The sequence below is a fragment of the Ensifer oleiphilus genome, from assembly GCF_013371465.1.
In the GTDB taxonomy this organism is placed as follows: domain Bacteria; phylum Pseudomonadota; class Alphaproteobacteria; order Rhizobiales; family Rhizobiaceae; genus Ensifer; species Ensifer oleiphilus.
In genome coordinates, this window is record NZ_JABWDU010000001.1 from 955583 (window position 1) to 1009186 (window position 53604).

At 62.5% G+C, this 53604-nt stretch carries 61 protein-coding genes (2 of these 61 only partly in view); 23 read left to right on the forward strand and 38 right to left on the reverse strand.

Annotated elements, in window-relative coordinates:
- Positions 1 to 1280, forward strand: partial view of a putative bifunctional diguanylate cyclase/phosphodiesterase gene (locus HT585_RS04580; RefSeq protein ID WP_176351802.1) — the 3' portion only. The gene continues 1054 nt to the left of window position 1, outside the view; 1280 of the gene's 2334 nt are visible here — the last part of the coding sequence; its start codon lies beyond the left edge, outside the window; it ends in the stop codon at positions 1278 to 1280.
- A gap of 180 nt (positions 1281 to 1460) precedes the next feature.
- Positions 1461 to 2249, forward strand: coding sequence for a L,D-transpeptidase family protein (locus HT585_RS04585; protein ID WP_176351803.1), 789 nt, complete (start codon positions 1461 to 1463; stop codon positions 2247 to 2249).
- A gap of 151 nt (positions 2250 to 2400) precedes the next feature.
- Here the strand turns inward: HT585_RS04585 and HT585_RS04590 are convergent, their stop codons facing one another.
- Entirely contained in the window at positions 2401 to 2877 is a 477-nt protein-coding gene (locus HT585_RS04590) for a MarR family winged helix-turn-helix transcriptional regulator (protein WP_176351804.1), read from the reverse strand.
- 116 nt (positions 2878 to 2993) lie between these two features.
- On the opposite strand from HT585_RS04590, the gene HT585_RS04595 reads away from it, so the two are divergent.
- Positions 2994 to 3416, forward strand: a complete 423-nt coding sequence (locus tag HT585_RS04595; RefSeq protein ID WP_176351805.1) for an organic hydroperoxide resistance protein — start codon at positions 2994 to 2996, stop codon at positions 3414 to 3416.
- A 135-nt stretch (positions 3417 to 3551) separates the two neighbouring features.
- Here HT585_RS04595 and HT585_RS04600 read toward each other — a convergent pair whose 3' ends face one another.
- Together HT585_RS04600 and HT585_RS04605 are read right to left on the reverse strand one after the other, a co-directional pair.
- The gene (locus HT585_RS04600; RefSeq protein WP_025426258.1) at positions 3552 to 3764 is read right to left on the reverse strand and encodes an alkylphosphonate utilization protein; all 213 of its coding nucleotides are present in this window, start codon (positions 3762 to 3764) and stop codon (positions 3552 to 3554) included.
- A gap of 89 nt (positions 3765 to 3853) precedes the next feature.
- The gene (locus HT585_RS04605; protein WP_176351806.1) at positions 3854 to 5416 is read right to left on the reverse strand and encodes a helicase HerA-like C-terminal domain-containing protein; all 1563 of its coding nucleotides are present in this window, start codon (positions 5414 to 5416) and stop codon (positions 3854 to 3856) included.
- Positions 5417 to 5775: 359 nt separating this feature from the next.
- Here HT585_RS04605 and HT585_RS04610 point away from each other — a divergent pair, with 359 nt between their 5' ends.
- Entirely contained in the window at positions 5776 to 6168 is a 393-nt protein-coding gene (locus HT585_RS04610; protein ID WP_176351807.1) for a hypothetical protein, read from the forward strand.
- A gap of 86 nt (positions 6169 to 6254) precedes the next feature.
- Here the strand turns inward: HT585_RS04610 and HT585_RS04615 are convergent, their stop codons facing one another.
- Genes HT585_RS04615 through wrbA form a run of 3 tightly spaced genes read right to left on the reverse strand, consistent with a single transcriptional unit; the run spans position 6255 to position 8739 of the window.
- Complete coding sequence (locus HT585_RS04615; RefSeq protein WP_176351808.1) at positions 6255 to 6902, reverse strand: MBL fold metallo-hydrolase; 648 nt, start codon at positions 6900 to 6902, stop codon at positions 6255 to 6257.
- Positions 6899 to 8107, reverse strand: coding sequence for an MFS transporter (locus HT585_RS04620; RefSeq protein ID WP_176351809.1), 1209 nt, complete (start codon positions 8105 to 8107; stop codon positions 6899 to 6901). Before HT585_RS04620 ends, HT585_RS04615 begins: the two co-directional genes overlap by 4 nt.
- Positions 8107 to 8739, reverse strand: coding sequence for an NAD(P)H:quinone oxidoreductase (wrbA, locus tag HT585_RS04625; protein WP_176351810.1), 633 nt, complete (start codon positions 8737 to 8739; stop codon positions 8107 to 8109). Before wrbA ends, HT585_RS04620 begins: the two co-directional genes overlap by 1 nt.
- Positions 8740 to 8869: 130 nt before the next feature.
- Between wrbA and HT585_RS04630 the strand changes: the two genes are divergently transcribed.
- Entirely contained in the window at positions 8870 to 9778 is a 909-nt protein-coding gene (locus tag HT585_RS04630; RefSeq protein ID WP_176351811.1) for a LysR family transcriptional regulator, read from the forward strand.
- Positions 9779 to 9787: 9 nt separating this feature from the next.
- Here the strand turns inward: HT585_RS04630 and HT585_RS04635 are convergent, their stop codons facing one another.
- From HT585_RS04635 to HT585_RS04645, 3 genes are all read right to left on the reverse strand, one after another.
- Complete coding sequence (locus HT585_RS04635; RefSeq protein ID WP_176351812.1) at positions 9788 to 10948, reverse strand: MFS transporter; 1161 nt, start codon at positions 10946 to 10948, stop codon at positions 9788 to 9790.
- Positions 10949 to 11087: 139 nt separating this feature from the next.
- On the reverse strand, positions 11088 to 11924 hold the full coding sequence (locus tag HT585_RS04640; RefSeq protein WP_176351813.1) for an aldo/keto reductase: 837 nt from the start codon (positions 11922 to 11924) through the stop codon (positions 11088 to 11090).
- A gap of 88 nt (positions 11925 to 12012) precedes the next feature.
- On the reverse strand, positions 12013 to 13194 hold the full coding sequence (locus HT585_RS04645) for an MFS transporter (RefSeq protein WP_176351814.1): 1182 nt from the start codon (positions 13192 to 13194) through the stop codon (positions 12013 to 12015).
- A gap of 140 nt (positions 13195 to 13334) precedes the next feature.
- Here HT585_RS04645 and HT585_RS04650 point away from each other — a divergent pair, with 140 nt between their 5' ends.
- Positions 13335 to 14228, forward strand: coding sequence for a LysR family transcriptional regulator (locus tag HT585_RS04650; protein WP_176351815.1), 894 nt, complete (start codon positions 13335 to 13337; stop codon positions 14226 to 14228).
- A gap of 47 nt (positions 14229 to 14275) precedes the next feature.
- On the opposite strand, the gene tam is transcribed toward HT585_RS04650, so the two are convergent.
- The 4 genes from tam to HT585_RS04670 form a co-directional block, all read right to left on the reverse strand.
- A complete protein-coding gene (gene tam / locus HT585_RS04655) occupies positions 14276 to 15049 on the reverse strand; it encodes a trans-aconitate 2-methyltransferase (protein ID WP_176351816.1) in 774 nt (257 codons plus the stop codon).
- Positions 15050 to 15061: 12 nt separating this feature from the next.
- Entirely contained in the window at positions 15062 to 15724 is a 663-nt protein-coding gene (locus HT585_RS04660; RefSeq protein ID WP_077504090.1) for a haloacid dehalogenase type II, read from the reverse strand.
- A gap of 179 nt (positions 15725 to 15903) precedes the next feature.
- The gene (locus HT585_RS04665; RefSeq protein WP_176351817.1) at positions 15904 to 16464 is read right to left on the reverse strand and encodes a phosphatase; all 561 of its coding nucleotides are present in this window, start codon (positions 16462 to 16464) and stop codon (positions 15904 to 15906) included.
- 113 nt (positions 16465 to 16577) lie between these two features.
- Complete coding sequence (locus HT585_RS04670; RefSeq protein ID WP_176351818.1) at positions 16578 to 17618, reverse strand: zinc-dependent alcohol dehydrogenase family protein; 1041 nt, start codon at positions 17616 to 17618, stop codon at positions 16578 to 16580.
- Between the two features lie 160 nt (positions 17619 to 17778).
- On the opposite strand from HT585_RS04670, the gene HT585_RS04675 reads away from it, so the two are divergent.
- The gene (locus tag HT585_RS04675) at positions 17779 to 18660 is read left to right on the forward strand and encodes a branched-chain amino acid aminotransferase (protein WP_176351819.1); all 882 of its coding nucleotides are present in this window, start codon (positions 17779 to 17781) and stop codon (positions 18658 to 18660) included.
- Positions 18661 to 18858: 198 nt separating this feature from the next.
- Here HT585_RS04675 and HT585_RS04680 read toward each other — a convergent pair whose 3' ends face one another.
- On the reverse strand, positions 18859 to 19197 hold the full coding sequence (locus tag HT585_RS04680; protein ID WP_176351820.1) for a hypothetical protein: 339 nt from the start codon (positions 19195 to 19197) through the stop codon (positions 18859 to 18861).
- A gap of 221 nt (positions 19198 to 19418) precedes the next feature.
- Between HT585_RS04680 and HT585_RS04685 the strand changes: the two genes are divergently transcribed.
- The gene (locus HT585_RS04685; protein ID WP_112808371.1) at positions 19419 to 20021 is read left to right on the forward strand and encodes a superoxide dismutase; all 603 of its coding nucleotides are present in this window, start codon (positions 19419 to 19421) and stop codon (positions 20019 to 20021) included.
- A gap of 120 nt (positions 20022 to 20141) precedes the next feature.
- On the forward strand, positions 20142 to 21026 hold the full coding sequence (locus HT585_RS04690; RefSeq protein WP_176351821.1) for a metallophosphoesterase: 885 nt from the start codon (positions 20142 to 20144) through the stop codon (positions 21024 to 21026).
- On the opposite strand, the gene HT585_RS04695 is transcribed toward HT585_RS04690, so the two are convergent.
- Positions 20992 to 21687, reverse strand: coding sequence for a helix-turn-helix transcriptional regulator (locus HT585_RS04695; protein ID WP_176351822.1), 696 nt, complete (start codon positions 21685 to 21687; stop codon positions 20992 to 20994). The genes HT585_RS04690 and HT585_RS04695 overlap by 35 nt on opposite strands.
- 132 nt (positions 21688 to 21819) lie before the next feature.
- Here HT585_RS04695 and HT585_RS04700 point away from each other — a divergent pair, with 132 nt between their 5' ends.
- The 4 genes from HT585_RS04700 (at position 21820) to HT585_RS04715 (ending at position 24943) form a co-directional block, all read left to right on the forward strand.
- Positions 21820 to 22455, forward strand: a complete 636-nt coding sequence (locus HT585_RS04700) for a LysE family translocator (protein ID WP_176351823.1) — start codon at positions 21820 to 21822, stop codon at positions 22453 to 22455.
- Positions 22456 to 22666: 211 nt separating this feature from the next.
- Positions 22667 to 23113: a c-type cytochrome gene (locus HT585_RS04705; RefSeq protein ID WP_176351824.1), complete on the forward strand. Its 447-nt coding sequence runs from the start codon at positions 22667 to 22669 to the stop codon at positions 23111 to 23113.
- Between the two features lie 165 nt (positions 23114 to 23278).
- Entirely contained in the window at positions 23279 to 24193 is a 915-nt protein-coding gene (locus HT585_RS04710) for a c-type cytochrome (RefSeq protein WP_176351825.1), read from the forward strand.
- Between the two features lie 75 nt (positions 24194 to 24268).
- Positions 24269 to 24943: a nitroreductase family protein gene (locus HT585_RS04715; protein WP_176351826.1), complete on the forward strand. Its 675-nt coding sequence runs from the start codon at positions 24269 to 24271 to the stop codon at positions 24941 to 24943.
- 12 nt (positions 24944 to 24955) lie between these two features.
- Here HT585_RS04715 and HT585_RS04720 read toward each other — a convergent pair whose 3' ends face one another.
- The 4 genes from HT585_RS04720 to HT585_RS04735 form a co-directional block, all read right to left on the reverse strand.
- Positions 24956 to 25537 (reverse strand): DJ-1/PfpI family protein, encoded by a 582-nt coding sequence (locus HT585_RS04720; protein WP_176351827.1) that lies wholly within the window; start codon positions 25535 to 25537, stop codon positions 24956 to 24958.
- 10 nt (positions 25538 to 25547) lie between these two features.
- Entirely contained in the window at positions 25548 to 26051 is a 504-nt protein-coding gene (locus HT585_RS04725) for a GNAT family N-acetyltransferase (RefSeq protein ID WP_173419327.1), read from the reverse strand.
- 260 nt (positions 26052 to 26311) lie between these two features.
- Positions 26312 to 26725, reverse strand: coding sequence for a MerR family transcriptional regulator (locus tag HT585_RS04730; RefSeq protein WP_176351828.1), 414 nt, complete (start codon positions 26723 to 26725; stop codon positions 26312 to 26314).
- A gap of 112 nt (positions 26726 to 26837) precedes the next feature.
- Positions 26838 to 27704 carry an alpha/beta fold hydrolase gene (locus HT585_RS04735; protein ID WP_176351829.1) on the reverse strand — a complete coding sequence of 289 codons (867 nt, stop codon included), beginning with the start codon at positions 27702 to 27704 and terminating at the stop codon, positions 26838 to 26840.
- 390 nt (positions 27705 to 28094) lie between these two features.
- Here HT585_RS04735 and bla point away from each other — a divergent pair, with 390 nt between their 5' ends.
- The gene (gene bla, locus HT585_RS04740; RefSeq protein WP_176352184.1) at positions 28095 to 28985 is read left to right on the forward strand and encodes a class A beta-lactamase; all 891 of its coding nucleotides are present in this window, start codon (positions 28095 to 28097) and stop codon (positions 28983 to 28985) included.
- A gap of 143 nt (positions 28986 to 29128) precedes the next feature.
- Complete coding sequence (locus tag HT585_RS31660; protein ID WP_246707565.1) at positions 29129 to 29299, forward strand: hypothetical protein; 171 nt, start codon at positions 29129 to 29131, stop codon at positions 29297 to 29299.
- Here the strand turns inward: HT585_RS31660 and HT585_RS31665 are convergent.
- The 5 genes from HT585_RS31665 to HT585_RS04765 form a co-directional block, all read right to left on the reverse strand.
- Complete coding sequence (locus HT585_RS31665; RefSeq protein ID WP_246707566.1) at positions 29296 to 29562, reverse strand: ATP-binding cassette domain-containing protein; 267 nt, start codon at positions 29560 to 29562, stop codon at positions 29296 to 29298. The genes HT585_RS31660 and HT585_RS31665 overlap by 4 nt on opposite strands.
- A 72-nt stretch (positions 29563 to 29634) precedes the next feature.
- Positions 29635 to 30090, reverse strand: a complete 456-nt coding sequence (locus tag HT585_RS04750) for a hypothetical protein (RefSeq protein WP_176351830.1) — start codon at positions 30088 to 30090, stop codon at positions 29635 to 29637.
- 105 nt (positions 30091 to 30195) lie between these two features.
- Entirely contained in the window at positions 30196 to 32529 is a 2334-nt protein-coding gene (locus HT585_RS04755) for a glucose/quinate/shikimate family membrane-bound PQQ-dependent dehydrogenase (RefSeq protein ID WP_176351831.1), read from the reverse strand.
- Positions 32530 to 32875: 346 nt separating this feature from the next.
- A complete protein-coding gene (locus tag HT585_RS04760; protein WP_176351832.1) occupies positions 32876 to 33175 on the reverse strand; it encodes a DUF6958 family protein in 300 nt (99 codons plus the stop codon).
- The gene (locus tag HT585_RS04765; protein WP_343213927.1) at positions 33159 to 33719 is read right to left on the reverse strand and encodes a GFA family protein; all 561 of its coding nucleotides are present in this window, start codon (positions 33717 to 33719) and stop codon (positions 33159 to 33161) included. Before HT585_RS04765 ends, HT585_RS04760 begins: the two co-directional genes overlap by 17 nt.
- Positions 33720 to 33829: 110 nt before the next feature.
- Between HT585_RS04765 and HT585_RS04770 the strand changes: the two genes are divergently transcribed.
- Positions 33830 to 34462: a TetR/AcrR family transcriptional regulator gene (locus tag HT585_RS04770; RefSeq protein ID WP_176351833.1), complete on the forward strand. Its 633-nt coding sequence runs from the start codon at positions 33830 to 33832 to the stop codon at positions 34460 to 34462.
- Between the two features lie 45 nt (positions 34463 to 34507).
- Here HT585_RS04770 and HT585_RS04775 read toward each other — a convergent pair whose 3' ends face one another.
- Together HT585_RS04775 and HT585_RS04780 are read right to left on the reverse strand one after the other, a co-directional pair.
- Positions 34508 to 36013 (reverse strand): protein adenylyltransferase SelO, encoded by a 1506-nt coding sequence (locus tag HT585_RS04775; protein ID WP_176351834.1) that lies wholly within the window; start codon positions 36011 to 36013, stop codon positions 34508 to 34510.
- A gap of 161 nt (positions 36014 to 36174) precedes the next feature.
- Positions 36175 to 37131 carry a homocysteine S-methyltransferase family protein gene (locus HT585_RS04780; RefSeq protein ID WP_176351835.1) on the reverse strand — a complete coding sequence of 319 codons (957 nt, stop codon included), beginning with the start codon at positions 37129 to 37131 and terminating at the stop codon, positions 36175 to 36177.
- 239 nt (positions 37132 to 37370) lie between these two features.
- Between HT585_RS04780 and HT585_RS04785 the strand changes: the two genes are divergently transcribed.
- Positions 37371 to 37988, forward strand: coding sequence for a TetR/AcrR family transcriptional regulator (locus HT585_RS04785; RefSeq protein WP_176351836.1), 618 nt, complete (start codon positions 37371 to 37373; stop codon positions 37986 to 37988).
- Positions 37989 to 37991: 3 nt separating this feature from the next.
- Here HT585_RS04785 and HT585_RS04790 read toward each other — a convergent pair whose 3' ends face one another.
- The 5 genes from HT585_RS04790 to gstA all read right to left on the reverse strand — a co-directional run bounded on the left by HT585_RS04790 (position 37992) and on the right by gstA (position 42055).
- A complete protein-coding gene (locus HT585_RS04790) occupies positions 37992 to 38519 on the reverse strand; it encodes a DUF1697 domain-containing protein (RefSeq protein ID WP_176351837.1) in 528 nt (175 codons plus the stop codon).
- A 10-nt stretch (positions 38520 to 38529) separates the two neighbouring features.
- A complete protein-coding gene (locus HT585_RS04795; protein ID WP_176351838.1) occupies positions 38530 to 40644 on the reverse strand; it encodes a S9 family peptidase in 2115 nt (704 codons plus the stop codon).
- A gap of 181 nt (positions 40645 to 40825) precedes the next feature.
- On the reverse strand, positions 40826 to 41038 hold the full coding sequence (locus tag HT585_RS04800) for a tautomerase family protein (RefSeq protein ID WP_176351839.1): 213 nt from the start codon (positions 41036 to 41038) through the stop codon (positions 40826 to 40828).
- Positions 41039 to 41048: 10 nt separating this feature from the next.
- Positions 41049 to 41444, reverse strand: coding sequence for a nuclear transport factor 2 family protein (locus tag HT585_RS04805; RefSeq protein WP_176351840.1), 396 nt, complete (start codon positions 41442 to 41444; stop codon positions 41049 to 41051).
- Positions 41441 to 42055, reverse strand: a complete 615-nt coding sequence (gstA, locus tag HT585_RS04810) for a glutathione transferase GstA (RefSeq protein WP_176351841.1) — start codon at positions 42053 to 42055, stop codon at positions 41441 to 41443. Before gstA ends, HT585_RS04805 begins: the two co-directional genes overlap by 4 nt.
- 201 nt (positions 42056 to 42256) lie before the next feature.
- Between gstA and HT585_RS04815 the strand changes: the two genes are divergently transcribed.
- A complete protein-coding gene (locus HT585_RS04815; RefSeq protein ID WP_246707567.1) occupies positions 42257 to 42592 on the forward strand; it encodes a winged helix-turn-helix transcriptional regulator in 336 nt (111 codons plus the stop codon).
- Between the two features lie 25 nt (positions 42593 to 42617).
- Here HT585_RS04815 and HT585_RS04820 read toward each other — a convergent pair whose 3' ends face one another.
- Positions 42618 to 43538, reverse strand: a complete 921-nt coding sequence (locus HT585_RS04820; RefSeq protein ID WP_176351843.1) for a LysR family transcriptional regulator — start codon at positions 43536 to 43538, stop codon at positions 42618 to 42620.
- Positions 43539 to 43688: 150 nt separating this feature from the next.
- Here HT585_RS04820 and HT585_RS04825 point away from each other — a divergent pair, with 150 nt between their 5' ends.
- Positions 43689 to 43961, forward strand: coding sequence for a DUF2798 domain-containing protein (locus tag HT585_RS04825; protein ID WP_176351844.1), 273 nt, complete (start codon positions 43689 to 43691; stop codon positions 43959 to 43961).
- 253 nt (positions 43962 to 44214) lie between these two features.
- A complete protein-coding gene (locus HT585_RS04830) occupies positions 44215 to 44976 on the forward strand; it encodes a class I SAM-dependent methyltransferase (protein WP_246707568.1) in 762 nt (253 codons plus the stop codon).
- Between the two features lie 62 nt (positions 44977 to 45038).
- Here the strand turns inward: HT585_RS04830 and HT585_RS04835 are convergent, their stop codons facing one another.
- Both HT585_RS04835 and HT585_RS04840 read right to left on the reverse strand, forming a co-directional pair.
- Positions 45039 to 47198: a right-handed parallel beta-helix repeat-containing protein gene (locus tag HT585_RS04835; RefSeq protein WP_176351845.1), complete on the reverse strand. Its 2160-nt coding sequence runs from the start codon at positions 47196 to 47198 to the stop codon at positions 45039 to 45041.
- 321 nt (positions 47199 to 47519) lie between these two features.
- Positions 47520 to 48407, reverse strand: coding sequence for a VOC family protein (locus HT585_RS04840; RefSeq protein WP_176351846.1), 888 nt, complete (start codon positions 48405 to 48407; stop codon positions 47520 to 47522).
- Positions 48408 to 48715: 308 nt separating this feature from the next.
- Here HT585_RS04840 and HT585_RS04845 point away from each other — a divergent pair, with 308 nt between their 5' ends.
- Together HT585_RS04845 and HT585_RS04850 are read left to right on the forward strand one after the other, a co-directional pair.
- Positions 48716 to 49138, forward strand: coding sequence for a universal stress protein (locus tag HT585_RS04845; RefSeq protein ID WP_176351847.1), 423 nt, complete (start codon positions 48716 to 48718; stop codon positions 49136 to 49138).
- Positions 49139 to 49203: 65 nt separating this feature from the next.
- Positions 49204 to 49548: a TraR/DksA family transcriptional regulator gene (locus HT585_RS04850; RefSeq protein ID WP_176351848.1), complete on the forward strand. Its 345-nt coding sequence runs from the start codon at positions 49204 to 49206 to the stop codon at positions 49546 to 49548.
- 75 nt (positions 49549 to 49623) lie between these two features.
- On the opposite strand, the gene HT585_RS04855 is transcribed toward HT585_RS04850, so the two are convergent.
- Complete coding sequence (locus HT585_RS04855) at positions 49624 to 50094, reverse strand: GNAT family N-acetyltransferase (protein ID WP_176351849.1); 471 nt, start codon at positions 50092 to 50094, stop codon at positions 49624 to 49626.
- A gap of 240 nt (positions 50095 to 50334) precedes the next feature.
- Between HT585_RS04855 and trhA the strand changes: the two genes are divergently transcribed.
- Entirely contained in the window at positions 50335 to 50997 is a 663-nt protein-coding gene (gene trhA, locus HT585_RS04860; protein WP_176351850.1) for a PAQR family membrane homeostasis protein TrhA, read from the forward strand.
- A gap of 119 nt (positions 50998 to 51116) precedes the next feature.
- On the opposite strand, the gene HT585_RS04865 is transcribed toward trhA, so the two are convergent.
- The 3 genes from HT585_RS04865 to HT585_RS04875 form a co-directional block, all read right to left on the reverse strand.
- Complete coding sequence (locus tag HT585_RS04865) at positions 51117 to 51641, reverse strand: hypothetical protein (protein WP_176351851.1); 525 nt, start codon at positions 51639 to 51641, stop codon at positions 51117 to 51119.
- Positions 51642 to 51756: 115 nt separating this feature from the next.
- Positions 51757 to 52164 carry a peptide-methionine (R)-S-oxide reductase MsrB gene (gene msrB, locus HT585_RS04870; protein WP_176351852.1) on the reverse strand — a complete coding sequence of 136 codons (408 nt, stop codon included), beginning with the start codon at positions 52162 to 52164 and terminating at the stop codon, positions 51757 to 51759.
- A gap of 148 nt (positions 52165 to 52312) precedes the next feature.
- Positions 52313 to 53604: the 3' portion of an EAL domain-containing protein gene (locus tag HT585_RS04875; RefSeq protein WP_176351853.1), read on the reverse strand. 331 nt of this gene lie beyond the right edge of the window; the window shows 1292 of its 1623 coding nt (coding positions 332-1623); its start codon lies off the right edge, out of view — the gene reads right to left on this strand; the stop codon is at positions 52313 to 52315.

A 53604-nucleotide genomic window follows, 5' to 3' on the forward strand; every position in this document is an offset into this window, starting at 1 on the left:
TGCCCAACCGGGCGCTGTTTGAAGAGCAGGTCGCCGAGGCGCTTGAAGCCCTACGCGGGACGGGGCAGTGGGCGGTGCTTGCATTCCTCGACCTCGACAACTTCAAGCTCGTCAACGACACGCTGGGCCATGCGGCGGGCGACGAACTGCTCAAGGTGACTGCCACGCGCATGCGCGCATCGGTGCGCAAGTCCGACATGGTGGTGCGGGTCGGTGGCGATGAGTTCATCCTTCTTCTGAACGGGTTGCCGTGCGAGCGCGATATTGTGCTCGCGCGCCTTGAGGATATTCGAGCAGCGATTGCGGCGCCCATGGAGATCAATGGCCGCAGCCTGCAGATATCCTGCAGCATGGGCGTTGCCTGCTTCCCCAACCAGGGAAAGACCGTCGGTGAGTTGCTCGCCAACGCCGATATGGCGATGTACCGGGCCAAGGAGCTCGGCCGCAACAACCTGCAGGTCTTTACCGAGGAAATGGCCGACAAGGCCCACGAAAAACTGCTGAAGCAGGCGGAACTGCGCCAGGCGATCGCGCGCGATGAGTTCCTGCTGCATTTCCAGCCGCAAGTGAATCTCGAGACCGGTCGGGTCTTTGCGGCTGAAGCGCTGCTTCGCTGGCGGCATCCCGAGCGCGGCATGATCTCGCCGGGCGATTTCATTCCGCTGGCGGAGGAGACCGGGCTGATCGTGCCGATCGGCGACTGGGTGCTGCGCGCCGCGTGCCGTCAATGCAAGGCGTGGCACGAGGACGGACTGCCGTTGCTGATCGTCAGCGTCAATGTTTCCGCGCGGCAGTTCCGCGAGCGAAACTGGGCGGCGCACGTTGCTGCCGTTCTCGCAGAGGTCGGCCTTGAGCCGCGGTTCCTGGAGTTGGAACTGACGGAGAGCCTGATCATGCAGGACGTGCCGGGTGCATTGGCGACGATGCACGAGCTGGAGGCAATCGGCGTGCATCTGGCGATCGACGATTTCGGCACCGGATATTCAAGCCTCAGTGCGTTGAAGCGGTTTCCCGTGCGTCGACTGAAGATCGATCGTTCCTTCGTCGAGGACATCCCCGCCGATGTCGATGACAAGGCCATTACTGCGGCGATCATATCGCTGGCGCAAAATCTCGGCCTGAGGGTGATTGCCGAAGGGGTCGAGACCCAGGCGCAGGTGGAGTTCCTGCGCCACAGCGGCTGCGACGAGATCCAGGGCTACTTCTTCAGCCGCCCGCTGGCATCCGCGGAGTTCGAGGCATTGCTCCGCCAGACCGACGTGAACGCCGACGGCATCTGAGTTGCGCCGGGCGTTCATCTTGACACTGAAGGAAACGTGATCCGACGTTTGCTGACACAAGCCTCGTTCCAGCCGTAGATGCCAGCATTCTTAAATTGGGCGGGTCTGCGCGAATCGTTTCGTTAATCAATTTCGTGCAGCACTCCAGTTCGTCGCCGCACTCAAGCCTTTCAGAGTTCGATGTCCTCTTCAGTCATTTTTTCCCGCCGCCAGTTCCTCCGTACATCAGGCATCGCCCTTGCTTCGGCAGGTCTTGCAAGCTGTACGTCCTCGATGAACACCGACCGGTTCCGTCAGGAAACCGCGCCGGTGTTTCGCAATCCCGCTCTCGAGGGGCGTTGGGTCGATCCGCGTGCCGAGGGCATTCTGGAAGGTCCGATCAGTGAAGGCCCGCAGCCGACCGGCCTGCCGCCGCAGAGCGCCTATTATGGCGACATCTACGCCGCGGTCGACGATGGCGGCTACCAGATTCCGGCCGTGCCCTACCGCCAGATCGACGCGCGTTTCTATCGGCAGGAAGTCAGCGATCCCTTCGGCGAGCGCCCGGGCACCATTGTCGTCGATACCGGCGACCGGTTTCTCTACCTGATCCAGCCGGGCGGTAGCGCGCTGCGCTACGGCGTCGGCCTCGGTCGCGAGGGCTTTGCCTGGTCCGGCCGTGGCGTCATCCAGTGGAAGGCAAAGTGGCCACGTTGGACGCCGCCGGATTCGATGATCGCCCGTCAGCCGCAACTGGCGAAATTCTCCGCCAGCAACGGCGGCATGGCGCCGGGCGTCAACAACCCGCTGGGTGCTCGCGCGCTCTACATCTTCCAGAACGGGCAGGACACGCTTTATCGCGTGCACGGCTCGCCCGAATGGAAGTCGATCGGCAAGGCCGTGTCATCCGGCTGCGTGCGCATGCTCAACCAGGATGTCATGGATCTCTACGATCGCGTGCGCGGCAAGGCGCCGATCCTCGTCGTCTGATCGGCCTTGCCGAGATATGCTTCAAGATGGACCGGGTGCCCGAGCGATGGTGCCCAGTTTTTGCATGGCGCATGAGAGGTGCGCGCCACGCAATGTCTGAGCCGCAAAACGCATGGAGCCTGAGCGTCGCCGTCGGCGCGGCCGGTGGCGGTCAGCCTTCCATCTCGCTTGAGGAAAGCCGTCGCGTCAGCTGATGCAGGGTTTCCCGGATCTCGCCGGCTTCCTCCAGGCTACAACCCGATGCCTTGCCGATATCCGCCAGAATACCGAAGGCCTCGGTCTTGAGGTCGCGGCCCTTGTCCGTCAGGCTGACGATAACCTGCCGCTCGTCACCGGGATCGCGCTGGCGGCCGACATAGCCTGCCGCCTCCAGTCGTTTGAGCAGGGGAGACAGTGTTCCCGAATCCAGCCCGATCTCCTCGCCGATCCGCTTGACCGTCATCCCGTCCCGTTGCCAGAGCGCCAGCAACACAAGATATTGCGGGTAGGTAAGGCCGAAACGATCCAGCAGCGGCTTGTAAGCGCGCGTGAAGGCGTGGGCGGCGGAATAGACGGCGAAACAGAGCTGTTTGCCGAGCGTCAGCGCTTCGTCGGAGATCGCTTCGGATTGTGCCGCTTTCGTCGTCATGTCCCTATTGTCGCAAATCTGGGCCGAAAATGCAATTTGCAAAATTAATTTGCGTGCAATTTAATATTGCGATACATATCTGCATCGACATTGAAAACGTACTGGAGACACCGCCAATGCCCATTCTCTATCGTACCACTGCATCCGCAACCGGTGGCCGCGCCGGCCAGGCCAAGAGCGCCGATGGCGTTCTCGACGTCACGCTTACCGTGCCGAAGGAACTGGGCGGTGACGGCGCCCGCGGCACCAATCCCGAGCAGCTCTTTGCTGCCGGCTATTCCGCCTGCTTCCTCGGCGCGCTCAAGTTCGTCGCCGGCAAGGAGAAGGTAAAGCTTCCCGAAGACACCACCGTGACCGGCACGGTCGGAATCGGCCCGCGCGAAGACGGCGCCGGTTTCGGCATCGACGCAGCACTCGAAATCTCGTCGCCGGGCGTTGACAAGGCAGTGCTCGAAGACCTCGTCCAGAAGGCGCATATCGTTTGCCCCTACAGCCACGCGACCAAGGGCAATATCGACGTCAAGCTCACCGTCGCCTGAGCCACTGGTTTCTCACGAAACGACAAAGCCCGGCGGGAACCATCCCGCCGGGCTTTACTGTTCTCCAGATACAGATACGCGCGGCATTGAAGGCGAGGGAAGGTTATCCGTTTCCCTCACGTGCCCACGGCTACATCAAGCCTTCTTCAGGAATTCGGTGCGCAGGACCAGCCCCTTGATCTTTTCGACCCGGCACTCGACTTCGTCGGGATTGTCGGTGAGGCGGATGCCCTTGACCACCGTGCCGCGCTTCAGCGTGGTCGAGGTGCCCTTGACCTTCAGATCCTTGATCAGGGTGACGTTGTCGCCGTCATTGAGGATGGCGCCGTTCGAATCTTTCACGTCCATGGGATGCTCCTTTCAAGATGCGGGCACGCCCTGATCCGGTGGACCAGGGCGTGCGGAATTCGTCCTTCGTGTCGTCTTGGCCTACGGAGTTAGCGTCTGCTCAGGCTTCCGAGAATGCCGCGCACCAGCGCCCGGCCCACCTGTGTTGCAACGGTGCGGGCAACCGATTTCATCGCCGCCTCCACCACCGTCTCGCGTTGGTACCCGGAAGACTTCGGGCGTGCCTGCTTTCCAGCAGGCGCCGCCGGCTCGTCGTCGCCGAAGCCCGGCAGCGTCCAGCGGCTGCCGCCGGTATTGGCCTCTACCGGTTCCGGCTCTGCCTGCTGCTGCGCTTCCGCCGCCTTCTTCGCCCGTGCGGTCAGCATTTCATAGGCCGATTCCCGATCGAAATCTTCGTCGTACTGGCCACGAACCGGGCTGACATCCAGGACCTTCTGCCGCTCTTCCGCCGAAAGCGGGCCGACGCGGGATTGTGGCGGGCGCACAAGGGTGCGTTCCACGATCGACGGCGCACCCTTGCCCTCGAGCGTCGAGACCAGCGCCTCGCCGGTGCCGAGATTGGTAATGACCGTGGCGCAGTCGAAGTCCGGGTTGGGGCGGAAGGTGTCCGCGGCGGTCTTCACCGCTTTCTGGTCGCGCGGGGTATAGGCGCGCAACGCATGCTGGACGCGGTTGCCGAGCTGGCCGAGGATCGTTTCCGGCACGTCGAGCGGGTTCTGCGTGACGAAATAGACGCCGACGCCCTTGGAGCGGATCAGGCGCACCACCTGTTCGACGCGTTCCGTCAGCACCTTCGGCGCATCATTGAACAACAGATGCGCCTCGTCGAAGAAGAACACCAGCTTCGGTTTTTCGGGGTCGCCGACTTCGGGCAGTTCCTCGAACAGCTCGGACAGGAGCCAGAGCAGGAAGGTCGCGTAAAGACGCGGGTTCATCATCAGCTTGTCGGCGGCCAGCACAGAGATCGCGCCGCGCCCGTCATTGGTCGTGCGCATGATGTCGGTGATCTTCAGCGCCGGTTCGCCGAAGAAATGTTCGGCGCCCTGCTGTTCCAGGATCAGAAGCTCTCGCTGGATCGAGCCGACCGAGGCCTTGGAGATGAAGCCGAACTGGTTGGAAAGCTGGGTGGCGTTCTCGCCCATGTAGTTGAGCAGCGCCTGCAGGTCCTTCAGGTCGAGCAGCGGCAGGCCACCCTGATCGGCGATCTTGAAGGCGATGTTGAGCACGCCTTCCTGCGCGTCCGTCGCATTCATCAACCGCGACAGGAGGAGAGGGCCCATTTCCGACATGGTGGTGCGGACGCGGTGGCCCTTCTCGCCGTAGAGATCCCAGAAGATCACGGGGAATTCCTGGAACTCGTAAGGGGCGGTCGGCAAGCCGATCTGCTCGGCACGCTTCGTGATGAAGTCCTTCGGCTCGCCGATCGCGCCGATGCCCGAAAGGTCGCCCTTGACGTCGGCGCAGAACACCGGAACGCCGGCATTCGAAAAGCCTTCGGCCAGGATCTGCAGGGTGATGGTCTTGCCGGTGCCGGTTGCGCCGGTGATGAGCCCGTGGCGGTTGCCGAATTTCAGCTCGAGATATTCGCCCTTGTTGATCGAATCATCCGGCTTGCGGCTGGCGCCGATAAAGAGCTTGCCTTCTTCCACCATGTGGGCTTCATCTCCGTTTCATCAATGAAAGCGGGCGGTTCGCGGCTAACCTGCCGAGGCCCGTCATCGAAATGTGGCTCGACCCTGTTATAGGCGGTGGCGCTCTACCCGGCAACAAGGCGATTGCGGCGCGCAACCGCGAAAGTTGCGCAAAGGGGAGGGGCGGATCGGTCGCATTGCCAAGCGGCCGCGAGCGTGAAACGATCATGCCGACCCGCGGAAATGAACGCCGGCGCGAAGTGCTAAGCGCTGTTTGAAAGCTGGTGATTTGCCCGGCATTCCATCCCATCTTCGCTTGTTATTTGAGACGTGATCATTTACCTTGACGTCAACGTCAAAATGCAACGAGGGAGTTATCCATGAATGAACTGGTCACGCGCGTAGCGGAGAATGTCGGCCTCGAGCCTGCGACGGCTGAAAAGGCTGTCGGCATGATCCTCGGCTTCCTGCAGCGCGAAGCGGCCGATGGCCCGGTTGCCCAGATGATCGCATCGATCCCGGGCGCGACCGACCTGATCGCACAGTACAATGGCGAAGGCACGGGCGGCGGCGGCCTGCTCGGCGGCCTGATGTCGGCGATCGGCGGCGGCGGCGTCATGGCGCTCGGCCAGCAGCTGATGAGCCAGGGCCTCGGCATGGGCGAGATCACTTCGCTCGCCAAGGAAACCATTGCATTCGCCAAGGAAAAGGCTGGCGCAGACGTCGTCGACGAAGTCGTCGCCTCGGTCCCGGGCCTCAGCCAGTTCGTCTGATCCCTTTCGGGTGCATCGAACGAAAACCCACCGGCGCTGGCGCCGGTGGGTTTTTTGTTGCCTCCGTGTCCATCCTCGATCCACGCTCAGCCGTCCGCGCCGCGTTCCAGCCGGTGCATCATCGCATCGATCTGGCGTCCCGTTTCCCGGGCATCGGTTTGGTGAAACGGCTGCCCCTTCGCTAGGCTGGGCACCAGCACGTCGAACGCCAGCGTCTTGATCAGTGCCAGCGAGTCGAGATAGGCGGCCCTGTCGCTGCTGTTCAAAACGGCGCCGATCCATCGTCCGTCTTTCAGGAAGATGGTATCGCCGGTGAAGAGATAGCGACGCCGGCCATCGTCCCAGAGAAAGCAGGCCGAGCCTGCCGTGTGGCCGGGCGTGGGGATCACTTCGAAATCGGGGAAATGCAGTTCACGATCACCAAAGCCACCCACCATGCGGCAATGCGGGAGGATCTGCCGGCGCTCCCGTTCCGGCCCGAACAGCGGCGCGCTGAGGTGCTCGCAAACCCAATCGCAGGACGGCATCGCCTGGTGATGGTGATTGATATATTGCCGGGCGAAAGCCCCCGTCGACAGCAGTCCGTCAGCCTCTTCTGCCAGTCGTCGTGAGGCGTAGACGATGAGGTTGCCATCCGGGCGACGAAGGACGAAGGCGCGACCGGTGAAATCCGGTGCGAAGCTCAGCCGCTCGGCGCCGACGCCATAGAGGGTGTCGAACAGATGTTCCATCATGCGGTCTCCCGCGGCTTGGTACGAAGGGCGTTATCGAGGATGGTGGCAAGCAGGATGCAGCAGAGAGCGCCTGCCCCGATGAAGGCCGCGCCCGACGTCCAGCCATAAGCTTCGATCGCGGCTCCCACAGCGACCGGGCCGATGAGTTGCCCGAGATTGCTCCCCTGCATTAACAGCCCCATCGCCATCGGTGCGAGTGCCGGGCGGGGCGACAGCATCGGGACCGTCGAGATCAACGTGGCGGGGATCAGGCCGCCGATAGCCGAAAAAAGGACGCACAGTGCAAAGGTCAGTGTGTCACCGGATTGAGACAGGAAGATCCACAGGCCGGATGCACCCATCAGCGTTGCAGCAACGATGACCAGACCGCCACGGCCGACGCCCCGGGACAGCATGGTGCCTGCGGCAAGATTGCCGATAACGTTGGCAAGGGTGATGAAAGCACTGAGCAAGCCTGCTGTCCCAAGTGAAATATGCATGCGCGTGACGAGCAGGATCGGCAGGAAGCTGAACAGCGTGAATGTCATCAGGCTGTAGAGGGTGAAAAGGGCAAAGAGCAGGAGAGGTCCACGGCTTGTCAGTGTTGCGCTCACGTCCGCCCGCAAGCCGCCGGAGGAGGCGCACGGCCCAGCCGTGGCGGGCGATACCGCTGTGATAACCGTCAGCAGGCTAAGGAGCGCGACGACGCCGTTGATCCACCAGATCGCCTGCCAGCTTTGAAACAGCGGGCCGGAGAGCATGGCGATCGCCATGCCGGCCGGCATGAAGCAGCTCCAGAACGCAAAGACGAGATCGCGCCTCGTCGAGGCGACGATGCGCATGAGGATTGCCGGACCGGTCACGATAACCAGCAGGAAGCCAAAGCCTTCGAAGATGCGCGACAGGATAAGCAGCGTGAAATTCGGGCTGGCGGCGCCAATCAGGATGCCGATAAGGAGAATGCCCATCCCGATGCCCAGCATGCGCCGGTCGCCGATTGCGGCGACCATTGCGCCCGCAGGCATCCCGCCGACAACGCCGACGATCGCGAAGACGGACGTGATCCAGCCGAGTGCGGTCAGGTCAAGCCCGAGATCGGCTTGCAAGAGCGGGCCGGCGATTAGCCCTTTGCCAACCTGCATCGCTGAAACCATGCCGGCCACAACGACGGCCGTGACGGCGATCCAGTCGGTTCTCTCAGGGGTAAAAGCAACAACGGCCGACATCAGGCGAGCTCCGCCACACGTGCCCTGCCGGCGACCAGTGCCGAGGCCAGTTCGGCGACGTGGCGGCCTTGGAAGCGCGCGCCGTCCAGTTCGTTGGCGCTCGGCTGCCGGTCGCCGCCATTGCCGTCGTCGGCGAGCGTCGAGGCGCCATAGGGCGAGCCGCCGGTGATTTCATCCATGCGCATCTGGCCCTTGAAGCTATAGGGCAGGCCGGCGATCACCATGCCGAGATGCAGCAGCACCGTATGCGTCGCAAGGATCGTCGACTCCTGGCCGCCATGCTGGCTGCCGGTCGAGGTGAAGACGCTGCCGATCTTTCCGACCAAGCCATCCTTGGCCCAGACACCGCCAGCCTGATCGAGAAAATTCTTCATCTGCGCGGCCATGTTGCCGAAGCGGGTCGGCGTTCCCAGGATAATTGCGTCATAGTCGGGCAGTTCCGCAACGCTTGCCACCGGTGCCTCCTGGTCGCGCTTGTAGCCGGATTTGATCGCGACAGCCTCGGGAACGATCTCCGGCACCCGTTTCAACGAAACGCTTGCGCCTGCAGCGCGCGCGCCTTCGGCAACGGCTGAGGCCATCGTCTCGATGTGGCCGTAGGAGGAGTAGTAAAGCACGAGGATCTTGGCCATTTCGTTTTCCCTTGTTCTGCCTGCGCCGGCTCGCGGCTCAGGCGATGCTGTTGATGACAACGAGAATGGCGGCTTTGATTGATCTGAAAAAGTGAGATAAAATGCATCAAACTGATCTATCGGATCGATCATGATTGATGCCTTGACGCTCGACCAGATGCGGACATTCGTGGTGGTGGCCGAAAGCGGCAGCTTCCGCTCAGGGGCCGCCAGGCTCTCGCGCGTCCAGTCCGCCGTCAGCCACGCCATCGCCAATCTCGAGGCCGGGCTCGGCGTTTTCCTGTTCGACCGCTCCGGCCATCGGCCGGTGCTGACGGCGGAAGGGCGCGCCTTGCTTGCCAATGCACGCGATATCCTGCTGCGCGTCGATGCCATGCGCGCCCGCGCCCGTGGCCTTGGCAAGGGCATCGAACTGGAACTGTCCCTGATCGTCGACACGCTGTTCCCGATCGCGACGGTCGGCACTGCGTTGACGGAAATGCGGGTCGCCTATCCGTCCGTCGCCATCCGGCTCGCGGTCGCGCCGCTGGGTGGGCCGCTCGATGGCCTGATCGAACGGCGCTTCACGCTCGGCATCATGGTGGGGGAGGATTTTCGCGACCCTGCCATCGGCCGGCAGGCGCTAGCAGACGTGCACCTGACAGCGGTGGTGTCCACCCAGCATCCCCTCGGCCTTAGCGCCGTGAACGGCGTGCTCGGCAGCCCGGAGCTTGCCGACCATCTGCAGATTGTCCTGTCGGATCCTTCGCAGCGCTCCGAGGGGCGTGACTTCGGCGTGCTGTCGCCGCAGACCTGCCGCGTTGGCAGCCAGGATGCCAAACATGCGATGATCCTTGCGGGTCTCGGGTGGGGCCGCCTGCCGCTGTGGCAGGTGGAGCGGGACCTCGCCGAGGGGCGGCTTGTCCGCTTGCTGACGGCCTCGCTCGGGCGCAACAGCCAGGTGGCAGCGGAAGCCTATCTCGTGCACCGGATCGACGAACCGCTCGGGCCGGCGGCGCGCTTCTTTGGCGAGGCGCTCGCGCGTCTTTGCGAACGCTGACGGCAGCCCCTATCGCCTGCCGGCGGCGGCGAAGATCAGCGTGGAAACGACCAGCACCACGCCGACACCGAGCGGACCGGCGGCGGGATTGATCAACGACATCAGAAAGCCGGTGGCGCCCGATCCGGCCGCGCTGCCGGCAGCATAGGCAAGCGCAAAGGCGGCACTTCCCGCCACCAGCATGCTGCCGCGATACTCTTCGCCGAGCATGGTCAGCGCCGCCGTATAAAGCGCGAAGCTGGCAGCACCGATCACGGCGAACAGCGCCAGCAGCAGCGGCGCTGACGTGACCAGCGGAATGGCGAGATAGCCGGTTGCCGCCACCGCCGCCGCCGAGATCGCCACGCGTCGACGGGGCAATTTGTCGAGCAGGACGCCGACGAAGGGTTGCGCCAGCGCTGTCGGTACGGCAAGCACGGTGACGCTCAAGGCGGCAAAGGCCTGGCTATGGCCGGTCTTGACGAAATAGACCGGCATCGCCGAGATCGCCGCGATATCGGCAAAACCGAACATCAGTACCATCAGGATCAGGATCGGCGCATGCCGGAAGAAGGCGAAGAGATCGCGCGTCGACGACGGCTCAGGCCGCGTCCGCGCGCCCATCGTCAGAAGTCCGGTCAGGAAGGCGACAAGAGTGATGTAGATCGCCAGCAGCGCAAAGCCGAGGCCGCCGCTGGTGCCGAGAAGCGGGATCGCCAGCGGCCCGGCGGCAAAGCCGCCGCACATGCCGGCGCCATAGAGGCCGGAGACCCGGCCGCGCAACCGGTCCGGACAGGCGGTGTTGAGCCAGGCTTCGCCGAGCATGAACACCATGCTGACGAAAAAGCCGAGCGCGAAGCGGGCGATGAACCAGACAGGAAGCGAGGAGGTCGACGCAAGCGTTGCCAGACACAGCGAGCAGCCGCAGAGACTGGCGATGATCAGCCTGTCGGCAGAGGCAAGCTTTGTCAGCCTGCCGAGCAGCAGGGTCGCCGCTGCAAGCCCGGCGGCGAAGCCCATGGCGTTGAGGCCGATCGTGGCGGCAGACACACCGCGCCCTTCGAGCGACAGCGAAATTAGCGGATAGGTGAGCCCTTGAGCGACGGAAAAGGCGGTCACCCCAAGCACGACGGCGATGATGGCCGGCCAGTCCGGAGCGAAGTCGCCCACCTCGACGGTTTTCGACGTCATCAGCCCCTCCCAGACAGTGCGTCTTGCGGGAGATCGGCATCGATGTCCCCTGAGGGATCAGCGTCGATCCCTCAGGGCTCTGCATAGATCATCCGCCGCCGGTTGGGAACTCGACCGGCGGCGGATCGGCAAACATTTGTCAGGCGGCCTTGTCCCAGACCGGCGAGAGGCCTTCCGGGCTGACGATGCGGCCATCCGGGCGGGCGAGGCCGTGGATCGCCGCCATCTCGCCATCGCCGAGCGCGAAGTCGAAGATGTCGAAGTTTTCCTTCAGCCGCTCGATCGTCGCCGTCTTCGAAAGCGTGATCACGTCCTTCTGCTGCACCAGCCAGCGCAAGGTCACCTGTGCCGCAGTCTTGCCGTGGCGCGCGCCGATCTCCTTAAGAAGCGGATCGTTGGGGATCTTGCCGTTGGCCATGGCGTAGTAGGCGGTAATCGACATGCCATGCCTGCGGGCTGTGTCGAGCACCTTCGTCTGGTCGAGATAGGGATGGTACTCGACCTGGTTCGTAGCGATCGGAGCGTCGCTGAGCTTCACGGCCTCTTCCATCTGGGCGGTGTTGAAGTTGCTGATGCCGATATGGCGGACCTTGCCGGCCTTCTTCACCTCGTTCAGAGCGCCGATGCGCTCCGCCATCGGCACGTCGCTGCCACCCGGCCAATGCAGGAGAAGCAGATCGACGTGATCGGTCTTGAGCTTGGTCAAGCTCTCGTCGACGGAGGCGAGGAAGTCACGATGGGCATATTTGTCGACCCAGACCTTGGTGGTCAGGAAGATGTCGGCGCGCGCGACGCCCGATTTGTGGATGGCTTCGCCGACCTCGGCCTCGTTGCCGTAGATCTGGGCGGTATCGACATGGTGGAAGCCGAGCTTCAGCGCTTCCGGCAGCACGCGCAGCACGTCGGCACCGGGCATGCGGAAGGTGCCGAAGCCGAGCGCGGGAATGTTGGCGCCGTTGGAATTGACCGAATGCATGGAGGAACTCCTTGTTTTTTAAAGAACGCCCGGCCATCGGCCGGGCGCGAAAGAGGCGTGGATATAGGTGGGCCAGATGACCGCCTGGTCAAGCCGGCTGGGCGACGGTTTCTGCCTTGCGGTCGAGCGCGCCGCTCAGAAGCGTCAAAAGCAGCGCGCCGATCACCAGAACCGAACCGACCATCGGCGTCATGCCGAGACCGAGCGACGAGGCGACGATGACGCCGCCGAGCCAGGCGCCGATGGCAATACCGAGGTTGAAGGCGGCGATGTTGAGGGCCGAGGCGACGTCGACAGCGCCGGGGCGGTGCTGCTTGGCAAGTTGGACGACATAGAGCTGCAGGCCGGGTACGGTCGCGAAGGACAGGAAGCCGAGGCTTGCCAGCGTCATCAGCGTCAGGGCCTGGGAGGTGGCCGTGAAGGTGAAGAGCGCAAGCACGACGGCTTGCGCCAGGAACAGGCCGACCAGAGCCTTCACCGGATCGCGGTTGGCGATTTTGCCGCCGGCGATGTTGCCGATCGCGATCGCCACGCCGTAGAGCACCAGGATCAGGCTGACGGCGCCCGCGGAAAAGCCGGTGATTTCCTGCAGGATCGGCGCGAGGAAAGTGAAGGCGACGAAGGTGCCGCCATAGCCGAGCGCCGTCATGGCAAAGACGATCAGCAGCCGGCCGGAGCCGAGAACGCGGACCTGATCGATCAGCCGTGCCGGCGGCGCCTTGGTCAGCGTGTTCGGCAGCAGCGTTGCGATGGCCGCAAGCGCTATGACGCCAAGCCCGGTGACAGCCCAGAAGGTGGCGCGCCAGCCAAAAGTCTGGCCGATCCAGGTGCCGAGCGGCACGCCAGTGACGATCGCAACCGTCAGGCCCATGAACATCATGGCGATGGCCGAGGCGCGGCGATCCTCTGGCACGAGGTCGGCGGCAATGGTCGAGCCGACGGAGAAGAAGACGCCGTGGGCAAAAGCGGAAATGACGCGGGCGATCAAGAGGGGCTCGTAGCTCGGCGACAGCGCCGCCGCGGCATTGCCGACGATGAACAGCGCCATCAGGCCGACGAGCAGCGGTTTGCGCTCGATCCGGCCGGTCAGCGCAGTCAGGATCGGCGCGCCGAAGGTGACGCCGAGCGCGTAGACGCTGACGATGAGGCCGGCAAGCGGCAGGGTGATGTGGAGGTCGTCGGCAACTGTCGGCAACAGGCCGACGATGACGAATTCGGTGGTTCCGATCGCATAGGCCGCGATCGTCAAGGCAAAGAGCGCAATGGGCATGACAAGACCTTTTCCTGCTCGGTTGGGAGAAACCGGGCGCTTTGGCGTTGATGTGTTCGGGGGGAATATGAGGGTGGAGAGCTTGCGCGATAATCCGTATAATCGGATAAACGTCTATGAATTGAGTTCAAAGGTGGCTGATGGACAACCGTGCCGGTGAGATGGAGGTCTTTGTCGCCGTCTGCGAAACGCGCAGTTTCTCCGCGGCGGGCCGGCGGCTGAGGCTGTCGCCATCCGCCGTCAGCAAGCTGGTCACACGGATCGAGGATCGGCTGGGCACGCGCCTCTTGGTGCGCTCGACCCGCACCCTGCAATTGACGCCTGAGGGCGAAGTCTATCTGCAGCGCGCCCAGCGCATCCTGACCGAGATTGCCGAGACCGAGCAACTGGTGGCCGCCGGCGGCCGGCTTTCACCCCGCGGGCTTTTGCGCATCAACGCATCGGTCGGCTTCGGCGAGCGCTACATCCTGCCGCTCGCGCCGGCATTTCTTGAGCGCTATCCGGAAGTGCGCCTCGATCTGACCCTGACGGACAGCCTGATCGACGTGGTCGGCGAACGGGCCGACGTGGCGATCCGAACCGGCCCCTTGCGTGATTCCTCGCTGAAGGCGCGCAAGCTGATGGAGAGCCGGCCGGTGGTGATCGCCTCTCCGGCCTATCTCGCCAAACACGGTGTGCCGCAGACGCCGGCGGACCTGGAAAATCACAATTGCATTCGTTTCAACTTCCGCCGCAGCGTCGACGAGTGGGCCTTTCGCGTCCCCGGTCAGAGCTCTGTGGAGCTTCTGTCCGTCTTCGGAAACCTGCAGGTCTCGAGCGGTGCGATCGTCCAGCAACTCTGCCTCGCCGGTGTCGGCATCGGCCGGATCGGCCGTTTCCACGCAGAGCCGGATCTGGCGGCTGGCCGCCTGGTCGCGCTGCTGGAGGAGTACCGGCCCGACGAGATCGAGACGGTCTATGCCGTCTATGCCGGCCACGAACATCTGGCCGCCCGCATTCGCGCCTTTATCGACTTCCTGGCTGAGAGGATCTGAAGCCTAAGCCACGCGCGGGCTTGGAAAGCCGCAGTGTCTGATCGGACCTAGTCGGCCTTGACGGCGACAACGAAGAACCGGGGAAAGCGCAAAAGTACCCGGCCGTCGCTCATGGCCGGATAGGCGTCACGAATCCGGTCGGTATAGGCTGAGGCAAAGGCGTCGCGCCGCTCCGGCGGCAGCGCATCGAGATAGGGGCGTAGGCCCGTGCCCTTCACCCATTCGACGATCGCTTCGGCGTTCGCCAGCCGGTGATAGTAGATCGTGTGCCAAACCTCGACATGGGCGGCATGTTGCGACAGGCGCTCGACATAGACAGAGGGCGCCGGCAGCGGATTGCGGCGGATCGTCCGGCCTTCGAAGGCGTCAGTGAATTCAGCGCTGCGGGCTGTCTCTTCCATGAGCACATGGGTCGGTTGGTCGATATTGTCGGGCATCTGCACCGCAAGCGTGCCGCCGGGCGCAAGGGAAGCGGTCAGGCGTTCAAGAATGTCGAGGTGACCCGGTAACCACTGGAACACGGCATTGGCAAAGAACAGTGAGGCGCCTTTCGGCGGCACCCAGATGGCCAGATCGGCCTTTTCGAAGGTCAGGCCCGGCAGCCGCTTGGCAGCGGCGAGCAGCATGTTCTCATCGCTGTCGAGGCCGGAAAGCGAGGCATCTGGAAAGCGTTGCTGGATCAGTTCGGTCGAGTTGCCAGGTCCGCAGCCAAGGTCGAAGGCGGGGCCCGGCGGCAGCTCCGGAACCTGCGCCAGCAGGTCACGCGCCGGCCGCGTGCGCTCGTCTTCGAATTTCAGGTATTGCGACGCCGACCAAGCCATCGAGACAAATCCTCAAATACCGAATTGCAGACTTTCGAGCGAGGGCAGGATCAAAGCCGGCCCCTGGTCACGATATTCGTCGGGCATGTCGGCCCGGTTGATCCAGACCGTGCGGAATCCGAATTTCGTCGCGCCCGCAATGTCCCAGCGGTTCGACGACTGGAAGGAAACTGCATGCGGATAGAGCCGGTAGCGGGTGGTGACGAGATCGTAGACCGCCGGCGCCGCCTTGTAGGTCTTGACAGTATCGACCGAGAACACGTCGTCGATGACAATTTCGAGCGCCGCATTGCGCACGGCTGCCGCCAGCATATCGGGAGAACCATTGGAGAGAATTGCAAGCCGCGCCCCACGCTCCTTCAATCCCTTCAGGACGGCGGGAACTTCAGGATAGCAATCGAGCGTCCAGTAGGCATCGAGCAACGGCTTCCTCAGCTTGCGGTCGGCGGATGGAAACCGGGAAAAGGCGTAGTCTAGCGATTGCTCGGTCAGTTGCCAGAAGTCCTGATAGGCGCCCATCAACGAACGCACCCAGGAATATTCGAGCTGCTTGGCGCGCCAGAGTTCGGAGAAGGCCTGTCCGTCCGGGCCGATCTCGGCGGCATGGCGCCGAACCGCGGCATGCACGTCGAAAAGCGTGCCATAGGCATCGAATACATAGGCCGCGTGGGACATTCTTTCCTCCCGTCCATCGTCTCCGGCTGCGTGGCAAACAGGATCTTCGATCCCATCAAAGCGTGTCCGAAAACAAAGACTTACCGCATTGTACCGGTCGAGGTACGCTGCGAAATCCGTTCTTTTGCGCAATCATGTCAAAGATTTGTGCATCGCACAACGACATTGCGCCGTCAGCATCAGCCTTTGCCGGGTTTCCAGACTTTCGCGGGGAAGCGCAGGGCCTGTTTCGCAAGCCTGCCTTTCAGCCCGAGTGCCGCATCGCAAAGGCCGACCACATGTCGGTTTGGCTTCGCCTCCGGACGTAACGCATGCAGCGCTGCGGCTGCCTGCTCAGGCGGCATGTAGCGGGCAAGGATGCCAAGGCTGAGCGCCGTCGCGCGACCGATGCCGCGCAGACAGTGAACCAGCAGATGCGCGTCCGCAGGCAAACTGTCGATGAAATTGAAGGCCGCTTCGATTGCCTCGGGCTTGGCGGCGTCGGGCGCGTCGGGATCGGTGGCGTCGCCGAAATAGAGTTCCAGATGCCTTTCCGGCGGCAGCTCGATCATCGACAAAAGTCGGCTCGCCGGCGCCCGCATCGAGATCAGGTGCGTCGGTGCCCAGAGCGCCCGGTTGTGCCGGGCCTCCGTCTGCGAACTGATGATCATCCGGATGGGCCATCCGCTCGGATGGGCCGGATTGGCTTTGAGGACAGGGCTGTAGAGTTCTTCCCCGGTGGCAGCTGCCGCTAGCGCCATGACAGGACCTCGTCGTGATTCTTCGTGCGATGATTTTGCCCTGAAACCGGTTGTGACTTAAGGGCAAAATCGCATCCGCACGCAAAAGCAAATAGCCTTTGAAAGCGCAACTCTCAGAACCGGGTAATTACACTGATGCCGAGATCGGTGGCGCGGTCCATCGAGACGAGGGCAGGGACCGCCTCTTCGAGCGAGATTTCGCGCCCGATCAGCTGCTGCGGCTGCAGCTTGCCGCTGGCGATCATCGACAGCATGGCATCGTAGCGCCATGCCTGCATGCCGTGGCTGCCATAGATCTCGAGCTCGTGGCCGATCACCTGCGCCATGGGGATTTCGGGCGTCGCATGGTCGCCGAGCATCAGGCCCACCTGCACGTGGCGCCCGCGCCGTCGCAGGTTCTTGATGGAGTTGAAGCAGGTGACGGGATGGCCGAGTGCGTCGATCGAGACATGGGCGCCGCCGCCTGTGATTTCCTTCACCGCACCCGCAACATCGTCCGTGTCGCGGCCGTTGACCGTGGCAACCGCCCCGAGCGTCCTGGCGAAGGCGAGTTTTTCTTCGGAAATGTCGATCGCGATCGGGTGCGCGCCGAGCGCTGCGGCAATCATGATCGCCGACAGGCCGACGCCGCCGCAGCCGTGAACCGCCACCCACTCGCCGCCCTTGACCCGTGCCTGGTCGGCGACGGCGCGAAACGAGGTGGCGAAGCGGCAGCCGAGGCTTGCGGCGGTCTTGAAGTCCATGCTCTCCGGCAGGTGCACGAGGTTCTGGTCGGCGAAATCGAGTGCCACATATTCGGCGAAGGAGCCCCAATGGGTGAAGCCCGGCTGGAACTGCGCCTCGCAGACCTGCTGGTTGCCCGAACGGCATTCGCCGCAGCGGCCGCAGCCGGACACGAACGGCACCGTCACCCGGTCGCCCACCTTGTATCGCATCACGCCGCGTCCGGTGGCCGTCACGATGCCGGCAAGCTCATGGCCCGGCACATGTGGCAGGCGAATGTCGGCGTCGTGCCCCATCCATCCGTGCCAGTCGGAACGGCAGAGCCCCGTCGCCTCGACCTTGACGACCACGCCGTTCTCGGTCGGCGTCGGATCGGGAAGCGAGCGGATTTCGGGCGTCTTCTCGAAGGCGTCGTAGTACATGGCTTTCATCGGGGCAGGGCTCCTTGGCTGTCGACTGGCATTCTGACATGCGGCTCCCGACCGTTCCAGAATGGACGCCATGACATTTTTTGATGTACCCATTCACCCCCATGCTGCTTTTTCGAGCTATGGCGGAAGATACGGAAGACAAAACGTGAAGGAGACGCCGATGGCCGTCGATACATCCCCCCGATCAGTGACCTGGACTTATGTCGATGGCGAATGGCTGTCGGGCAATCCGCCGCTGATTGGCCCGACCTCCCATGCCATGTGGCTGGGTTCGACCGTGTTCGACGGGGCCCGCTTCTTCGACGGCATCGCGCCGGACCTCGACCTGCACTGCCAGCGCGTCAACCGCTCGGCGACGGCGCTCGGCCTGAAGCCGACCATGAAGCCGGAAGAGATCGAGGCGCTGACCTGGGAAGGCGCCAAGAAATTCGACGGCCAGACGGCGCTCTACGTCAAGCCGATGTACTGGGCCGAGCATGGCGCGGCTGGCGTCGTCGCCATCGATCCGGACTCGACGCGCTTTGCGCTTTGCTTGTTCGAGGCGCCGATGGGCAACGGCCACGGTGGCTCGTCGCTGACGCTCTCGCCGTTCCGCCGCCCGACGCTCGAATCCATGCCGACCGATGCCAAGGCCGGTTGCCTCTATCCCAACAATGCCCGCATTCTGACCGAGGCGCGCTCGCGCGGCTTCGACAATGCGCTGGTGCGCGACATGCTCGGCAATATTGCCGAAACCGGCTCTTCCAACGTCTTCCTGGTCAAGGATGGCGTCGTGTTCACGCCGGCTGCCAACCGTACCTTCCTTGCCGGCATCACCCGCTTCCGCGTCATGAAGCTGTTGCGCGAGGCCGGCCTCGAGGTTGTCGAGGCGACGCTGTCGATGGCCGATTTCGAAGCTGCCGACGAGATCTTCACCTCGGGCAACTATTCCAAAGTCCTGCCGGTCACCCGCCTTGACGACCGCGACCTGCAGGCGGGGCCGATCGCCGCCAAGGCCCGCGATCTCTACATGGATTGGGCGCATTCCAGCCAGGACGCCTGAGGAATGGCCGGCCTCCGCAACGAGGCCGGATTCAAGGATAAGCGATCGTCAGCGCTCGGCGTGGGCCACATTGCCCGGGCCCTGGTTGCGGGAGAGGGGTTTCGAGGCTGTGCAACAATGTCGTGCACGCTTCGGCCCCCGACTGAAAACGGCTCGGCATGCACCGTCGCCGATCCGCCCTCTTCGAAGGTGTCTGAGCTATTTGTCCGCTGGCGGTGCCACCACCGTGACCGTGTCACCTGCCAGCTCGCCGCCGATTTCCACCGTCTTCTTCTGTTTGTCGTAGACGCAAATCTGGGTCACCGCATTTTCAGCGCCCTTCGGTTTGCCGGAGACGAGCGCCAGACCGAAGCTTTCCGATCCGAACGGATCGACGACGACGACCGGCTTGTCGAGCGAAGGGCCGGCCGCAATGCATTTCTCCGAAACGTCCGCCCGGAATTCCTCCCAGGCATCGCTGGAGGATGCATGGGCGCCGGTCGCGACAAATCCGGTCGCGGCGACAAGGGCAAGGGTGAGGATCGAGCGATGCGGCATGTTCAGTCCTTGATCTCGAATGGTTGCAGTGCGCGCACGCTGCCCGCCAAACGTGGCGCCAATGTGCCCGGGACATCGGCGCTTTCAAAATGATCTTGAAAGTATATTCCGTGGGTTGAGGAAAATTTGGCATTGCATCGGTTGCCTCCATCACGGCCGGTGCCTATGTTCCCGCTCACAGATTTCTTTGACGAAATCCCATGCCAAGAGGAGATGCCCACATGGCTTTCGAATTGCCGAACCTTCCCTATGACTACGATGCGCTGGCGCCCTACATGTCGCGCGAAACGCTCGAGTACCACCACGACAAGCATCACCTCGCTTACGTGACCAACGGCAACAAGCTTGCCGAGGAAGCCGGTCTCGCCGACCTGTCGCTCGAGGAAGTCGTCAAGAAGTCCTATGGCACCAACCAGCCGCTGTTCAACAATGCCGGCCAGCACTACAACCACATCCACTTCTGGAAGTGGATGAAGAAGGGCGGCGGCGGCACCAGCCTGCCGGGCAAGCTCGACGCGGCCATCAAATCGGACCTCGGCGGCTACGACAAGTTCCGTGCCGATTTCATCGCAGCCGGCACCGGCCAGTTCGGTTCGGGCTGGGCATGGCTTTCGGTCAAGAACGGCAAGCTCGAAATCTCCAAGACCCCGAACGGCGAAAACCCGCTCGTTCACGGCGCTTCGCCGATCCTCGGTGTCGACGTCTGGGAGCACTCCTATTACATCGACTATCGCAACGCGCGTCCGAAGTACCTCGAAGCGTTCGTCGACAGCCTGATCAACTGGGATTACGTGCTGGAAATGTACGAAGCGGCTTCCAAGTAAGCCTCTCCACCATTCGATTTCGGGACCCGGCGCTTGCGCCGGGTCTTTTCGTTTGATCCGGTCGTGACGTGGGCGGCTCCGTCACCAAAGTGTCATCGCACGGCGCTAGGGAGGGGCGTCATGCACGCAGTCACACAACCTCTCCTCCGCTTCGGCGTCATCGCCGACCCGCAATACGCCGCCGTGGAACCGAACCTCGTCCTCGGCCGCTATTATGCCAACAGCCTGACGAAGCTCGCCGAAGCGATCGAGACCTTCAATGCGGAAGACCTCGCCTTCGTGGTGACGCTCGGCGATATCATCGATCGCGACTGGCAGAGCTTCGATGCCATCCTGCCGCTCTACGACAGGCTTCGTCATCCCAGGCACTTCCTGCTCGGCAATCACGATTTCCGCGTCGAACCGGAGCGGCTCGACGACGTCTTCGCCCGGGTCGGCATGCCTGGCCCCTATCAGACATTTGCGGCGGCCGGCTTCCGGTTCGTGCTGCTCGATGGCAATGAGGTCAGCCTCTTCGCCCCGCCACCGGGCGATCCGCGTCTTGCCGTCGCCGAGAGGTGGATCGAGACGTTGAAATCGCAAGGGGCCGATAACGCCCAGCCCTGGAATGCAGCACTTGGCGATGAGCAATTCGCCTGGCTGGAAGCGGAATTGCGCAAGGCGGAAGCTGCCGGCGAGCAGGTCGTCGTGATGGGCCACTATCCTGTCTATCCGCCCAATGCCCACAACATGTGGGACAGCGAACGCATCGTCGACCTTTTCTGCCGCTTCGAAACCGTCGCCGCCTATTTCTGCGGCCACAACCACGACGGCAACTACGGCATCGTCGACGGCACCCATTTCGTCAACATCAAGGGCATGGTCGAAACTCCGGATACGACGGCCTATGCGATCGTCGAGATCCATGCGGACCGATTGGAAATCCGCGGCTATGGCCGCGAAACGGATCGGACGTTGGGATTGACCACCGTCAGGCCCCGCCTGGCTGCGTCCGCCAGCCGCTGATCCAGAGATCCCGCAGGCCTTCGCCTTCGCCCGGGAAAAAGTCGTCGGTCGCTTCACAATGTTCGACCCGATCGGCGCGGAAATTGCGGATGGCCTGGCGCAGCTCGCACCAGGCGACGATATTGGCGGTCTCCGAATAATAGATCAGCGCGATCGGCCGGATCGTGCGTTCGGTGGCGCGGCCAAGTTCGTCGCGATAGTCGACGCCAAGCTTGCGCTCATCCCGGATCGCCCGGCGCACCAGCGCCAGATCGATGCCGGCGGGCGAGGGCGCCACCGTTCCCCACGCATGCAGCGCTTGGCTGCGAAAGGCGAGCCTGAGAGGCTCGGGCACAGCACCTGTGATCTTCTGGTTGACGCGGCCGGCAGCCGCCTTCAGTTCTTCGTCACCGGTGCGCGCCAGCAGCGCCAGCGCCAGCACGATCGCCTCGGTTTCCTCGATCGAGAACATCAGCGGCGGCAGGTCGAAGCCGGGGCGCAGGATGTAGCCGATGCCGCGCCCGCCTTCGATCGGCACCCGCATGGCCTGAAGTGCTGCGATATCGCGGTAGATCGAGCGCGGCGTCACCTCCAGCGTCTCGGCCATGTCAGCGGCCGTCACCGGCTTTCGGGCCAGCCTCAGGATCTGGATGATCTCGAACAGGCGTGACGCCTTGCGCATCGAAGAAACTCCGCCATTTCAAAACGCTCCTGACAAGACCCTGTCAGTTGGCGACGGTTATAACAGCTGGCAACGGATTGAAAAATAAGCAATCCGCTTAGGCAACGATCGAACGGACCTCGGACAACTGACATGAGCTACACGGAAAATCTCTGGCTTTTCTTCACCCTTCTTTTCGGCATCATCATCGTGCCGGGCATGGATATGATCTTCGTTCTGGCGAACTCGCTGACCGGCGGCCGAGCCTCCGGCCTGTCGGCGACGGCAGGCATCATGGCCGGCGGCGTGCTGCACACGCTTTATGCCGCGCTCGGGGTCAGTGTCATCCTTCATCTGGTGCCGCAACTCTTCAATGTTCTGCTGGTCGGCGGCGCCACATACATCGCCTGGATCGGGTATTCCCTTATCCGCAGTTCCATCACCATCGGCGGTATCGACGCCACCGGACGGCTGTCGCGCTGGGCGAGTTTTCGCCAGGGGGCTCTCACCAGCCTGATGAATCCAAAGGCCTATCTCTTCATGCTGGCCGTTTATCCGCAGTTTCTCAAACCCCAATTCGGGCCGATATGGTCGCAGGCCGCTGTCATGGCGGTGATGATCGCCGTGACCCAGCTTGCCGTCTACGGCGGTTTGGCGCTGGCCGCCGGCCGCGGCCGCGATTTCCTCGTCGGAAGCCCCGGTGCCACCGTCCTGATCGGCCGAGTGGCCGGCATCATCCTCGTATTGGTAGCTGCACTCACGGTCTGGCAGGGCTGGGCAGGGAGCTGATCGGGCGGCAAGTATAAACATGATTATTGTATTCATGTTATAAGAAGGGAACGGACGAGGCGATTGTCAATCGCCGCGTCCGTTTCAAATTATGCTGCTGCGACAAGGACATCAAAAAAATGTTACTTCCGTCGAATAGCTAAAATGCCATCATGCCGGCGCATTCAACACGAAGGCCGCAAAAGCGGATTCGACTGACCGGGAGATCACGATGAAGATACGCGCCCTTATGCTTGCCGCTGCCCTTGCAGGTCTCGGCGTTACCGCCGTCACTGCGGCCGATGAGCCGCAAGAGGTCCGTCAGCAACTGATGAAGAAGGTCGGCGCCGCGACGGGCGCGCTGGCGGGCATCGCCAAGGGCGAAAAGCCTTATGACGCCGAAATCGTGAAGGCATCGCTGACGACCATCTCCGAGACGGTCAAGGTATTCCCGGACCATTTCCCCGCCGGCTCGGAAACCGGCATGGAGACGGAAGCAAGCCCGAAGATCTGGGAAAACATGGATGATTTCAAAGCCAAGGCCGCCAAGCTTGGTTCTGACACGGATGCCGTGCTCGCCCAGCTTCCGGCTGACCAGGCCGGCGTCGGCGCTGCCATGGGCATTCTTGGCAAGGACTGCGGCAGCTGTCACGAGATCTATCGTGTGAAGAAGAACTGACAACGGGTCTTCAGGGAGAACTGATGATGATGCGCCGGCTCTCGCCGGCGCACTGAGACTATTGTCGTGACGTCCGGGACGCCACGACAGGTCGCGGTTTACCGCGTTATTTGGAGTGTGAGCGAAGCTCACGGATGAGGGTTGTGCAGTTGAAAAGGCAGTTTGATGGGCCGACGAATTAGAAAGCTTGTCTCAGGGATCGTGTTTCTGGGCCTCGTCGGCGGTGCGGCTTTCTGGTGGTTGACGAAGCCGGCGCCCTGGCCAGCGGATCATTGGGAGGCTTTGGGTGACCCGGATCTCACCAACGGCGAGCAGATCTTCTGGGCTGGCGGCTGCGTCAGCTGTCATGCAAAGCCGGGCAGTGAGGGTGATGCACGGCTCGTTCTTGCCGGTGGCGCGCCGCTGAAGAGCCCATTTGGCACTTTTCACGCGCCCAACATCTCGCCGGATGAAACGGCCGGGATCGGCTCATGGACGCTTGCCGAATTCGGCAATGCGATGACGCGCGGTGTCGGGAGAAACGGCGAACACCTCTATCCGTCTTTCCCCTACGCCTCCTATGCGCGGATGACGCCGAAGGACATCAATGACCTCTGGGGCTACCTGAAGACGCTGCCGAAGGCGAGCGATGTTGCCCCTGGCCACGAGTTGCCGTTCCCCTACAATATACGGCTGGCGCTCGGCGGCTGGAAGCTGCTGTTCCTTACCGACACGCCGCGCGTCGCCATCGATGACGCTGATCCGAAGCTGGCGCGCGGCCAGTATCTGGTCGAAGGGCCGGGCCACTGCGGCGAGTGCCATACGCCGCGAAACGCCCTTGGCGGCCTGGAGCCGGCGCAGTGGCTGGCCGGCGCGCCGAACCCGGAAGGCGAGGGACGCATCCCCAACATCACGCCCGGTTCGAAGAGCATCGGCGGCTGGAGCGTCTCCGACATCGCCTCTTATCTTGAAACTGGCTTCACGCCGGAATTCGATTCCGTCGGTGGCACCATGGTTGAAGTTCAGAAAAACATGGCGAAGCTGACCGCTGCCGATCGGGAGGCGATCGCCGCCTACCTCAAGGCCATTCCTGCCCTTTGAAGGGCAGGGAGGACCCGCTTGATTCCGGGTCGCCGGCGCGCTCTAACTCTTCCCGGAAAGAGGAGGAGATCGACGATGCGTACCCATGAGACCTTGCCCTACGACCAATGGATCGAGCGCAGCCCGGAGGAGATGGCGGAGCGGGCGGAGCAGTTCTACGAGGACGTCAATCGTCGTCGCACCACGCGCTACTTCAGCGAACGGCCGGTGCCGCGCGGCGTGATCGAGACCTGTCTTTTGGCGGCCGGCACAGCCCCGAGCGGCGCGAACCACCAGCCCTGGCACTTTGCCGTCATCGAGAGCGCCGAGATCAAGGCGAAGGTACGCGAAGCGGCCGAAGAGGAGGAGCGCGTCTTTTACCAGCAGAAGGCGCCACAGGAGTGGCTCGATGCGCTGGCACCGCTCGGCACTGACGAGGAAAAGCCATTCTTGGAGACGGCACCCTATCTCATTACCATCTTCTCGCAGAAACGCGGCGGTCCCAATCCGGGCGACATGAAGAAGAACTACTACATCAACGAGAGCGTCGGCATCGCCACCGGCATCCTGATCACCGCTCTGCACCACGCCGGCCTCGCGACATTGACCCACACGCCTGCTCCGATGAATTTCCTCAACGACATCTGCGGGAGGCCGGACAGCGAAAAGCCGTTCCTGATCCTGGTGGTCGGTTATCCCGCACCCGATGCGACCGTGCCCGTCGCAGGCAAGGTGAAGAAGCCTCTCGATCAGATTTCGACCTGGCTGTGACGGCCGGGTCGCTCAAGCGGCCGTAGTGACGGCCGCATGCTCGCGGCCATAGAGTGCCGCATAGCCGTCGAAGTCGGGCGTGCCGAGGCCAACTGCGCGAAAGATCTCGACTGCAAAGGTGACCGGTGCGGTGCCGGCCGCCGTGACGACGCGCGCGCTGCTGCATGCTTGCGGTTGATCGCGATAATGGCCCTGGCCGTGATAGCCGCGGAGCGAGACAAGACTGTCCGCGCCGTTCCCAGTGTGGTCAGTGGCGTCGAGAATCCCGCTCGAGGCCAGCGCATCGACACCGCCGCAGATTGCCGCAACCAACCGTCTTTCCCGATGAAACGAACGGATCGTTCCACCGAGATCGGGGGCATCGGCGGTACCCCAGATCGCGCCGCCGCAGATGACCAGGCCGTCGAAGCCCGCGGGGTCGAGTGCGTCGATCGACAGATGGGCGGAGACATCGAGGCCACCCATCGACGTCACCGGCGCGCCATCAGGGGTGACGACCTCGATATCGACACCGAGATGCGCGCGCGCCGTCGCCATCAACAGCGCGCATTCCCAATCCGCAAAGCCTTCGTGAAGCACGATTGCAAGCCGCATGGTCTGGTCCTCAGCCAAGCTTCTGCATATAGCGCATGCCCGTCACCGGACGAGGGACGAAACGCTCGGATTCGTAGAAATGATGTGCCTTGAAATTGCCGGTCGCCGCACTGACCGAGAGGTAGTCGCAACCGGCCATCTTGGCCTGCTCGCGGGCCTTGGCGACGAGGTGGCGGCCGATGCCGGTGCCGCGATTGTCGGAGCGCACGAAGAGATGATGCAGCTCCATGCCGCGCGCGCCTTCCGCAGCCCGGTATACCGGCACGAGGATGGCATAGCCGATCAGCCGGTTGCCGGCTTCGGCAACAAGCGCCGTGATCCAGGGGCTGCGGCCGAAGAGATCGCGCTCGAGCTGCTCCGGCGTGATCGGCGCCGCGTCGCCATGATGGGCGGCGAGCTCGGCGATCATTTCGCGCAGTTCGGGCAGGTCGCGCTGCTTGGCGCAACGGATCGTCACCATCGGCGGGCGCGTCGATGGCAGCGGATGAAGGGAGGGGATGGCGGTCTGTAACAATGTCGGCTCCTCATGGTTCTGTCGCCATCAGGTGCCGTGAAAAACAAAAGCCGCCTGATGGCGGCCTTGTTGAATATGATCAGCAGGCCGCTCCTATGGGAACAGCCAAAAATACACGCGGCAGATGGGTGCGTTCTTGATCATGTGCGTAGATTGTCCGTTTCTGAACGTTTGTCAACGGGGATTTTTGCATCTGGTTGGGGATAGGCGAGGAGGCCGATGTTCGAAGTCGCCCTCAATCGGCTCTTCCTTATCGAAGTTCAATGGTCGGTCCCGCACATCGAATGATCGGCAAGCGCGCGAATGACATAGCAGTCGCCGATCGTGTGGTCGCCGTTGCAGGCGACGATGCGTTCGAGTTCGCGCTCCAGCTTCTGCAACTGAGCGATCTTCTCTCGCACGGTGATCAGATGTTCCTTGGCGATGCGGTCGGCTTCGCCGCAGGGGCGCTCCGGGTGCTGGCTTAATGCCAGCAGATCGCGGATCGATTCGATCGACAGTCCGAGATCGCGGGCATGGCGGATGAAGGCAAGGCGTTCGAGTTCGCGCTTCTCGTAGCGCCGCTGGTTGCCTTCCGAGCGTTCCGGCGCTGCAATCAGACCCATCTGCTCGTAGTAGCGGATTGTCGGGATTTTTACGCCCGTGCGACGGGAAAGATCGCCGATCGAATACATGCCGATGCTCCAAATCTATAGCTTCTGGAGCATTAGATAATCGCTTTCCGGAAATGGTCAATGTAGGCCCGGGAGGAAAGGCCCGGTCGGGCCTTTCCGTTGGCAATCCGGGCTACCGCGCGAGAAAGGAAAGCAGCGTCTCGTCGAAGAGATCGCTTTCCTCCAGTTGCGGTGTGTGGCCACTTTTCTCGAACATGCGGACGGTCAGATCTGCAAAATCCCCGCGATAGGCATCCCAGGCTTCGGCAGGCGCAACGAGATAGTCGGATTGCCCGAGTGCAAGGAGCACCGGCATCGCAAGCCGGTCGAGCCCGGTGCGGATATCGATGTCGCGAAACACCTCGCCCCAGAGATGGTCGAAGACGGGATTGTTGACGGTGACATCACGCCATAGCGGGGCCGCGTCGAAGGCAGGCACGAACCAGCTCTTGGCGCCGAGCCGGACCAGCAGCGACTTGAACCGCTCCTCGGGTCGGGCGGCGATATCGGCGCCAAGCTCGGCCATCTCGCGCCCGAAGATCGCCTTGCGCTCTGGCGCCACGAGCTCTTCCCATCGTCGATCCGCGAACGCCATGTGCTCGGCGGAATGACTGGGTCCGGTGCCGACCATGACCACATGGCTGACATGCTGCGGATGGCGTTTGGCATATTCGAGCGCCATATAACCATGACCGGAGTGGCCGAGGATGGCGAAGCGATCGAGGCCTAGGTGCTGGCGCAGGCGCTCGATATCACCGAGCACCGTCTCGAAGTCGATATCATCGCGCGAATAGGCCGCATGTACCGGCGCAAAGCCGCGGTGATCGATGAAATGGAGCTTCATCCGCCGGCGCAGATGCTGCGAGAATGTCCGGGGATAGTAGACGGCGCTGCCGACAATGAGCAGCGGCGTGCCGCTGCCCTCGACGCGATAGCCGAGCTCGAAGGGACCGGCGCGCAGACTACCGGTTCCTGGTAAGGGTGAATGGGTCGTCGTCATGGATAGGATCCTGCAAACGGCCGGAGAACGATGGTTCAAGAGTTGGCGTCCTCATCGGCCTAAAAAGAGCGTCCACGCCAAGCGGAGCCGCAAAGCGACCTTGGCGTCGGTGTATCTTTCTTGCCGGTGAGCGTCGCTAACGGATCAGGCGCACGGATCATTTTCCCTGTTTGCTGCGGTTTCATACCATCTCGTCCGGCGCAACTGCAACCGTCGAAACGGGTCGCTCGGGACGTCTGCTCATTCTGAAAGGGGTGGCACAAGGACGCCACAATCGGCGCCTAGCGATCTGCGCAGCATTCGATTCGGCTTGATTTCGGCTCGAATGCCTCTTTTGCAACAGTCAGTTAGAGTGTCGTCATGTATGCGCGCCGCTCGACGGAGGAACACGTGTCGCTGCTCATCAATCGCCGTCAACTGCTCGTCGGCTCGGCGCTTCTGTGCCCCACAATCGCCTTTGGCTCGATGGGAAAAGCCGCCCCTTCTGTCGGCGCGGATGTCGATGCACGACTGGCCGAGCTCGAAAAGCGTACCGGTGGTCGGCTCGGCGTTTCCGTCCTCGACATGGAAACCAACATCTCCTTCGGCTGCCGCGAGGATGAGCGTTTCGCCATGTGCTCGAGCTTCAAGACGCTTGCCGCCGGCTTCATTCTGGCCCGCGCGGATCAGGGCGCCGAAAAGCTCGATCGCCGTATCGTCGTTGCGCAGAAGGACATCATCGCCCATTCGCCGGTGACCGGGAAACATGTCGGCGGCGAGGGCATGACAATTGCAGAGCTCTGCGCTGCGACGATGACGACAAGCGACAACGCTGCGGCGAACCTCTTGCTCGAAAGCTTCGGCGGTCCTGCGGCGCTGACGGCCTGGTTGCGCACGATCGGCGACGAGACCACCCGTCTTGATCGCAACGAACCGACACTGAACGAAGCAAAGAAGGGCGACCCACGCGACACGACGACGCCGGCGGCAATGCTGGAGACACTCGGCAATCTCGCCTTCGGCCCGGCACTCGCTGAACAGTCGCGCAAGCTTCTGATCGAATGGATGGTTGCCAACACCACCGGCGATGACCGCATTCGTGCCGGGCTGCCGAAGGGATGGGTTGTCGGCGACAAGACGGGAACGAATGCCACGGGCTCGGCGTCCGACATCGCGATCGTCTGGCCTAAGGGCAGGGGGCCGCTGGTGATCGCCGTTTATATCGCCGAGGCGACGGCGCCGCTTGCCGAGTTGAACACCGTCTTTGCCGATGTCGGCCGGTTGGCGGCGGAGATGGTTTAGCCGGAGGTCGCCAGGTCGGCATTGGCCGCAGCGGTCTCCGCCGCGCGTCACTTCTTCAGCCGGATGACCTGGTCATCGACGCCGATGACGCTCTTGCGGTGGGTGATGGCGATCACCGTCACCTGGCCGCAGACTTCGCAGATATGCGCCATGATATCGCGCTCGGTTGCCTCGTCGAGCGCCGAACTGGCTTCGTCGAGAAACAGGAATTCGGGATCGTCGTAGAGGGCGATGGCGATACGCTGACGCTCGCTGCCCGAAAGCTTGAGGCCACGTTCGCCGACCGACGTGTCGACGCCGCGGGCAAAGCCTAGATGAAGTCGAGGATGGCCGCCTTGCGGGCAGCCGCGACAAGGTGGTCATGGTCTTGCGGCCGGCCGAGCGCAATGTTGATGGCAAGGCTTTCGTTGAGCATCACGATGTCCTGCGGCACAACGCCGACCTTTGCGAACCAGTCGGCGCGAGAAATGTCCGTGAGATCTTGGCCGTCCATATAGATCCGACCCTTGGTTGGCTCGATCGATTTCGGCACCAGCTTGAACGCCGTCGACTTTCCAGCGCCGGTCGGGCCGACCAAATAGGTGACGCGCCCGCGTTCCGCCGGGTGCGCCGATTCAAGGAAAAGTTGAGAGTTGTTGGCGGGCTTATTTCAGGCTGCAGGGCTTCCGTCGGCGATATCGGATGCGGTATCATCGCGCTGCTGGTCGATGCCCATCGCGCGCTCGACCGCTTTGCGTATTTCTTCTTCGATCGCTTCGCGCTGTGTCGCGTCCATCGCCTTGAGTTCGTCTTCGGTGATGCCGTGCGCTTCGAGGATCTGGGCGCGAATCTGCTCCGCGAAGCTCATCTTGGCGCGTTTCAGGAACTCGTCGCCGACAGTATCGCCCTGTTCGCCGGTTCCGATTGAAGGCTTGGCTTCCTCTTCCCGGGTCGCGCTGATCCAGAAGGCGTTCGACAGCGAGGCTGAGGTGGATGCCGGCGCAACGGTCGGCGACAGCCGCGGTCGCGCATCGGTGTTGCCATTTTCCTCGAGTGGTGCGACCGGTCCCGATTGGGCGCGGCGCTGCGAGAAGTAGTAGTTCGAGATGCTGTTGTCGATCTTCATGGGAATCCCCCGGAATCTTCTGTCCGGGGGAAGCTGCTTTCGGTGGCTTGTGTGGGGCTTGCCGATACAACCCAATAGCGAGAATTAGGGGTGTCTTCTCGCGCTTTAGGGCAGGGTATAGGCGATGACGTAGTCTCCCGGCTTGGTGCCAACCGAGCCGTGGCCACCGGCGACGATCAGCACATATTGTTTGTCACCGACCGTATAGCTCATCGGCGTCGACTGACCGCCGGCCGGAAGGCGTGCTTCCCAGAGTTGCTTGCCCGTCGTCAGGTCATAGGCGCGCAGATAGTCGTCCACCGCCGCTCCGAGGAAGGCGACACCGCCCTTGGTGATCATCGGTCCGCCGATGCCGGGAACGCCGACCTTGAAGGGCAGCGGCAGCGGCGTCATGTCCTCGACGGTGCCGTTCTTGTGCTTGTAGGCGATCTTGCCCGTCCTGAGATCGGCGCCCGCGACGTAACCCCATGGCGGCGCCTGGCAGGGGATGCCAAGCGGGCCCAGGAACGGACCCATGAAGACGCCATAGGGCGCGCCGTCGTTGCGGTTGAGGCCCTGCTCGGAACCCTTTTCATCCTGGCCTTTCGGCGGGATCTGGTCGCGCGGAACGAGACGCGAAGTGAAGGCGAGGTAGGTCGGCATGCCGAACATCACTTGCCGTTCCGGGTCGACTGCGACCGAGCCCCAGTTGAACGTGCCGAAATTGCCGGGATAGACCAGCGTTCCCTCCAACGACGGCGGCGTGTAGCGACCTTCGTATTTCAGCGAGCGGAACGAGATGCGGCAGGCGAGCTGGTCGAACATGGTCACGCCCCACATGTTCCGCTCCTGCAGCGGTGCTGGCATGAAGGTGAGGCCTGAGACCGGCTGGGTCGGCGCGGTGAAATCCTCCGGGATAGCACCCGCAGGTGCTGCGACTTCCTCGACCGGAATGATCGGCTCGCCGCTCCTGCGATCGAGCACGTAGATATCGCCCTGTTTCGTCGCTCCGACGAGCGCCGGCACGACCGTGCCGTCCTCCTTGGTGATGTCGAGCAGTGCCGGTTGCGCTGGCACGTCCATGTCCCAGAGGTCGTGGTGTACGGTCTGGCGCACCCAGCGCACCGCGCCGGACGTGATGTCGAGCGCGACGATCGAGGAGGAGTATTTCTCGACGTGTTCGCTGCGCCCCATGCCGAGCTGATCCGGCACCTGGTTGCCCATGGGGATGTAGACAAGACCGAGGCCCTCGTCGTAGCTGAATACCGACCAACTGTTGGGCGAGTTGGTGCTGTAGGTCTGCCCCTCAGGCAGCGGCGTCGTCACGTCAGGGTTGCCGCTGTCCCAGTTCCAGAGGAGGGCGCCGGTGTTGATGTCGAACGCGCGGATGACGCCGGATTGTTCCTGGGTGGAATAGTTGTCGTTGACGGCGCCACCGATGATCAATTTGCCGGCGACGGCGACCGGCGGCGAGGTCGAGTAGTAATAGCCGGCCGGATTGTACTTCATGCCCTTTTCGAGCTGCAGCACGCCGTTGTCGGCAAAGCTGGTGCATACGGCCCCCGTCGCCGCATCGAGCGCGATCAGTCGCGCGTCCGATGTCGGCAGATAGACCCGTTCGGCGCAGACGCTGCCGGCGGTCGCCGCCGGATCGGCCCAGTAGGTGACACCGCGGCAGGTCTGGTGCTGGCGGTCCGGGTTCATGCCGGAGTTGCTGTCATACTTCCACTTTTCCTCGCCGGTTGCCGCATCGAGCGCGATCGCCCAGTTGTGCGGCGTGCAGGCATAAAGCGTGTCCTTCACCTTGATCGGCGTCACCTGATAGGTGGTCTCGCCCACGTCCTCCGGACGTTTGACGTCCCCCGTCTGATATTGCCAGGCAAGCTTGAGGCTTGCGACGTTCTCGGGAGTGATCTGATCGAGCGGCGCGTAGCGCTGGCCGAAGGGCGTGCGCCCGTATTGATGCCATTCGCCTGATGGTACGTTGCCGCCAAGCGGCGGATTGGCCGTGACCACGTCGCTCGGCAGGTCGCCGCGGATATCGTGCGGGTCCTGGGTCATCGAATAACCGGCAATGCCGATCGAAACGATGACGGCGAGCGCCAGCGGCCAGGCACCGGCGGCATACCGTTCGCCTGTCGGGCTCTCGAAACCGAGCGGACGCCGGATTGCCGGCAGCATCAGCCACAGGCCGAGAAGCACGATGATGCCGCCACGGGGCCCGAGCTGCCACCAGTCGAAGCCGACTTCCCAGACGGCCCAGGCGAGCGAACCGAGGATGACGAGCGCATAGAGCCAGATCGCTGCGGCGTTGCGCTTGAAGAGAAGAATGGCCGTCAGCAGGAAGCCGATACCGGCGATGAGATAATAGGGACTGCCGCCAAGCATCAGGAGCTCGATTCCGCCGCCGCCGAGCGCAAGACCGATAAGGGCGAAAACGATGGCAGTCAGAATAAGCATGGTGGGAACTCCCGAATTGAAGAACGGCGCCGCTGCACGGCTTTTTCATTTTGGCGGCCCGGACGAACGGCCACGCGGGAAAAATCGATTTCGGGGTCGGCGGTCGCGAGGAAGGCCGCGGCCGTCAGATCGGGCTTGGGCCAGTCTCGTGACTGCCCGCCCCCTAGCACCTAACGCGCCGGCCGTGCCTTTCAATAGCCACAATTTCGCAGCGCAAAAATTTAAGGTGTCCGCAATGAAGTTGCGCGCCGGGCAGCTGAGCGAAGCTTCGCCGCTTCAGCCGTTGCGCGGCAGGCAACGGTTTGCCCGCAGCGAGACGATTGAGGGAAGGGTCGGTGAGGGCTGTCTAGGCGAGCCGAAGGCGTAGCGGTTTGGTGTTTTTCCGGCGCAAAATGCCCTTGGCCTCGAGGTCGAGCTGGACCGCCTTCAGCCACCAGCCAGCCTTCTCGCCGCCTGGAAAGAGATTGTCCGGCAGCAACGGTAGGAGCTTCTGTTTTGCTTGTGCAACCGTAAGGGGCGTCTGCTCACGGGACAGGGCGGTGAGGAGCGCGTCCTTCATGGCATCATACTTGACCTTGTCGACGCGGGTGATGTGTCCGGGCGAAACGATGTTCTGAATCTCGATCTTTTCACGTTCCGTGGCCATCAAGCGCTCCCTTCACATAGTCGATGTCAGGGGACCGAAACGCCATTGCGGCCCAGGCACCGATGAGCTTCAGCATGAACTTTCCGGAATGCCCGGCGTAGCTGGGCAGGCCGTCCGTGATGGCGACGCCCGCCCGGCGATCCCGCGTCATCACCCGCATCTGTAAAGGCGGTCGGTCCTGCTGGTCGAGGCGCTGCCGGTAGAGCGTCAGCCAATGGCCACCGGTAAACTCGAGGAACATCGGTGTATTGCAGCAGGTGGCGATAACGCGCCTGGTCTTGGAGGTCGGCGTCAACCGATGTTCGCACAGCCGATCGGCGCCGCATACGCAGTCGATCCGGTCCTTGCGGAACAGAACGAAGTCCGTGGAGCCGTCGCCGTTGAGCACCGGCGCTGCGCCTGGAAGCGCCTCGAACAATTCGCCTGCTTTGCGGCAGCTTTCGCAATAACAGGCGGTTGCGACGATCGGCCTGCCGGTGGCGCGCATGTGCACCTGGCCGCAGCTGCAGCGCGCATTCAAAGTCCTGCTTTCGCTCCTACGCACCTGCAATCTCCGCCTTCAAACTCAAATCAAACTGTACCGTCCAGTTTGATTTGTCAATGCGGTCGTGCTAACCGGGATCGTGGACGCACATGAAAGGGTGGTGGTTGAGAATGACGAACCCCGTCGAGATGCGGATGACGAAAAAGCGCCAGTCCATCCTGGCCGCCGCCGCCGAGCTCTTCCTCCAGCGCGGTTTTCTTGCGACGAACATGGACGAGGTTGCGGCGATGGCCGGCGTGTCGAAGCAGACCGTCTATGCCCATTTCGGAACGAAGGAAGCGCTGTTCCTCGATATCGTCACCGGCATGACGGGTTTGGCCGGCGATGAACTGGAAGAGCAGGTCGCTGATCCCGTCGATGGGCGCCCGATCATGGATTTTCTGAAGGATTTCGCCGAGCAGCAGCTGGCGATCGTCATGACGCCGCGGCTGATGCAGTTGCGACGCCTGGTGATCGGTGAGGCCGAACGCTTTCCGGAACTGGGAAAAAGACTGCACGCGAAAGGGCCGGGTCGGTCGATCGACAGGCTCACGAAAGCCCTTGCCCACTACCGCGAGAGCGGCGATGTCGAGGCGGATGACCTGCGTGCCGCCGCGTCCTTCTTCAATTGGTTGGTCATGGGCGAGCCCGTGAACGACGCCATGCTGCTCGGTGACCGGGCCATTCCTGATGCCGATGCTCTCCACTCGCACGCAAAGGAAAGCGTGCGGATATTCCTCTCGGCCTATGGCCGGAAGTCATAGCCAACGACCATGGCAGGCAAGCGCTGCGCACTTGTCGACTTGTTCTCAGGTGCCGCAGAAGGTTTGTCGCACTTCCTCATCCGGCTGCGGCGGATCAGCATAGGACATAAAACGTGGCTGGTCTTCGTAGGGCTTTGACGTCACGTCGACGAGCGCTTCGAAGAGGGAGAAGTCGGCATCCTCCGTCGCAGCAACAATCGCCTGTTCGATCCGGTGATTGCGCGGGATGTAGGCCGGGTTGACCGCCCTCATTGCAACGGTGCGCTCGTTCGTGGTTCCCGGCTCCCGTTCAAGACGCTTTCGCCAGTCGGCGAGCCAGGACGTAACGGCGGTGGGTTCGGCAAACAGGGAGATCAGGGCCGTATCCGCACCTGGGCTGACCGCACACTCGCAAAGCCTGCGGAAAGCAAGGGTGAAATCGGCATCCGCCTGATGCATGGCGGTCAGCAGGCCCTGCACGAGGTCAAGATCGCCTTCCTCTTCACCGGCAAGCCCGATTTTGCGGCGCATGCCTTGGAGCCAATGCCGCTGGAAGATCGCGCCATATTCGCCAAGAGCGTCGTTGGCGAGGTCGACCGCTGTCGCGGCCACCGGGTCGAAGAGTGGCACCAGCGTCTCGGCAAGCCTCGTCAGGTTCCACTGGCCGATCGCCGGCTGGCTGGCATAGGCGTAGCGCCCGAACTGATCGATCGACGAAAACACTTTCTTCGGGTCATAGGCATCCATGAAGGCGCAAGGGCCGAAGTCGATGGTTTCGCCCGAGATCGCCATGTTGTCGGTGTTCATCACGCCGTGGATGAAACCGACATGCAGCCAGCGGGCAATCAGCGCCGCCTGCCGCGCCACCACAGCCTTGAAGAAGGCGAGATAGGGGCGCTCGTCATTCTTGACGTCCGGGTAGTGGCGGTCGATCGCGTAGTCGGCCAGCGCCTGCACCGAAGCCATGTCACCGCGCGCGGCAAAAAACTGGAAGGTGCCGACCCGGATATGGCTCGCAGCAACACGAGTAAAGACGGCGCCGGGCAGGATCCGCTCGCGATAAACAGGTTGGCCGGTCACGACAGCCGCAAGCGCCCGCGTCGCCGGGATGCCGAGCGCGAACATCGCTTCGCTGACGATGTATTCGCGCAGCACCGGGCCAAGTGCCGCCCGACCATCGCCGCGGCGCGAAAAGGGCGTCTGTCCCGGTCCCTTCAACTGGATATCGCGCCTTTGCCCGCTCCGATCGATGACTTCGCCGAGAAGGATCGCGCGGCCGTCGCCCAGCTGCGGCACGAAGGTGCCGAACTGATGGCCGGCATAGGCCATGGCAAGTGGCGCAGCGCCGGCAGGCACGCTGTTACCGGAAAAGATCTGGGCGCCGTCGCGCTCGATGGTGTCGACGTCGAGGCCGAGGTCTTCGGCAAGTGACCGGTTGAGCTTGATCAGCCAGGGCTCGGCAACCGGCGTCGGATCGACACGGGCGAAGAACTGCGACGGCAGTCGCGCAAAACTGTTGTCGAAACGGAAAGCGTCAGTTTCGGCGCTCGGCGAAGGCGGCACGTAGTTCATGGTTCAACGGTTAGCGGCACCCGCCGGGACATTCCGGCCACCGCCCTTTCGGACCAAGTCTACACGAGCCATCTCAATTTCGCGAGGGTTGGCTGGCAAGGCGGCGCCCTCCCGCGAGAGGTCTTTCGCGGGAGGGCCGGGAGGGCGAGTGCCGCTTCGTCTCAGGCGCTCAGCGCCGTTGGCGAAAGGCAGGCCTCGCAAATCGCCGCGATATGGCGATGGTCGGTGCCGCAGCAGCCGCCAAGAACGCGCAGCCGCGGCAAACGATGCGTCAGCGTCCGATACCGCTGTCCGAGTTCGACAGGATCGCCCGCATCGAGCGTCTCGCTTTCGTCGAGCTCGCTGTGGCTCTTCGCCGACGCATTGGCACGGATGCCGCCGATCCTGTGGACCCAGGCGCTGCCGGTATCCAGGCTGGCCTCGAAATGATCCGGATGGGCGCAGTTGATCATGTAGTATTGCGGAAACCGGCCGGTTGCCGCGTCGACGATCTCGATCGCATCCTTGAGCGTGCGGCCGTTCGGCAGCCGCCCGTCTGTCTCAACCGTGAACGAGATGGCGCAGGGCATGCCGTGGCTCTGCGCCGAGCGGGCGATGCCGATCGCCTCGTCGATGTTGGTAATCGTGTAGGCTGAGATCATGTCGGCATCGCTGACGGCAAAGGCAGCGACCTGTGCGGCATGATAGTCCTCGGCCTCATCAGGGCTCATCCGGCCCGCTTTGTAGCCGTCACCGCGCGGCCCAATCGCGCCGCTGAGCACGATCGGTGCCTGCGGTCGTTCGTATTCGGCACGCAGTTCCGTCAGCAGGTAGACCGCATCCTGGTTCAGTTCGGCGAGCGCCCCGGCATCGTAGCCAAGCTTTGAGCCCCAGTCGGCACTCGCCCGCCACGTTGCGGTGTCGAGCACGAAGCCGGTGCCGTGGTGCTGCGCGATGTCGAGATAGCGCGTGTAGTAGTTCAGCAGCCGCCGTCGTCCCTCGGACGTCGACAGCAGGACGAAGGAGGCAAAGTGCGGAAGCGCGACGCCTTCGTGAAAGATCAGCGTCGTTTCCATGCCGCCGTCGCTGAGAAAGGTTCCACCCTTCATGAGCGGCAGGCTGCGTCGGTATTTGGCCATGTCGGTCTCCACCCGTTTTGGTCTCGTTGGATCCCGGCGGAGCGCTCCCATTCCCGCAAGGATGGTTAAATTTCTGCCTGTTTATCATCTTCTAAACTAGGCGACTTAAGGTATACTATTGCTAATATACATAAATATCTCAGTAAAATCATTGTGTTAACGGTAGGGTTTTGCCGCGGCATTACTCGCTGGTCTTGGGTTCGTTGGCGAAAACTGTACCGATGGTAGGGAAACGGCTAATGCGAAAGGGTGAGGAAACACGCGCCAAGATCCTCGACGCAGCCGAAATCTCGGTGTTGGCGAAGGGCTTTGCCGCGACCTCGATCGATGAGCTGATCGCTGAAACCGGTATCACCAAGAGTGGCTTCTTCTATCATTTTCGCGACAAGAACGAGCTGGCGAAGGCGCTGCTCGAACGCTACGTCGAGAACGACGAGCGGATCTACGACGAGATCTTCAGCCGGGCGCGCGAGCTTGCGGATGATCCGCTTCAGGCGTTCCTGCTCGGCCTCAAGCTCCTGTCGGAGCTGCTCTCCGATCTTCCGAACGGTCACCCCGGCTGCCTGGTCGCGGTCATATGCAGCCACGAACGGGCCTTCGATCGCGATATCCAGGAGATCAACCGGCAGGCGGCGCTGATGTGGCGTCGCCGTTTCGGCGCGATGTTCCGCGATATCATGCAGGTCTACCGGCCACGCGAGCCGCTGGATGTCGACCAACTCGCCGACATGGTCTCGACGGTGATCGAGGGTGGCATCATCCTGTCAAAGGCGTTGAAGGAGCCGAAGAACCTGCCCGCTCAGCTGCTGGTCTTCCGCACCTTCATCCGGCTGCTGTTCCAGCCGGCAGCCTCCTGAGCATCAGGCCTTATCGGCTTCCATCGCCTGCGCCAGTTCGGCGAGCTTGCGAACGGTGTTGAGGTTGCGCGCCGTCCCCGGCTTCAGCGCCGGCAGCTTCATCTTCGACCGCCCGGAACCGTTGGGATAGTGCACGTAAATCTCGTGTCCGGCGATCCGGACCTCCTCGCCGTCGGGCGCGACGAGGTTGTCGAGAGCATCCGCTGCCGCTGCATTCGGCAGGAAGACAACATGCAAGAGGTTGGTCTTGGCATCGGGGAAGGGGGCGTTCTCGGCAATTGCGTGCAACTGCCCGGCATTGCGCACCATCACGCCCGGCGCCTTGCCGAGTTTTTCGCCAAGCGCCGCATCCAGCTTTGCCGCCACCTCCGGCGCCGACAAGTCCGAGCGGAACAGCACGTTTCCGCTCTGAATATAGGTCTTCACGTCGCCGAAGCCGAGTTCCTCGCAGAGCGCTCGGAGATCGGCCATCGCCAGCTTGCCGGTCCCGCCGACATTGATGGCGCGAAGGAGGGCGACGTGAACGGGCATCGGCCTCTCCTTAGCCTTGCATCCTGCCGGCGACCTTGATGGCAAAGGCATATTCGAAGGCGATCTCTTCCAGCCGCTGGAAGCGTCCGGAGGCGCCGCCGTGACCGGCGTCCATGTTGGTTTTCATCAGGATCGGCGCGGTGCCGGTGGTCTTTTCGCGCAGGCGCGCCACCCATTTCGCCGGCTCCCAATAGGTCACGCGCGGGTCGGTGAGCCCGCCGAGCGCCAGGATCGCCGGGTAGGATTTTGCCTCGACATTATCGTAGGGCGAGTAGCCGGCGATGATGTCGTAGAATTCGCGGCTTTCGATCGGGTTGCCCCATTCCGGCCATTCCGGCGGGGTCAGCGGCAGGGTGTCGTCGAGCATGGTGTTCAGCACGTCGACGAAGGGGACGGCCGCGATGATACCGGTGAATTTCTCCGGCGCCATGTTGGCGATGGCGCCCATCAGCATGCCGCCGGCCGAGCCGCCCTCGGCGACGATGTTTGCGTAGGACGTGAACTTCTCCTGATTCAGATAGTCAGCGGCGGCGATGAAGTCCTTGAAGGTGTTGGTCTTTTTGGCCATCTTGCCGTCTTCGTACCAGGAGAAGCCCCGGTCCTTGCCGCCGCGGACATGGGCGATGGCATAGACGAAGCCGCGGTCCGCAAGCGACAGGCAATTGGTGTTGAAGCCGGCTGGAATGGTGATGCCATAGGCGCCGTAACCATAGAGCAGGCACGGTGCCGAGCCGTCGAGCGGCGTATCCTTGCGGTAGAGCAGCGTCACCGGCACCTTCGTTCCGTCCCAGGAGGGCGCAAACACCCGGCGGGTGACATAGTCGTCGGGATTGTGCCCGGACGGCACTTCCTGGGTCTTGAGCAGCGTGCGCTCGCGCGTCGCCATGTCGTAGTCGAATAGCTGCGACGGCGTCGTCATCGACGAATAGGAAAAGCGGATGACGTCGGTGTCGTATTCGGCAGCGCCCGAAAGTCCGAGCGAATAGGCCTCCTCGGCAAAGGCTATCGCGTGCTCCTCACCGGTCTTGCGGTCACGGACGACGATCTCGGGCAGTCCCTCGCGGCGCTGCAGCCAGACGAGATGGCGCGCATAGGCCATGTGGCTGAGGATCAGCGTGCCGGGCTTATTTGACACGAGCTCGCGCCAGTTCTCCTTGCCCGGCGCATTCACCGGCGCTTCCATGATCTTGAAATCCTTGGCGCCGTCGGCGTTGGTCAGGATGTAGAAGACGTCGCCGCCTTCGGTCATCTCGTATTCGAGGCCGGTGACACGCTCGGCGACCAGTTTCGGCTCGGCCGTGAGATCCTTGGTCGAGAGCAGCCGGTACTCGCTGGTCTCGTGATCGTGGATGTCGATGTAGATGAAATCGTCGAGAAGCGAGCCGCCGACCGACATGAAGAAGCCCGGATCCTTCTCCTCATAGACAAGCCGGTCGTCGGCCTGCGCCGTGCCCACCACATGGTGAAAGATCTTCGACGGGCGGTGGTTGTCGTCGAGTACGGTGTAGAAGAAACTCTTACCGTCAGGTGCCCAGGCGCCGCCGCCGCCGGTGTTTTCGATCACATCGGCAAGATCCTCGCCGGTCGTGAGGTCGCGCACCTTCAGCGTGAAATATTCCGACCCCTTGTCGTCATAGCCCCAAAGGCCGCGGCCGTGGTCGCTCGAATGGTCGAGGCCGGCGAGGCGGAAATAGGACTTGCCCTCGGCTTCCTTGTCGCCGTCGAGCAGCACCTGCCTGATGGTCTCGTCCTTGCCGTTGGCGTCGCGCGGAATGCGGAAGTAGCGCGGCTGCTCGCCGCCGGTGACGTAAAGGCTGCCATAGGCAAAGGGGCCGTCTTTTACCGGCACCGAGCTGTCGTCTTCCTTGATGCGGCCGCGCATTTCGGCAAACAGCGTCTTCTGCAACGCCTTCGTGTCGTCCATCGCCGCATTCATGTAGGCGTTTTCTGCCTCCAGGTGCGTGCGGATTTCCGGGGCGAGGATCGAGGGATCCTTGAACATCGCCTGCCAGTTGTCGTCCCGCAGCCAGGCGTAGTCGTCGGTGCGGGTGATGCCGTGGCGCGTATCGGTCACCGGCTTTTTCGCGGCGACGGGAGCTTCGGGCAGGTTCTTGAAAACGGACAAGGCATGTCTCCGGGATTTAGGCGGCGGGAGACAATGAGATAGAGAGCCCGGCTGCGGCGATCAAGCGGAAAGGTTTTTGCTGTCAGCAAGCGCCTTCTCCTCACAGGTGAGGAGAAGGCAGTGCGGGCGACACGGCAAGCTTTCGATCGTTCGCGGGGCTGGCCGTGGCGTCTGAGGAACGCTAGCTCTTCGCTTTCAGTTGTTTGCGATATTCCTCCACCGGCAGGCCGCCGACGCCCCAGTCTTCGAAGGCGACCTCGTCGATGACGACGAAGGTGGTGGCCGGGTTCTTGTCGAGCACGGTGACGAGCAGGTCGGTGACGCCCTTGATGAGGGCTGCCTTCTGTTCCGGGGTTGCGCCTTCGCGGGTGATCTTGATGTTCACATAGGGCATTGCTGGCTCCTTAGCCTGGTTGTCGAATGTCGTAGTGGAAGACCTTGGCAATGATCTGCCAACGCCCGTCGACGAAGATCAGCGACAGGAAATCGGTAAACGCCTTCTCGCCGATGGCGCATTGTACCTTGGCAAAGGCTGTCACCGGCCCGGCGAATTCGATCGAGACGATCCTGTCGGCGCGCTGTTCGCCGCGGCTCGCCGGGGAAGGACGTTTGTCGACGATAGGAAAGTACGTGTTCATGTCGAGTTCGAGCAGGGTGCCCTCGGTCGCCGTGGCGTAGTGGGCTTTCGGGTGAAACACCTCGCGCAGCATCGCCGTGTCGCTGTGGTAAAGTCCGTCGAAATAACGCCCGAGCACATCGATGACGGCGGCAAAGCGGGCATCGTCGTGAGTGCCGCTCATGCCGCGATCAACCCTTCTGCCTTCATCGCCGCCTGCACCGCCGGGCGCTGGCCCACCCGCTGCATATAGGCGGTCAGATGGGGAAAGGCGCTGAGCGGAATTCCGGTGACACTGGTCCAGTTGACGACGGTGAAGAGATAGGCGTCGGCAACGGAGAAGGTCTCTCCGAGCACATGGGCGCGGCCATCGGACAACAGCAATTCGACGTTGCCGAGCCGCTTGGTGACCTGTGCCGCGGCGGCTTCCTTGGCATCGGCGCTCGCCGTCTTGCTGAACAGCGGTGAGAACGCCTTGTGCAGTTCGGAAGCGATGAAGTTCAGCTGCTCCTGCAGTCGCGTGCGTTCAAGGGTGCCGTTGGCGGGCGCCAGTCCTGCCTTCGGAAAGCGGTCAGCGATGTACTGCACGACGGCCGCACCCTCCGTGACCACATCGCCGGTTTCCAGCACCAGCGCCGGCACATAGCCCTTAGGATTGATCGCCTTGAAATCGGCGCCACTTTCGGTGAGGTGCGTGGCGGTGTCGACCTTGACGATCTCGAAGTCGACGCCGGCTTCGCGCAGGCTGATATGGGGCGAGAGCGAGCAGGCGCCGGGAGCGTAATAAAGCTTCATGGTCAAATTCCTTTTGCAATGGTGGTCTCTGTCGAAGACGGCGGAACCTAACCTCAAGCGATAACTTTTGTATATCAGATAACTTTATGTTACCGACGTTTCCGGTTTCCCCACGGTAACTGGAGAATTTTGCCCATGAGCTTGAAAATTCGAAAGAATAGGGCTGTCGCCCTACCGCCGGCCTGCCCGGTAGGCGAGTGCATGGTGATGCTCGGCGGCGCCTGGGCGCCCAACATCATCTGGTATCTGAGCGGCGGCCCGCGTCGCTTCAGCGAGCTGAAGATCGATATCCCCGGGATATCGGCGAAGGTGCTGAGCACGCGCCTGAAGGACATGGAGGAGAAGGGCGCGATCGAACGGCGGATCATGCCGACATCGCCGCCGTCGGTCGAATACCGGCTGAGCGAGCTTGGGCAGGAATTCGTACCCGCAATCCACGCGATCGTCGAGGTCGGCTACAAGCTCAAGCTCCGCCGCGAAGCAAAGCTCGCCGAGGACGCCGCCGTGCAGAGCGCCGAGCACGCCGTGCCCGCCTGACGCCGGGCTGCCGGCATCGTCACGGCTACCACCGGCCCTTGAGCGACTGCACCGCATGCTCGATGAAGGCGCGAACCTTTGGTGTCTCCGCCTGTCGGTCGACAAAGCAGGCGTAGAAGTCGAACGGCTCGTGGTCAGTGTTGGCAACACCTTCGCAAGGTGCGCCGCCGAACAGCGGCACAAGCAAGCCGCGGGCGATCAGGTCCGTCGCGATGAAGGCGCCAAGCCGCGTGATGCCGGCACCGGCGATCGCCATTTCGGCCAGCGTGTCGATATCGTTGCTGACGATCGTTGTCTTCAGATCGGGCTCGAAGCGCAGTCCGTCCCGTACGAAGCCCCAGCGAAAGATCCGCCCGTGCCCGGCATAGCGGTAGACGAGGCAATGATGTTGGATCAGGTCTTCCGGCCTCTCGGGCCGACCGTGCCGCTCGATGTAGGAGGGGGAGGCACAGATGACCATCGGCACCGAGGCAAGCTTGCGGGCAATCAGCCCCGGCTCCAGCTGCAGGCCGAAGCGCACGCTGATGTCGATGCCTTCGCCGATGTGGTCAATTTCGCGATCGGTGACCACGAGTTCGATCGAGACCTCGGGATGCCGCTCGGCAAAAGATGGCACGAGCGGCGCCACCACGTGACGGCCGAAGGCGACTGAGGACGCGATCTTCAGTGATCCCCGCGGCTCCGCATTCAGCGATGCTACCGCAACGGCTGCAAGCTCGAGATCGTGAACGACGCCGCGCACCCGGTCGAAATAGACCCGGCCGCTCTCCGTCAGGCCCAATTGCCGTGTCGTGCGGCTGAGCAGCCGCGTGCCGAGCGCCCGCTCAAGCCGGGCGATGTTCTGGCTCGCCGAGGCAGGTGTAATGCCGAGCTTGCGCGCCGCCGCGGCGATGCTGCCTTCCTCGACGCTCCGGACGAAACTCTCGACGCCGCGCAATGTATCCATAATGACATCCATCGAATGCGTTCTTTCATTCGATGGTTTTGCCTAATTCTGAACAAGGCTGCAATGGTCTACCTGCGCGCGTTACCATCCGTATAGTGCCGGCCATACCGCACGGATGTTCCTTGCGGACAAGCTACGGAGATCTTCGTCATGGAAGATAAGATACCCCCGCTGCGGGTCGCGCGGAGCCGCAAATTGCCGCCCCGTGCGGTGCCGATCGCCTTTGCCTTCTTCATGTCGGCGATCATGGCGTTCCTGATGTGCTGCGTCATCGTCGGCGTCAACACCGGCTTCGATACCGGCTACCCCGCCCGTGTCCTTAGCACCTATGTGTTGGCGATGCCGGTGGCCTTCCTTTGCGTGCTGACGATCCGACCCTTGGTCTTGAAGCTCGTCGGTGCCGTTTGCCGCATGCCCGGTTGAGTTTTCGGGCCCGTCCCGGTGATCCGGGACGGCCGTTGCATGAACGGCGTCGAGGGCTGGGTCTATGGCAAGTTCATCCGGCCGGCCCGTTTCAGACCGTTCTCGCCCCCAAACATGTCTGCGCCGTTGATGCGATGCACGATGTCGGTCCGCATCACAAAAGCGATCGACGTTGCAATTACACGACACCGCGTTGGAGCAAGCTGCTGTATAGGATAGGCGTTTCGCTTTATTCAGCAGTTTGGACGAATGCATGTTGAACAATACTTATGGCAAGCTTGCCTCTCATGTTTATAATTTAGACAAATATATTGGGAAATCCTTCGGCGACGTCGAGTACTATCGCGAACGCTTGCAAGGCTGTTCCGGCCCGATATTGGAACCGGCCGTCGGCAACGGTCGTGCGCTGATCCCCTTGCTTGAAGCCGGCCTTGACGTCAGAGGTTTCGATGCCTCGCAAGACATGCTCGACTATTGCCGGGCGCATTGTGCCGAACGCGCGCTGACACCCGCTTTATCACAGCAGACTTTCGATGCGTTTTCTTACGAGGAGCGCTTCGAGGCGATTGTCGTACCTGCCGGCTCCATGCAACTGATCGCCGACCATGCCACCGCGACCGCGATCCTCAAACGCTTTCTCGATCATCTCCGACCGGGTGGCCGCCTGATCTTCGATCTGTATCCGCACGATCTTTTCGCCGACAACCAGCCGACGATCCGCAGCTGGCAGACCGAGGCGGGCGATCTGCTGACCTTGACCAGCCAGCGGGTCAAGGCCGACCTCATCGCCCAGACGACGGTCTCGCATCTGCGCTACGAACTCTGGTGCGAGGGCCGGCTGGCGTCGAGCGAACTCGAATTCTTCACCATGCGCTGGTGGGGGATCGAGGAAATGGCGCTCACCTTGCGTGCCGCCGGATATATCGATCTCGTCATTTCCGGGGACTACGACTTCGGTCGTGCGCCGAAGGATGGCGACGAGGTTGTCACCTTCGAGTGCCGTCGGCCGCTATAGGGGGCGCAGCCTTCATTCAGGCGAGAGGCCACGCCCCCGAGATCGAGGGCGTGGCTGTTTTGTTAGCGGCAACGGCTGGTGGCGTTGCGCTGATCGAGCGGTGAACCGTTGACGGTCAAGACCGAGCTGGCCGGCTGGGTGATCGATCCGGCCGTCCAACCGTTGTCGAGCAGGCAATCCTTCGGCGTGTTGGTCACCGTGACGTTGCCCTTGAGGTTTTCGGCAGGACCCGAGAAGTAGAGTCCGGCCTTGCCTGCCTTGTCGACCGTCATGTTGTTGAGCACGATATTGCTCACCGGGCCGCCCAGGAACTCGTAGTCGCTGCCATAGATGTAGGCGCCATAGGTGCCGGCATTGGTCACGCTCACGTCCTGCAGCGAGATACCCGAAACCGGGTTGAAGAAGATGCCGGCGTTGCGCGTGCCGTCGATCTTCAGACCCTTGACGTTGACGTTGGTAGTGGTCGCATCGAGGTTCGGGCTGGAGATCAGCATCAGGCCGTTGATGCCACCGGCGAGCCGCATGTCGTTGATCGACACATTCGACGTGCCCTGCAGCACCACCAGGTCCATGTCGCGGTCCTGCTTGGAGTTGTCGATCGTCACACGGTCGAGCTTGATGTCCTTGCCGGCGACGAGCAGCACGCCTTCGCGACGGGAATTGCTGATGGTGACGTTTTCAAGCGCGATATCCGTCGTGCCGGTGATGAGCTCGTATTCGGTGCGGTTGAGCTTCTTGAACTCGCCGCCGGCAAACACCCCATAGGTGACCTTGTCGATCGTCGTGTCGCGCACGGTGACGTTCTTGCTGCCGACCGCGCTTACGGCCGCGTACGGCGCCTTGTTGGGATTATAGACCGAGAACTCGCAGGACGTGTTGTTCTCGCAGATGTAGAGATCGTGGATACGGCTGTTTTGAACCACCGCGCCGTTGACGCGGGCGAAGCGAATGCCGTCATGATTGGTGGCGGAGATGTCTACATTGTCGATCGTCACGTTCGCCGCATCGGTTGCCGCGATGCCGGCAAGGCCGCCGCGGATCGACAGCGAGGCGATGCTGCTGCCGGATGCCATGGTGACGACGTCCTGTGCGGGGTTGTAGCCGGTCAGCGTCGTCGCAGCACCCTGGTTGGTGAAGGACGTAGTGGCGCCGCTTCTGGCGCCGCGCACCGCGATGGATCCGCCGCCGCCGACGAGCGCCTGGCCGGAGCCGAGCGACAGCGACTGGTTGAGGCCGAGATTGCCGTCGGCAAGGATGAGCGCATCAGCACCGGCCGTGCCGATGAGAGCGTTGATCGCGGCTGCGTCGCCGTTGGCCGAGGAGATGTTGACGACCTTGCCGGTGTTGCGGCCGTTGACGACGAACTGTGCCGCTTCGACATCGCCGGTCGCACCGGCATGGGTGCGGATGTTGGCTGACCGCTCGACGCGCTGCACCATCGGATCGAAGGCATCGCCTGCCTTGGCCGTGGCCCCGAACGGGATCCGCAGGCGCGCCATGACGGCGCCCTTGAGCTTGTCCTCGTTGTCATAGGTCCCGGTGACGCCGAGCGAGACGGTGGAACCTTCGGAAAGACCGGGCAGGTCGGCGAAGGTCAGTTCCGCGCGCAACTTGGCGCCGAACATGTCGCCGAGGTTCTTGCCGCCATACCAGTACGTGCCGCCGAAAACCTTCAGCTGCACGTCGGATCCTTCGTCGAAGACCGGAAGACGTCCGCCGATCTCGGCGTCGAGCCCGCGTCGGCCGCGCTCCTTGCCTTCCTGGAAGACGAGCACATGGTCACGAACATAGGCCGCGTTGAAGGCGCTCAACGTCTTGGCGCCTGATATCGGCAGATAGAGGTTGCTGCGCATCTCGAGGTCGCCGCTGAGCGCTTCGAGACCCAATGAGACCTGGTTGAATGAATTGCCGTGCTCGCTCTTCAGATAGTCGTAATAACCATACGCCCCGATGACCCACTGGTCGTTGGCGCGGAAGCGGTAACCCGCGCCGATGGAGCCTTGCCGAACCTTGTCGTTTTCTATCGTCCCGCGTGTATCGATGAAAATGGCATTGCCGGAGTCGAGCACGAAGGGTAGGAAGAATCCGCCGCTGGCAGCCGAGCCGCCGCTGAAGAACCCGCCTTCGATTTCAGCCTGTGGCCGGAAGTCCACGGCAAGGGCCGGGGACGAAAGCATCGTGCCGCTTGCGAGAGCAAGCGCTAAAATAGTGTTGTTTTTCATATTATTAACTCCGCATACACCGGGCGTTGGTGCGCCCTTGGCGATGCGGTTAAATTATACGACTGTTTTACTCAAGTTTATTGAGCGACTATCCAAGGTCTTTCCAGCGGCGTGATGACGCAGGCTGTGGCAGCACGTCGGATGCACAATCATGGCGGTAGTTCGGGAAATCGTCCCGGGGCCGCGTCCGTTCATTTTCAAAGGGGCATCATAGGCCGGAAGACCCTGCCTGTCAGTCGGACGGGCAGGGTTTGCGTTCTTATCCCTGGTGCTCGATCTTGCCTGCGACCTTGATGGCGGCGTTGGAGGAAGAAAGCGGCCTCAGGCTGCGAGCTTGAGCCCGATCCCCCAGGGATCGACGACGCTGTAGGTGGTGCCGTTTCTGCTCACCGAAATGCCCATCTCGTCGAGCTTGCCGAGGGCTGCGGCGAGCTCTGCCGGATTCTTGTACTGGATCGTGTAGTCGGAGAGGCCAGTCATGTTGGCCTGGCGTTTCGGCGCACCGCGCGAGTTCCAGATGTTGGCGGCGACATGGTGGTGATATTTGCCCGAGCCGAAGAAGCTTGCGCCCGGATAGCGCGCCATCAGCCCTAGCCCCAACACGTCGCGGAAAAACGCATCGGCCTCGGGAATATCCGATACCTGCAGATGGATGTGTCCGATGCCGGTGCCATCGGCAAGGCCGCTCCAGTCGTCCTTCGGCGCCTCGTCATAAAGCGCCTGCAGGTTGAGCGGCAGCGTATCCATGCCGACCGTTCCATCGGTCTTGAAGTTCCACTCGATCCGCGGCCGGTCACGATAGACCTCGATGCCGTTGCCTTCCGGGTCGGCGAGATAGATTGCTTCACTGACCAGATGGTCGGAGGCGCCTTGCAGGCGGACATTGTTGTGGGCGGCGTGGGCGAGCCAACGGCCAAGCTCCTGACGGTTGGGAACGAGGAAGGCGGTATGAAAGAGGCCCGGTGCGTTGCGCGGCGCCTTTGCGGCATTGCCGGCCGTGGTGAGCGTCAGTAACGGGCGGCGTCCGACACCCAGCGTCTCGCCGCTGGCGCTCGTTTCAAGTGGCTTCAGCCCCATGATGCGTTGATACCATTGCGACACCATCGGCAGGTCCGTGACCACCAGGTGCGAATGCTCGACATGTGCGGGCATCGCCAATGCATGATCGGCTGCGATATCGACAAGCGGTGCGTTCTGGCTGGGCGTCATATCTTGCTTCCTCGGGCGTCGAAACTGGAGGCCCTGCCGGATCCTCAGTTTCGTTGAAACTGCGGGGTGAATATGGGCCGAACTTGGCGTTCACGAAAGACTGTCAGTTGCTTGATGTTGTGTTCGCTGAGCGTTGACAGTGGCCGTTATCGCCCTAGCTCAATTGTGTAGGGCAATGCGATCGCCGCGCTTTCGATTTGATTTCAATCAATGCCGCAAGAGCCTTCTGGGCTCAGTCTCGAAGGCGAGGGATTTGCGCCCGCGTTTCGGCGCCGGCGGTCCGGGTAGGCAACGTAAAGGAGTGCAGCATGTACAAGAAGATCATCGTCCCTATTGCCATGGATCAGCTGGAACATGGCGAGTCCGTGCTTGGCGTCGCCGAAAAGCTGATCGATGAAGGGGGCGAGATTGTCCTGCTCAATGTTGTCGAGGATCTGAACGCCTATGCCCAGGGTTACATGATCGTCGATTTCCCGCTGGAGATGGTCGAGGAATCGCGCAAGCACGCGACAAAGACACTGGAGGCGTTGAAAGCCAAGCACGGGATCAACGGACGCATTGAAATCCGCACCGGCGGCGCCGCCGGCACGATCAACGCGCTCGCCAAGGAAGAAAACGCCGACCTCGTGATCATCGCCTCGCACCGGCCGGGCCTCATCGATTATTTCATCGGGTCGACGGCCAGCCGGGTCGTCAGCCATTGCCCCTGCGCCGTTCTCGTCGACCGGTGAGCCGCCAACAAACAAGAACAGGAGCGTGGCGCGCCTGAAGTGCCACGACTTCAAGGAGTCATCTGATGGACAAGCTTGCGCTTGACGACTTTCGTGAACGGTTGACCAGCCGCAAACGTGAACTCTATGGCCGGTTGGTGAAGATCGAGCATGATCTCGATGAGCCGATGAACGCCGACGTGCCCGATCGGGTAACAGAACGGGAGAACGACGAGGTGCTGGAGGGTCTTGGCCTTGCCGGCCAGGAGGAGATCCGTGGGATCGACGCGGCCCTCGACCGCATCGCGTCCGGCACCTTCGGGACCTGCGTGCGTTGCGGTCTGCCGATATCTTCTGAACGGCTGGATGCCGTGCCGCATACGCCGCTCTGTCAGGAATGCGCGGCCGAGGTTTCAGCCGGGGCAAAGTAAGGTGCCGCCCAGTTCAACGATTGGCTCTTCTACGATTGGCATGCTTTGCGCCCGGGAACTGTCTTGTCTTGCGCGTCAACGCGGCGGGACGTTCGCCAGACCCAGCTTCAATCTCGGCAGGAACCGCCCAGGGATGACCGTCGAGGCGACAGTGCCGTCATCGACGGCGCCCAGGCGTCGATAGAAATCGGCGGCACCGGGATCGGCATCGATCGTCATGACCTTCGCTCCCTTGCTCAGGGCGGTCTGCACGCTCCAGCCAAAGAGCCTCCGGCCGATGCCGCCACCCAACGCGTCCGGATCGACAAACAGCTTGTCGAGTTCGGCAGCGTCGCCGTGGTACATCACCTGGGCGACGCCCACGATCTTGCCACCGTCAACGGCAACCTGGATATCCGATTGCTGCCAGTCGACCGCCGTTACCGTCAAGGCAGGCCGGCAAGCTGCCATGAACGCCTCGTCGTAGCCCCAGACCGCCTTGGAGCGAAGGCAAAGCCGCGTGAGGATTTCGGCCTCGGCCAGTTCTGGCGTGCGTAGCACCGTCATAAACACTCCTCCCCATGGACGCTTGGTTACCCGTATTCCTCGCCAATGTGGTTGCTGCCCGTGCTGCGGACAAGGGAGGCCGTGTTCGCAAACACATCATGTCACTGTTGTAATGCGTTGCAAAAGTTGATGCTTTCGTCATCGCGGAGCCCTTTGCCGCGGCGTCTGGCTGTGGCAGGATGAGGCCTATCAGCAAGACGACCGCCGCCTGAGGGCGAGAGAAGGTCGGAGGTGGGGTACGTGGAATTCGCCGGCGTCAAGTGGAACTATGATCGATCGGAACTGATCGCCGATGGTATCGTGCATGGCGTTGGTCTTGCCGCGGCCCTTGTCGGCGTCACCGCTCTGATCTTTTACGCGATGCTCTGGAGTTCGACCGGCCAGCTTGCCGCGGCTGCTATTTACGGTGCCGGGCTGCTGGCGACGTTGTCCATATCGTTCCTCTACAATCTCTACCCGGTTTCGCGCACCAAATGGTTTCTGCGCCGTTTCGACCACTCGTCGATCTTCGTGCTGATCGCCGCGACCTATACGCCCTTCCTGCAGCGCGGCTGGGACGATCCGTTTCTGTTTGCCATGCTGATCGGCATCTGGGCGATTGCCGCGCTCGGCGTGGGGATCAAGTGCCTCTTTCCCGGTCGGTTCGACCGGTTGGCGATCCTGCTTTATCTCGCCATGGGTTGGAGCGGTGTCCTTGCAGTGGGGCCGCTGTTGTCGGCGTTGTCGTCGACAACGCTGGTGCTGATCCTCATCGGCGGCATCATCTATTCCGCCGGCGTGATCTTCCATGTCTGGGAGAAGCTGCGTTTCCAGAATGCCATCTGGCATGCTTTTGTCGTCACCGGTGCCGCGGTGCACTATTCGGCCGTCATCAACTGTCTGACCGGCACGGCGATGTCCTGATCCAGTTCAGCGAGAGCTCTTCCAGGAAAAATAAGACGCGGCATTCCGTCAGGAAATGCGTAAAGACAAGGAGATAGAGCCTCTCCGTTTTGGTCGGAAACGGTCGCCATTGGCGCGGCTCAGTTCGGCGCGGCCACGGGTGCTGCCGCCACCGGCGTCTGCTGACAGCCTTCCGAGGGGCGCAAGGCCTCCGCCATCCGCGAGATGACACCATCGAAGCTGGTCAGCCGGCTCTTGCGGTACTGAAGGCGAAAATAGGCGGCGCTGCCGTCGCAGAGCGCAATGGCGCGTGTGTAAAATACCTCTTCGCCGCGCACGCCGGAAAAACTTGCCCAGGCTGCGGTGACGCGCGAGTAGGAAATCCGCCACTGGTCTTCCCGTTCGCTCGCCATCCGGTCGTTGACGTCGATCTCGAAATCGCCATCGACAAGCTCGCTGCCGAAAACGGCAAGCGTGGCGCCGTTGTCGTTGGCATGAAAGCTGACGCCGTCGCCGTTGTCGGTGTCACCTTGTGGTTCGAAACCTGGCGGAATGTCGAGGATATAGCCGAAACGCGGATTGGCGTAGGCATGCCAGTCATTGTCGGCAGCGGCCGGGAAGGCAGCCGGGAAGAGAAGAACGAATGCAGCCAGAATGCGACGCATGCGGACCTCCTCCCGACTTGTTTCGACGGCCTGAATATTAAATAGCACATCCGTGCATGAAGCGCTGTTTCTATCGGAACAGCGGCAAGGCTAAAACCGCAGCCTTCCGTTTGCGTCAATCCTCGGTAAACGTCATTGCGTGGCCGTTCAGGCAGTAACGCAAGCCGGTGGGCGGCGGGCCGTCGGGGAAGACGTGACCGAGATGGGCGTCACAGTCCGCACAGCGGATTTCGGTGCGCACCATGAAATGTGAGCGGTCCTCGATCTCGCGGATGGCCTCATCGTCGATCGCGGCGAAATAGCTCGGCCAGCCGCAGCCGGAATCAAACTTGCTGTCGGAGCGAAACAGCGCCCGGCCGCAGCAGACGCATTCATAGGTTCCCTCCTTCTTGTTGGCGAGGAAGGGACCGGTGAAGGCGCGCTCGGTGCCGTGCTCACGGGTGATGCGGTATTGTTCGGGCGACAGTTGCGCGCGCCACTCCGCATCGGTCTTGATCACTTTCGGCGCCCTTGCGTCTCTCATCGAAGATCTCCCTGTTATTTTTCGACGACTATATAGGATCGCCGACGGCGCGCCGCAAATCACGCTCGCGTGCCGGGAGGTGGCCATTGGGCAGGGATGCGTCTGACAACCGAACTGCAACTCGATCAGATGTGATCCGGATGCGGTCTCAATCACCGCCGACGGCCGGTGGAGCCATGCTGAAGTCTCGCCGGATCACGGCCGGGCCGGCACCGTGAACGCGTTTGCTTTCGTTGTAGAACGCGATGAACTCTTGCGCGGGCAAGGCTTTGGAATAAAGCCAGCCTTGGCCGTAGTGCACGCCGCGTTCGAGCAGATAATCCGCCTGCTCCTGTCGTTCGATACCTTCGGCGACGATGTAGAGGTTCAGCGATTTGGCGATATCGATGATATGAGGGGTAACGGCGCTCGTGGCCGAGACGAGCCCGACGGTATCGATAAATGACTTGTCGATCTTCAATGCGTCGAGCGGCAGGTCCTGGAGGTATTGCAGGCTGGAATAGCCGGTGCCGAAATCGTCGATCGCGACGGAATGGCCAAGCCGGCGGGCTTCCTCGATCGTTGCCCGGGCGGATTTGACGTCCATGAAGCCGCGTTCGGTGGCTTCGAGCCAGATCTGTTCGGTCAGCACGCCGGAGCTTGCAAGTGCGTCCTGGATGACGGGCAGGACACGCCCGGACTTGATGTCTTCGGCCGACAGATTGATGGCGATGTGCAGCGAGCGGTCCGCGAGGAGGACTGGCCCGAGGTCCCGGATCACACCGTCAATAACCTGATCGGTGATCGCCTGGATCAGGCCGCTTTCCTCCGCGAGCGGGATAAAGGTATCGGGCCTGACCAGCGAGCCGTCGGGCCTGCGCCAGCGCACAAGCGCTTCCGCACCAACGCAGATGCCGGTCTTCATCTCGATGAGTGGCTGGTAGTGAACGATGAATTCTCGGCGCTGGACGGCGATCGAGAGTTCGCCGAGCGGTGACAGGCGCCGCCGCGACAGCCAGAAAACGAGGCCAACCATCAATGCTGCAACAATCGCGCCCAGCGGCAGGAGCAGCAGCCGTTCGCGGCCGAGATCGTTCAGCAGCGATGCTCGCGACGATGTTGCTATGGCAATCCAGTTGGAGCTGTTCGATTTGGCAAACAGATCATCCCCGTCGGCGTCGGCGCCGGTCTGCGGATGCGCGATCAGTCGCTTGATCAGTGCAGGGTCCGGATTGTTCAACCCGCTGACGAGGATGCCGGCCTCATTGGCGATCGCAAGGCGGGTATCCGGGGAGATGAGCACGTCGACGAGCCGAGCGGGATCAGTCAGGACGCTGTAGGATCGGTAACGAAATCCGAGCATCGTCTGGCCGTTGCTGATCGTCGGGTGAACGCGCGCCGCCACGCCGATACCGCTGGCCGTGGTGAAGTCGACTTGCTGGCGGGCGATCGTCGTTTCCG

What these genes read in the sequence shown, in the direction of transcription:
- HT585_RS04585 (WP_176351803.1), top strand. Translation starts at nt 1,461, where the DNA reads ATGTCCTCTTCAGTCATTTTTTCCCGCCGCCAGTTCCTCCGTACATCA.
- HT585_RS04590 (WP_176351804.1), bottom strand. Translation starts at nt 2,877, where the DNA reads ATGACGACGAAAGCGGCACAATCCGAAGCGATCTCCGACGAAGCGCTG.
- HT585_RS04595 (WP_176351805.1), top strand. Translation starts at nt 2,994, where the DNA reads ATGCCCATTCTCTATCGTACCACTGCATCCGCAACCGGTGGCCGCGCC.
- HT585_RS04600 (WP_025426258.1), bottom strand. Translation starts at nt 3,764, where the DNA reads ATGGACGTGAAAGATTCGAACGGCGCCATCCTCAATGACGGCGACAAC.
- HT585_RS04605 (WP_176351806.1), bottom strand. Translation starts at nt 5,416, where the DNA reads ATGGTGGAAGAAGGCAAGCTCTTTATCGGCGCCAGCCGCAAGCCGGAT.
- HT585_RS04610 (WP_176351807.1), top strand. Translation starts at nt 5,776, where the DNA reads ATGAATGAACTGGTCACGCGCGTAGCGGAGAATGTCGGCCTCGAGCCT.
- HT585_RS04615 (WP_176351808.1), bottom strand. Translation starts at nt 6,902, where the DNA reads ATGATGGAACATCTGTTCGACACCCTCTATGGCGTCGGCGCCGAGCGG.
- HT585_RS04620 (WP_176351809.1), bottom strand. Translation starts at nt 8,107, where the DNA reads ATGTCGGCCGTTGTTGCTTTTACCCCTGAGAGAACCGACTGGATCGCC.
- wrbA (WP_176351810.1), bottom strand. Translation starts at nt 8,739, where the DNA reads ATGGCCAAGATCCTCGTGCTTTACTACTCCTCCTACGGCCACATCGAG.
- HT585_RS04630 (WP_176351811.1), top strand. Translation starts at nt 8,870, where the DNA reads ATGATTGATGCCTTGACGCTCGACCAGATGCGGACATTCGTGGTGGTG.
- HT585_RS04635 (WP_176351812.1), bottom strand. Translation starts at nt 10,948, where the DNA reads ATGACGTCGAAAACCGTCGAGGTGGGCGACTTCGCTCCGGACTGGCCG.
- HT585_RS04640 (WP_176351813.1), bottom strand. Translation starts at nt 11,924, where the DNA reads ATGCATTCGGTCAATTCCAACGGCGCCAACATTCCCGCGCTCGGCTTC.
- HT585_RS04645 (WP_176351814.1), bottom strand. Translation starts at nt 13,194, where the DNA reads ATGCCCATTGCGCTCTTTGCCTTGACGATCGCGGCCTATGCGATCGGA.
- HT585_RS04650 (WP_176351815.1), top strand. Translation starts at nt 13,335, where the DNA reads ATGGACAACCGTGCCGGTGAGATGGAGGTCTTTGTCGCCGTCTGCGAA.
- tam (WP_176351816.1), bottom strand. Translation starts at nt 15,049, where the DNA reads ATGGCTTGGTCGGCGTCGCAATACCTGAAATTCGAAGACGAGCGCACG.
- HT585_RS04660 (WP_077504090.1), bottom strand. Translation starts at nt 15,724, where the DNA reads ATGTCCCACGCGGCCTATGTATTCGATGCCTATGGCACGCTTTTCGAC.
- HT585_RS04665 (WP_176351817.1), bottom strand. Translation starts at nt 16,464, where the DNA reads ATGGCGCTAGCGGCAGCTGCCACCGGGGAAGAACTCTACAGCCCTGTC.
- HT585_RS04670 (WP_176351818.1), bottom strand. Translation starts at nt 17,618, where the DNA reads ATGAAAGCCATGTACTACGACGCCTTCGAGAAGACGCCCGAAATCCGC.
- HT585_RS04675 (WP_176351819.1), top strand. Translation starts at nt 17,779, where the DNA reads ATGGCCGTCGATACATCCCCCCGATCAGTGACCTGGACTTATGTCGAT.
- HT585_RS04680 (WP_176351820.1), bottom strand. Translation starts at nt 19,197, where the DNA reads ATGCCGCATCGCTCGATCCTCACCCTTGCCCTTGTCGCCGCGACCGGA.
- HT585_RS04685 (WP_112808371.1), top strand. Translation starts at nt 19,419, where the DNA reads ATGGCTTTCGAATTGCCGAACCTTCCCTATGACTACGATGCGCTGGCG.
- HT585_RS04690 (WP_176351821.1), top strand. Translation starts at nt 20,142, where the DNA reads ATGCACGCAGTCACACAACCTCTCCTCCGCTTCGGCGTCATCGCCGAC.
- HT585_RS04695 (WP_176351822.1), bottom strand. Translation starts at nt 21,687, where the DNA reads ATGCGCAAGGCGTCACGCCTGTTCGAGATCATCCAGATCCTGAGGCTG.
- HT585_RS04700 (WP_176351823.1), top strand. Translation starts at nt 21,820, where the DNA reads ATGAGCTACACGGAAAATCTCTGGCTTTTCTTCACCCTTCTTTTCGGC.
- HT585_RS04705 (WP_176351824.1), top strand. Translation starts at nt 22,667, where the DNA reads ATGAAGATACGCGCCCTTATGCTTGCCGCTGCCCTTGCAGGTCTCGGC.
- HT585_RS04710 (WP_176351825.1), top strand. Translation starts at nt 23,279, where the DNA reads ATGGGCCGACGAATTAGAAAGCTTGTCTCAGGGATCGTGTTTCTGGGC.
- HT585_RS04715 (WP_176351826.1), top strand. Translation starts at nt 24,269, where the DNA reads ATGCGTACCCATGAGACCTTGCCCTACGACCAATGGATCGAGCGCAGC.
- HT585_RS04720 (WP_176351827.1), bottom strand. Translation starts at nt 25,537, where the DNA reads ATGCGGCTTGCAATCGTGCTTCACGAAGGCTTTGCGGATTGGGAATGC.
- HT585_RS04730 (WP_176351828.1), bottom strand. Translation starts at nt 26,725, where the DNA reads ATGTATTCGATCGGCGATCTTTCCCGTCGCACGGGCGTAAAAATCCCG.
- HT585_RS04735 (WP_176351829.1), bottom strand. Translation starts at nt 27,704, where the DNA reads ATGACGACGACCCATTCACCCTTACCAGGAACCGGTAGTCTGCGCGCC.
- HT585_RS31660 (WP_246707565.1), top strand. Translation starts at nt 29,129, where the DNA reads ATGCGCCATGATATCGCGCTCGGTTGCCTCGTCGAGCGCCGAACTGGC.
- HT585_RS04750 (WP_176351830.1), bottom strand. Translation starts at nt 30,090, where the DNA reads ATGAAGATCGACAACAGCATCTCGAACTACTACTTCTCGCAGCGCCGC.
- HT585_RS04755 (WP_176351831.1), bottom strand. Translation starts at nt 32,529, where the DNA reads ATGCTTATTCTGACTGCCATCGTTTTCGCCCTTATCGGTCTTGCGCTC.
- HT585_RS04760 (WP_176351832.1), bottom strand. Translation starts at nt 33,175, where the DNA reads ATGGCCACGGAACGTGAAAAGATCGAGATTCAGAACATCGTTTCGCCC.
- HT585_RS04770 (WP_176351833.1), top strand. Translation starts at nt 33,830, where the DNA reads ATGACGAACCCCGTCGAGATGCGGATGACGAAAAAGCGCCAGTCCATC.
- HT585_RS04775 (WP_176351834.1), bottom strand. Translation starts at nt 36,013, where the DNA reads ATGAACTACGTGCCGCCTTCGCCGAGCGCCGAAACTGACGCTTTCCGT.
- HT585_RS04780 (WP_176351835.1), bottom strand. Translation starts at nt 37,131, where the DNA reads ATGGCCAAATACCGACGCAGCCTGCCGCTCATGAAGGGTGGAACCTTT.
- HT585_RS04785 (WP_176351836.1), top strand. Translation starts at nt 37,371, where the DNA reads ATGCGAAAGGGTGAGGAAACACGCGCCAAGATCCTCGACGCAGCCGAA.
- HT585_RS04790 (WP_176351837.1), bottom strand. Translation starts at nt 38,519, where the DNA reads ATGCCCGTTCACGTCGCCCTCCTTCGCGCCATCAATGTCGGCGGGACC.
- HT585_RS04800 (WP_176351839.1), bottom strand. Translation starts at nt 41,038, where the DNA reads ATGCCCTATGTGAACATCAAGATCACCCGCGAAGGCGCAACCCCGGAA.
- HT585_RS04805 (WP_176351840.1), bottom strand. Translation starts at nt 41,444, where the DNA reads ATGAGCGGCACTCACGACGATGCCCGCTTTGCCGCCGTCATCGATGTG.
- gstA (WP_176351841.1), bottom strand. Translation starts at nt 42,055, where the DNA reads ATGAAGCTTTATTACGCTCCCGGCGCCTGCTCGCTCTCGCCCCATATC.
- HT585_RS04815 (WP_246707567.1), top strand. Translation starts at nt 42,257, where the DNA reads ATGGTGATGCTCGGCGGCGCCTGGGCGCCCAACATCATCTGGTATCTG.
- HT585_RS04820 (WP_176351843.1), bottom strand. Translation starts at nt 43,538, where the DNA reads ATGGATACATTGCGCGGCGTCGAGAGTTTCGTCCGGAGCGTCGAGGAA.
- HT585_RS04825 (WP_176351844.1), top strand. Translation starts at nt 43,689, where the DNA reads ATGGAAGATAAGATACCCCCGCTGCGGGTCGCGCGGAGCCGCAAATTG.
- HT585_RS04830 (WP_246707568.1), top strand. Translation starts at nt 44,215, where the DNA reads ATGTTGAACAATACTTATGGCAAGCTTGCCTCTCATGTTTATAATTTA.
- HT585_RS04835 (WP_176351845.1), bottom strand. Translation starts at nt 47,198, where the DNA reads ATGAAAAACAACACTATTTTAGCGCTTGCTCTCGCAAGCGGCACGATG.
- HT585_RS04840 (WP_176351846.1), bottom strand. Translation starts at nt 48,407, where the DNA reads ATGACGCCCAGCCAGAACGCACCGCTTGTCGATATCGCAGCCGATCAT.
- HT585_RS04845 (WP_176351847.1), top strand. Translation starts at nt 48,716, where the DNA reads ATGTACAAGAAGATCATCGTCCCTATTGCCATGGATCAGCTGGAACAT.
- HT585_RS04850 (WP_176351848.1), top strand. Translation starts at nt 49,204, where the DNA reads ATGGACAAGCTTGCGCTTGACGACTTTCGTGAACGGTTGACCAGCCGC.
- HT585_RS04855 (WP_176351849.1), bottom strand. Translation starts at nt 50,094, where the DNA reads ATGACGGTGCTACGCACGCCAGAACTGGCCGAGGCCGAAATCCTCACG.
- HT585_RS04865 (WP_176351851.1), bottom strand. Translation starts at nt 51,641, where the DNA reads ATGCGTCGCATTCTGGCTGCATTCGTTCTTCTCTTCCCGGCTGCCTTC.
- msrB (WP_176351852.1), bottom strand. Translation starts at nt 52,164, where the DNA reads ATGAGAGACGCAAGGGCGCCGAAAGTGATCAAGACCGATGCGGAGTGG.